Raw genomic sequence first — 57,523 nt, forward strand, 5'->3', positions numbered from 1 at the left:
GCAGATTCCTAGGCATTACTCACCCGTCCGCCGCTGAATCAGGGAGCAAGCTCCCTTCATCCGCTCGACTTGCATGTGTTAGGCCTGCCGCCAGCGTTCAATCTGAGCCATGATCAAACTCTTCAGTTCAATACTGCAATCGGGTTTTGAGAAAACCCTATAAACTTGGCTCAGCAATCGTTGGTTAAACCATGATTTCTCGTGGAGTAACTTGCGTTGCTGATAATCTTGCGACTTCAGTCTTACGACACAAGCACCCACACGAATTGCTTGATTCAGTTGTTAAAGAGCGGTTGGTCAAGAGCCTTTCGTCTCAACCGAGGCGCGCATTCTACAGCGTCCTCATCATCTGTCAAGCGGTTATTTTCAGAAGTTTTCAAAGTTTCCTTTGCAACTTCAACCACTTGCGCCTCGTTCGACTTGGCGTCTCACGTCAGCGGGAGGCGAATTCTACAGCGTTACAATCTGCTGTCAACCACCTTTTTCACCACTGCCGACTCAGCGACCTGAATCGAAGCCCCTCCGCGCTGCTTACTTCGTCTAACTCATTGAATCTCAAGGAGTTTTCCGTTTCGTCTGCGCCGGAAGTGGGGCGAATTATAGAGACATTGAGAGGGGCGTCAATACCTAATTTTAATTTTCTATGAAATAAGCAAAAAAGCTGTAATTTCAGGTGATTGCGGCTGTTTATATAGAGAGCAACAGACACACGACCATTACTAGAGCTATACCACTCCAATTTCCCGCAGCGCCGCAACTTCCGCTTCTTGAAGTCCCAACACTCGAGTAAGGATGTCTTCGGTATGTTCGCCAAGCAACGGCGGAGCGCGGCGATACTCGACAGGCGTCTCGGACAGGCGAATAGGACTCGCAACCTGCGGAACAACACCACCGAGAGAATGAGGCAGTTCAACCTTCAAGCCTCGCGCCTGAACCTGAGGATCGGCAAATACCTGCGCCACATCGTTGATGGGGCCGCACGGCACGCCGGCAAGCTCCAAAGCGGCGACCCACTGCGCGGTGGTCTTGAATACCGTGGCCTGGCGTATGAGGGGAATCAGCTCGGCGCGGTGCGCGACACGTTGCTTGTTCGTAGCAAACCGAGGGTCGTCTGCCCACTGAGGCTGACCCGCGACCTCAGCGAACTTGCGAAACTGACTGTCATTGCCAACCGTTAGGATGAAATCGCCATCTGCCGTAGGAAAATCCTGATAAGGCACGATGTTCGGGTGAGCATTGCCGAGGCGCCGAGGAGAAGTGCCGGTTGTCAGGTAATTCATCGCTTGGTTCGCCAGACACGCAGCCTGTACATCGAGCAGCGCCATATCAATATGTTGACCTGAGCCGCCCTGATCCCGGTGCGCCAGCGCTGCAAGGATCGCCGACGTCGAATACAACCCGGTGAGGATATCCGTCAGCGCGACGCCCACTTTCACGGGGCCTGCGCCGTCCTCTCCCTCTGGACGTCCGGTCAGACTCATCAGCCCGCCCAGCCCCTGGATCATGAAATCGTAGCCGGCACGCTTGGCATAAGGCCCGGTCTGACCGAAGCCGGTGATTGAGCAATAGATAAGCCTCGGGTTCTGCGCCTGCAACGACGCGTAATCCAGGCCGTATGCCTTGAGCCCACCGACCTTGAAGTTCTCGATGACGATGTCAGACCTTGCTGCGAGCTCGCGCACCAGTTTCTGACCCTCAGGACGGGTGAAGTCGACCGTGACAGAGTGCTTGTTCCTATTAGCAGAAAGGTAATAAGCAGCTTCAGAGGTGTTCTCGCCGCGAGGATCCTTCAGGAAAGGCGGCCCCCAGGCACGCGTATCGTCACCATTACCGGGACGCTCGATCTTGATGACCTCAGCGCCGAGGTCCGCGAGGATCTGCCCTGCCCATGGCCCGGCCAACACGCGGGACAGATCCAGCACACGCAAATGCGATAGCGCGCCCATGGCTGGTCTCCTTAATAGAAGGCCTGAATGCCGGTCTGCGCACGACCCAGAATCAGCGCGTGAACATCGTGTGTGCCTTCGTACGTGTTCACCACCTCAAGATTGACCAAGTGACGCGCGATGCCGAACTCATCTGAAATACCGTTGCCGCCCAGCATGTCGCGAGCCATACGCGCGATATCCAGAGACTTGCCACAAGAGTTGCGCTTCATGATCGAAGTGATTTCGACCGCAGCAGTGCCTTCATCCTTCATGCGCCCCAGACGCAGACAACCCTGCAGCGCCAGTGTGATCTCAGTCTGCATGTCAGCGAGCTTTTTCTGGATCAGCTGATTGGCTGCCAATGGGCGACCGAATTGCTGGCGATCCAGCGTGTACTGGCGGGCGGTGTGCCAGCAGAACTCAGCAGCGCCCAGCGCACCCCACGAAATGCCGTAGCGTGCGGAGTTCAGACAGGTGAACGGGCCTTTCAGACCACGCACCTCGGGGAAGATGTTTTCTTCTGGGACGAACACGTTATCCATGACGATCTCGCCAGTGATGGACGCACGCAGGCCGACCTTGCCATGGATCGCCGGAGCGCTGAGGCCTTGCCAGCCCTTTTCGAGAACGAAGCCACGAATGTCGCCAGCATCATCCTTGGCCCACACCACGAACACGTCAGCGATCGGGCTGTTGGTGATCCACATCTTGCTGCCGGTCAAGCGGTAACCACCTTCGACAGTCTTGGCACGGGTGATCATCGCGCCCGGATCGGAACCGTGGTTGGGCTCGGTCAAGCCAAAGCACCCGATCCATTCGCCGGAGGCCAGCTTCGGCAGATACTTTTGCTTCTGAGCCTCAGTGCCAAACTCATTGATCGGCACCATGACCAGCGAGGATTGCACGCTCATCATCGACCTATAGCCGGAATCGATGCGCTCAACCTCCCGCGCGATCAAGCCATAACAGACGTAGTTCAAGCCGCTGCCGCCATATTGCTCAGGGATGGTCGCCCCCAGCAAACCTACCTCTCCCATCTCGCGAAAGATCGCCGGATCGGTCTGTTCGTAACGAAACGCTTCGAGGACTCGAGGGGCCAGCTTGTCCTGGGCGAATTGCTCGGCGCTGTCACGAACCATGCGCTCTTCTTCGGTGAGCTGCTGATCCAGCAACAGCGGATCAATCCAGTTGAAGCTTGCCTTGCCGCCCATGACGTTCTCCTCGCTGAGTGATGCTTCCGGACGATGCCGGAAAAGTCGTGCATTGATCCTAGGCCTGGACTCGGTAGACGGCAAACGACGATTTCGAACAGTGTTGTGCTAATTTCTCACTCCGAAACAATTTAAATGGCCATTTACGGTCCTGATGAGTGAGGTAGACGTACATGCGCCGCAGAATCCCATCCACCGCCGCTCTCATCAGCTTTGAAGCAGCCGCCCGCCACGAAAGCTTCACCAAGGCCGCTGACGAACTTTCCCTCACCCAAAGCGCCATTTGCCGACAGATAGGCAGCCTGGAAGAATTCCTTAACGTGGAACTGTTCCGACGATCGCGCAGAGGGGTCAAGCTGACAGAGGCGGGCCTTTCCTACAGCCGACGCGTCGCCACGCAGCTCGACGCGGTGGAGCGCGACACGTTATCGGTGATGGGGCATCAGGGTGCGAATGTCATCGAACTGGCAGTCGTGCCGACCTTCGGTACGCAATGGCTGCTTCCGAGGCTGAAGGATTTCCAACAGAAAAATCCAGACGTGACGATCAACCTGACCAATCGCACCAGGCCTTTTCTATTTGCCGACACCGAGTTCGATGCAGCTATCTACTTCGGAGATGCCGACTGGTCAGGTACGGAATCGCATCGGCTGATGAGCGAAAACCCGATGCCGGTGTGTAGTCCTGAATTACTTGGCCACAAGGCACAGTTCAGCGCGCGCGAACTTGCCGATATGCCGTTGTTGCAGCAGACGACGCGTCCCTACGCGTGGCGGCAATGGTTTAACTCGATGGACCTGAACGTCGCGCGAGACATGACAGGGCCGCGATACGAACTATTCTCCATGCTCGCACAGGCGGCGATGCATGAAATGGGCGTCGCGCTGATCCCACCCTTTCTGATCCAGCGGGAGCTGGCAGAAAAGCGCTTGGTGATCGCAAATACCCATGCGCTAGCGAGCGTAAAAGCCTACTACCTGATGATTCCGGAGCGAAAAGTCGAATCGGCGTCATTAAAGGCCTTCCGCGATTGGCTTGTGTATCAGGCTGAAACCTACGCCCTGCCTTGATCAGGAGCTGATTTCGATCTTTTCTGACCCTGTAGTCAGCCCAAGTCAAAGACTACATATATCTGCCAATGTCGCATTTTAGAAACACTTCCGTTGTGAATACAAAACGGGCTGTACGCGTTATGGCACGTGGCTTTCAGCGTTATTTACAGCCATTCTTCCCATCAATACGAAAAAAACTTCGAGCGCGTCTGAAGTCGCTCAACGCCTTTAACTGTATGGCCTGTAGCGATTTGTTGCGTCAAACGGTCACAGGGTGACTTGTAGTTAAATACACGTCGCGTTACAGAATTCCTTGAAGCCCCACATTTCCCCCTGCAAAATGCCGCGCCCCCGTCTTGTCTGGCGGGGACGTGGTGATCGCTGCCCCAGACGCGCCATCCGCAGCGCGCTGGCCTATTTTTAAAAGATAAAAAGATCACGCAGGAGATTTGACGTGCACATTGGAGTCCCTCTAGAAACCCAGTCCGGTGAAACTCGGGTTGCTGCAACTCCGGAAACCATCAAGAAGCTCGTTGGCCAGGGTCATAAGGTCACTGTCCAGTCAGGCGCAGGCATTACTGCGAGCGTGACGGACAGCGCTTATGAAGCGGCAGGCGCATCGATTGGCAGCGCTGCCGATGCCTTCGGCGCCGAGCTGATCCTCAAGGTCGTCGCACCTGGCGACAGTGAACTGGCGCTGATCAAGTCCGGCACTGTCGTCATCGGGATGCTCAACCCGTTCAATAACGAGATCATCGCGAAGATGGCCGAGCGCGGCATTACTGCGTTCGCCCTGGAGGCTGCACCGCGCACCTCGCGCGCGCAAAGCCTCGACGTCCTGTCTTCGCAAGCCAACATTGCCGGCTACAAATCGGTGCTGCTGGCCGCACATCACTATCCGCGCTTCATGCCGATGCTGATGACCGCCGCAGGGACGGTGAAGGCTGCTCGCGTGCTGATCCTGGGCGCGGGCGTTGCTGGCTTGCAGGCGATTGCGACCGCCAAGCGTCTTGGTGCGGTGATCGAGGCGTCTGATGTGCGTCCGGCAGTGAAGGAGCAGATCGAATCGCTGGGGGCCAAGTTCGTCGACGTGCCTTACGAAACCGACGAAGAGCGCGAAGCGGCGGTCGGCGTCGGCGGTTATGCACGCCCGATGCCCGCCAGCTGGATGCAGCGTCAGGCCGTAGCCGTTCACGAGCGCGCCAAGCAGGCGGACATCGTGATTACCACAGCATTGATTCCGGGTCGCAAGGCGCCGGTGCTGCTCAGTGCCGAGACGGTCTCGCAGATGAAACCGGGCTCGGTAGTGATTGACCTCGCGGCAGCCCAGGGCGGTAACTGCCCGCTGACCGTGGCTGACCAGGTGGTGATCGAGCACGGCGTCACGATCGTGGGGCACACCAACCTGCCAGCGCTGGTCGCGGCAGACGCTTCTGCTCTTTATGCACGCAACCTGCTGGACTTCCTGAAGCTGGTCTTCACAAAGGAAGGACAGTTCGAGATCAACCTCGAAGACGACATCGTCGCCGCGTGCCTGATGTGCCGCGATGGCCAGATCGTCCGCAAGAACGGCTGAGGATAAAAACAATGGAAGACATGCTGATCTCTCATGGCGTCTACAACCTGATCATCTTCGTGCTGGCGATCTATGTCGGCTACCACGTGGTCTGGAACGTCACCCCTGCGCTGCACACCCCGCTGATGGCCGTGACCAACGCCATTTCGGCGATCGTCATCGTCGGCGCCATGCTCGCTGCCGCGCTGACCGTCACCCCGCTGGGCAAGACCATGGGCACCCTGGCGGTCGCGCTGGCGGCCGTCAACGTGTTCGGTGGCTTTCTGGTCACCCGCCGCATGCTGGAAATGTTCAAGAAGAAAGCGCCTAAAACGAAAGACGAGGTATCGAAGTAATGAGCATGAACCTCGTCACCCTGTTGTATCTCGTTTCGGCGATCTGCTTCATTCAGGCGCTCAAAGGCCTTTCGCATCCGACTACTTCGCGTCGCGGCAACCTGTTCGGCATGCTCGGCATGGGCCTGGCCGTGCTGACGACGATTGGCCTGGTGTTCAAACTGGCTGCGCTGTCCACCGACGGCGCCAGCGCAGGCATCGGTTACATCATCGTGGGTCTGCTCGTCGGTGGCACGGCCGGTTCGATCATGGCCAAGCGCGTTGAAATGACGAAGATGCCGGAGCTGGTTGCCTTCATGCACAGCATGATCGGTCTGGCGGCGGTGTTCATTGCCATCGCGGCTGTGGTCGAGCCTCAGTCGCTGGGCATCGTTCAGCACCTGGGCGACTCGATCCCTACCGGCAACCGCCTGGAACTGTTCCTCGGCGCGGCCATCGGTGCGATCACGTTTTCCGGTTCGGTCATCGCCTTCGGCAAACTGTCGGGCAAATACAAGTTCCGCCTGTTTCAGGGAGCACCGGTACAGTTCGCCGGGCAGCACAAGCTGAACCTGATCCTCGGCCTGGCCACGCTGTTCTTCGGCCTGACCTTTATGTTCACGGGCAGCCTGTTCGCGTTCAGCGTCATGCTGATTTTGGCATTCGTGATCGGCGTGCTGCTGATCATCCCGATCGGGGGCGCGGACATGCCTGTGGTCGTGTCGATGCTCAACAGCTACTCGGGCTGGGCGGCGGCGGGTATCGGCTTTTCGCTGAACAACTCGATGCTGATCATCGCAGGCTCGCTGGTGGGTTCGTCCGGTGCGATTTTGTCCTACATCATGTGCAAGGCGATGAACCGATCGTTCTTCAACGTGATCGGCGGCGGTTTCGGCGCCGCAGCAGATGCTGGCGCAGCAGATGGGGCAAAAGAAGCACGCCCGGTGAAATCCGGTTCGGCTGATGACGCGACCTTCCTGCTGACCAATGCCGACACGGTGATCATCGTGCCTGGCTACGGCCTTGCGGTAGCGCGCGCTCAACACGCGCTCAAAGAGCTGACCGAGAAGCTCACCCATGCCGGCGTGACCGTGAAATATGCGATTCACCCCGTCGCAGGTCGCATGCCGGGCCACATGAACGTACTGCTCGCCGAGGCCGAGGTGCCTTACGATCAGGTCTTCGAAATGGAAGACATCAACTCCGAGTTTGGCCAGGCCGACGTGGTGCTGGTGCTGGGCGCCAACGACGTGGTCAACCCGGCCGCGAAAAACGATCCGAAGTCGCCTATCGCGGGCATGCCGATCCTGGAGGCTTTCAAGGCCAAGACGATCATCGTCAACAAGCGCTCCATGGCCAGCGGTTATGCAGGTCTGGATAACGAGCTGTTCTACCTCGACAAAACCATGATGGTCTTCGGCGACGCCAAGAAGGTCATCGAAGACATGGTCAAAGCCGTCGAGTAAACGCTCTGGCCCGCTCTACAGAGAACCCCCGGCGCGTTCTGGCGCAGGGGGTTTTTTACATCTGGCGTAAAAGTGTTTTGCTCTGAAACCCGCTAATTAGAGGCCTCGAATGCGACCTTGGTAGCGGGACGAAAAAACACCAACTCTCTAGACTGCTCACTCGCATCCTCGTCCCGAGATAAGAACATCATGCACCGTGAACGTATCCGTCTGCCTTCGCTGCTGAGCAAGGTAATGAGCGCGGCAGATGCCGCTTCCCTGATCAAGGACGGCATGACCGTCGGTATGAGTGGCTTTACCCGCGCAGGTGAAGCCAAGGCTGTGCCCAAAGCGCTGGCCGAACGAGCCAAGGCGTCGCCGCTGAAAATCAGCCTGATGACCGGCGCCAGCCTGGGCAATGATCTGGACAAACAACTCACTGAAGCGGGCGTGCTGTCCCGTCGCATGCCGTTTCAGGTCGACAATACGCTGCGCAAGGCTATCAACGACGGCACGGTCATGTTCATCGACCAGCATCTGTCCGACACCGTTGAGCAACTGCGCAATCGCCAGATCAAGGCGGTCGATATCGCGGTCATCGAGTGCGTGGCGATCACCGAAGAAGGCCACCTGGTGCTCAGCACCTCGGTCGGCAACTCGGCGAGCTTCGCCATCCTGGCCGAAAAGGTGATCGTCGAGATCAACATCGCTCAGCCGCTGGAGCTCGAAGGGCTCCATGACATTTATATTCCGACCTACCGGCCGACCCGGCTGCCAATTCCCGTACTCAAAGCCGACAGCCGCATTGGCAGCCAGGCCGTGAAGATCGACCCTGCGAAGATCGTCGGGATCGTGTTCAGCGACCAGACCGACTCACCTTCAACTGTACTGCCCGCCGACAGTGATACCCAGGCCATCGCCGGACATCTGGTCGAATTCTTCAAAAACGAAGTACGTCAGAATCGCCTGACCAACCAGCTGATGCCGCTGCAGGCAGGCGTGGGCACCATCGCCAACGCAGTCATGACCGGCCTGATCGACTCGCCGTTCCATGGCATGGCGATGTACTCCGAAGTGCTGCAGGACTCCACATTCGATCTGTTCGAAGCAGGCAAGCTCGACTTCGCTTCGGGCTGCTCCATGACCCTGTCCGAACGCAAGCATGACGCGGTCTACAACAATCTTGAGCAGTACAGATCGAAACTGTTGCTCCGCCCTCAGGAAATCTCCAATCACCCTGAAGTCGTGCGTCGCCTGGGCATCATCGGCATCAACACAGCCCTGGAGTTCGACCTGTACGGCAACGTCAATTCCACGCACGTGGGTGGCACCCGAATGATGAACGGGATCGGCGGCTCGGGCGACTTCGCGCGCAATGCTCACCTTGCCATTTTCGTCACCAAGTCCATTGCCAAAGGCGGCGCGATCTCAAGCGTGGTTCCGATGGTGAGCCACGTGGATCACACCGAGCACGATGTGGACATTCTGGTGACGGAGATTGGACTGGCGGACCTGCGCGGTCTGGCGCCCCGCGAGCGGGCGCGAGTGATCATCGACAACTGCGTCCACCCCGCGTATCGCGAGGCGTTGAACGACTATTTCCGTAAAGCCTGTGCTATCGGCGGCCACACGCCACATGTACTGCGCGACGCACTCAGTTGGCACCTGAACCTTGAAGAAACCGGTCGCATGCTGGCCGTGTGAGAAAACAGTTTGGAGGTGACGACGACCTTTCGTCGTCACCTCCAAAGAACTGAACGGAAATAATTCAAAAACTGTTCTGCTGTACCGGTCATTTTCCCCTCCGAAATCTTCCTTTTCACGAGTGCTGCGCAGAAAATGCACCAATAGTGTGCTGACCCATACAGTTGCCCCAAATCCGAACAAAACAGTGCCTGATCACAGTTAACTGGAGCAGCACAATACAAGTGAACTGTGTCTGGAGAGAGAGGGGCAACGAGAGGAAGATTGTCACCAATCAAGCCACTATCTAATCCCGCCACAAGCGGAAGGAAGAAGCACCATGGAACGCACCGTAAGTTCCGAACTGTTCTACGAAGACACCGCAAAAACCGCTCAAGCCTCGTTGCCGCTGCGCATGTTCGCCAACCTGATGCTCTGGCAGCGTCGCCTGTCCAGCCGCCATCAACTGGCCCGTCTGGATGCTCGTCTGCTGGCCGACGCCGGTATCAGCGAATCCCAGCGTTACGAAGAGCTGAGCAAGCCGTTCTGGCGCTAAGTAAGCGTCTGCTGGTCCCAGGCTACGAGCCTCTCACCAGCAACCCGAATTGTTCAAACAAGACCCGTCGCAGGCAGCTGCGACGGGTTTTGTCATTTACAGGGCTCTTTCATCGATTGCTGTGATTCTCAAGGCGCCTAAGCAATAACCGATACAGTTGAACTATCTGCTCAATAGACCCGTACAATTTCATCTGGTGTGCGCTCCAACCATTCTGTATCGCACTGTGACGGCATGTGGCATTTCGCCCTGCTATTCCACCTCCGCTCGTTAAGTTAGTCTTGTAACACCTTCTTACCGCCGCCCGCGCAGGCTTGCTCATCGCACGCCATCTGCTCATGCGGTCATTGAATCTGTTCACTGGAGTCTACGTATGTCCCGCCTTCATCTTTTAAGTGCTGCAGTTCTCGCCATCGCGGCTACCGGCGTCCAGGCTTCCAGCTTCGTCGTGACGACTGACACCATCGTTCGCGCGTTGGATGCATCGTCCAATGCAACCTCCAAGATCTCTTCGTCCTTTCACGACGACAAGATTGTTCTGGCTGCTCGCGATGACGCGGCCAGCTTCGTGGCCAGTCAGGGCGAAATCCGCGGCGTGAAGCTTGAAGGCGCGTTCCAGCACATTCGTGAAATCGCACCCGGCTTGCAGGCGTCCGACGCACAACTGGCTCAGGCAATTCTTGCTATCTGATTCAGCATCGCGACAGCTTTGAACCAGCACACCCGAGCGTTCGCACTAGCTCTGGCCCGGGTGTTGCGCTAGCCTTGCCACTCGTTTTGCCGATACCGAAGACTCATGCGTTCATTGTCTCGCCTGTTGATTGCGATGACTGCCAGCCTGATATTCACCAGCCAGGCTCAAGCATTCGACACAACCACACAAAGCCTGATCAAAAGCGGGTACGCCACCAGCCAGGTGACGACCGGGCCTTTCGATAACAAACTGATACTTGCCGCCCAGGATGATGCAGCAGCGTTCATTGCCAGTGAAGGCCAACTGCGAGGAGCACAGCTGGAATCGGCGTTGATGTATCTGCGCCAGACCCGGCCAAAACTTCATGCCAGCGACCTTGAACTGGCGCAGGCAATCCTCGTCCAATAGTCACTTTTTGCACCTTCTGTATTCTGGAGCCGTTCCATGCGTACCCCGTTGATCGCCGCCGCCCTCGGCCTGCTGTTGCTGACCGATGTCGCGCACGCGCAAACTCTCAAAGCCACCAGTAACATCGTTGTCCGCGCGCTTGGCCGCAGCGTCGACTTCACCTCGGACACCACGTCATCGGTGCGTAACTGGAAAATGGTGATCGAAGCCCAGGACGATGCCGCCAGCTATGTGGCCAGCAATGGCAACATTCACGCTGCCCGACTGGACGCCGCATTCGCGACGTTGCGCGAGCGTCTGCCAGAAGCCCGCAATGCAAGTGATCAGGACCTCGCTGAAGCCATTCTCGCATTGTGAGGCGCGTTGCCGCCTGGCTGCTGGCGTCGGCACTCTCGCTGATCTGCACGAGCGCCTTCGCCGACCTGAGCCTGTCGCTGCACACCGACGGGCTTGATGCTGCACAACAGAAAGCCAGCCAGGCGCTGCTGGATGAAGCAATGGCCGCTCTGCCGCCGATGTTCGTCAGCAAACTGGATCGCAAGGTCGAAGTCCACTGGACCGACGACATGCCGTCCAATGCCTACGGACGCGCGGACGGCCCGTATCGATTGGACCTCAATCAGCGTCTGCTGTCGGGGCTGACCGACGGCAGCGCCGCCACCACCCGAACCAATCGCCCCCACGGCACCGTGCGCGAAGAAATGCTCGCAACGGTTCTGCATGAACTGACCCACATTTACGATCACGCCCAGCTCTGGTCACCCGAGGAACGCAAGCTGATCATTGCGTGCGCGCGGCAGGGCAACAGCGTCGGCAAGATCGGTCTGCGTGACAGTTGTCGAGGACAGACCGAACGGCGCTTCACGCTCAGCGACGACCCGCGACTGCTGGACCTGGCCGGCTGGCCACAGTACGTCGGACGGCGAGGGGATCGCGAAGAACGCAACGGCCAAGTCGCCCGAAGCCCTGATATCTACGAAATCAGCAGTCCGCTGGAGTTCGTGGCAGTGAATATGGAGTATTTTCTGCTCGATCCGGCGTACGCCTGCCGCCGTCCGGCACTGTATGACTACTACAAAAAGCAGTTCGACTGGGCGCCTGCCACGAAGGATGACTGCCCCACGTCTTACCCGTATTTGAATGCCGGCAACGATTTTGCCCGCGAGCCGCTCGGCAAGCTCGACCCCGAGCGCGTCTATGAAGTGGACTATCTGCTGGCCGAAGCCAATCAGAACCTGGTGAGTCGCTGGGGTCACAGCATGCTGCGTCTGGTGATCTGCAAACCCGGCCGGCCACGTGGCCCGGATTGCCGGCTTGATCTTGATCAGCATCTGGTGTTGTCCTATCGCGCCTTCGTCAATGACCTGCAGCTGTCCAGTTGGAGTGGTCTGACGGGCGCCTATCCTTCACGGCTCTTCGTGCTGCCGCTGGGTCAGGTCATCGACGAATACACCAAGACCGAACTGCGCAGCCTGGCGTCGGTGCCACTCAAGCTGTCTCGCGAAGAAATAGACGGGCTGGTGCAACATGCCGCTGAAATGCACTGGGCGTACGACGGCAATTACTGGTTCCTGTCGAACAATTGCGCGGTAGAGAATCTGAAGTTGCTGCGCAGCGGTACGAACGATCCACGTCTGATTGGCCTGGACAGCATCATGCCTAACGGCTTGTTGGAAGTGTTGAAAGGGCGAGGGCTGGCCGACACCAGTGTGCTCGACGATCAGAAGAAAGCCCTGCGCCTGGGTTACCGCTTCGACTCGTATCGCGACCGCTACCAGGCGATGTTCGATGTGCTGCGCAAAACCACGGACGTCAAGCAAACCACCGTCGAGGACTGGCTGACATTGCCTGCCAAGGAGCGCCAGCCTTACTTTGCCAAGGCCGACCTGCGGACCAGCGCCGCAATGCTGCTGCTGGAACAGGCGGCTCAGCGTCGCCAGCTCTTGCTCGCGCAGGATGAGGTGAAGCAGCGTTATCTGAGCGCAGTGGAGAAAAAGGACAACGGCGTCTCCAAAGCCACTGGCACGTTGCAGGACATTCTGGCAAACAGCGGCTTCTTGAGTCGCCCGGCAGAATTGCTGGGCAGCGGCGGTTATGGCCTTCCGCAACAAGGCGAGTGGCAGCGGCTGGAAGAAGAGAGCACCCAGCGGCAAAAGCAGCTGCAGCGGCTGACCGGCGATCTGGACACGGAAGTGCGAGCGCTACTGGAGCCTGATCGCGCCGCTGAGATCGCCGCCACCGATGAAAACCTCAAGCAGGTGGGCGAACATCTGCGCGCGCTGCACAAAGCTGCGGGCGGACTGGAGTTGCCGTGACAGCTTGAGCGCCAAGGGTGAGCGTGCTGGCGATCGGAAAAACCGCAACCTCTCCGTTAGCGCTGAGCCCGCTCATCCGCAGCGATGGGTCGCCGTTTCTTCCGGCTCGCCCGGCAGGTGCTCGTCCAGATGCAGCCAGGGGAGGCGGTTGTCAGTCCAGATATGCCGGGCAGCCGGCGCCAGCTCCGGATGATCGAGCGTGCCGATGGTCACGTCCATGGTCTGCGGGCTGTTGCGGCTGAACAGCGCGACCTGTGCCCCACAGTTGTTGCAGAAATAACGCACACATGTCGGACCGGAATCGTAAGCCGCAGGGCTGCCTGCCAACCACTTGAACGCGTCCAGCGGCACGGTGATCCAGGTCACGACGATTCCGCCGGAGGTGCGTCGGCAGATCGAGCAGTGACAGTGGGCAATATCCGACAGCGGCGCCTCGAACTGATAACGCAAATTGCCGCAATGGCAGCCGCCCGTGTGCATCTCATTCATGGATGTTCTCCCGACTTGGTTCAGGATGTGACTGCCGCTCAAGCCAATCGCTTCATTTTTTGTCCAGCGTGCGACGTATCACCCGCGAAAGCTGGCTGAAAGCTTATCCCTTTAGCATCCCGTCATCGCCGGCGACAGACCGGTAGCCAGAACGGACGTCTTTTGACGTTCGCCGGCCCATCTACAACAACAATTAGGTGATTCTGATGCTTGCTTGCACTGCGATGTACCCCTCGCTCGCCCCCCGACTCCACGCGCCGCTCGTTCTGAGCTGATGACTTCGTCTCGTCTTTTTCACGTCGCGTAACGCTGGAGTATTGCTATGTTGACCTTCCTCGGCTTCGCCATGGTCGTCGCCTTCATGTACCTGATCATGAGCAAACGCCTGTCGGCGTTGATCGCCCTGATCCTCGTTCCAATCGTCTTCGCCCTGTTCGGCGGCTTTGCCTCCGACATCGGCCCCATGATGCTCTCGGGCATCACCAAGCTTGCGCCGACCGGCGTGATGCTGATGTTCGCCATTCTGTACTTCGCCTTGATGATCGACTCCGGCCTGTTCGACCCGGCCGTGCGCAAAATCCTCAAGCTGGTGAAAGGCGACCCGGTCAAGGTGTCCGTCGGCACGGCAGTGCTGGCGCTGGTCGTGTCACTGGATGGCGACGGCGCCACCACGTACATGATCTGCGTCGCCGCGATGCTGCCGCTGTACAGCCGCCTGGGCATGAGCCCGCGAATCATGGCCGGCCTGATCATTCTGGCCGGTGGTGTCATGAACATGACGCCGTGGGGCGGCCCGACCGCCCGTGCTGCCAGCGCCCTGCACGTCGACCCGTCGGACATTTTCGTGCCGATGATCCCGGCCATGCTGGCGGGTGTCGTGGCGATTCTGGTAATCGCCTATTTTTACGGCAAACGCGAGCGTGCGCGTCTGGGCGAGCTGCATTTGCCGGGCGACGAAGTCGACCATAGCGAGATCAGCGTTTCGCAGTTCCCGGACGCCCGCCGTCCCAAGCTGATCTGGTTCAACGCAGCGCTGACTCTGGCACTGATGGTGGCGTTGATCATGGGCCTGCTGCCGCTGCCGGTGCTGTTCATGATCGCGTTCAGTATCGCGATGATCGTCAACTATCCCTGCCTGCAGGCGCAGAAAGATCGCGTTGCCGCTCACGCGGGCAGCGTGCTGGCAGTGGTCGGGCTGATTTTCGCAGCCGGTATCTTCACGGGTATCCTGTCGGGCACCGGCATGGTCGACGCCATGTCGAAAAGCTTGCTGGCGGTGATTCCCGAGTCGATGGGGCCGTATCTGGCCGTCATTACGGCGATCGTCAGCATGCCGTTCACCTTTTTCATGTCCAACGATGCGTTTTACTATGGCGTCCTGCCGGTGCTTTCGGAGGCCGCGGCGCATTACGGCATCAGTCCGGTGGAAATGGCGCGTGCCTCGATCGTCGGTCAGCCCGTCCACTTGCTGAGCCCACTGGTGCCGTCGACCTATCTGTTGGTGGCGCTTGCCGGCATCGAGTTCGGTGATCATCAGCGCTTCACCCTCAAGTGGGCGGTGCTGGTGTGCGTGTGCATCATGATCGGTGCACTGCTGATGGGGATTTTCCCTGCCTACAGCAGTCTATAAATGCAAATGAACGCCCTCGCCGACACAGGTTGGCGAGGGTCATACAAGCCCAAAGGAAAACGTAATGGAATGGCTGACCAACCCTGAGATCTGGGTTGCTTTCTTCACGCTGACTGCCCTGGAAATCGTTCTGGGCATCGATAACATCATCATGATCTCGATCCTGGTCAGCCGCATGCCGAAGGCCATGCAGCCTCGCACGCGTATTTTCGGCCTGGCCCTGGCGATGATCACGCGCATCCTGCTGTTGTTGTCCATCACGTGGGTGATGCGCCTGACCGATGACCTGTTCGAAGTCTTCGGCCAGGGCATTTCCGGCCGCGACCTGATCCTGTTCTTCGGCGGTCTGTTTCTGTTGTGGAAGAGCTCTCAAGAGATCTACCACGGCATGGAAGGTGAAGAAGAGGAACTCGACGAGCCGAAAGGCAAGGGCGGTCTGTTCCTGTACACCATCATCCAGATTGCGATCATCGATATCGTCTTCTCGCTGGACTCCGTCATCACCGCAGTCGGCATGGTCTCCCATGTCCCTGTCATGGTCGCAGCGATCATTGTCGCGGTACTGATCATGATGCTGTGCTCGGGCGTTATCAGCGACTTCATCGACAAACACCCGTCGCTCAAGATGCTCGCGCTCTCGTTCCTGATCGTGGTGGGTACGGTGCTGATCGCCGAGTCGTTCGATGTGCACGTGCCAAAAGGCTACGTTTACTTCGCCATGGCGTTCTCGCTGGCAGTGGAGGCCATCAACATCAAAATGCGCATGGCCATGGCAAAGAAAAAGGCCATGAAAGACCCTGTGAAACTTCGCAAGGACGTTCCGGGTCAATAACACCCAGTGCGTGTAGCGGTGACAGAACGGGGCATTGGATGCCCCGTTTTTTATTGAGCGGCATGGCCTGGAGAGGTGCAAGCTTGCGCCCACAGTCTTGCCATTGCCGGAGCTGGGCGATTCGAAACGCTTGATTTGTTACAGATTTGTTTCAAGAAATAATCGTCTGTGCCATGCTGGCAATAAGGCCTCAGGCCGACTAAAGCTTTAGTCGAGCGCGCTGAACATCTAGCTGCTCAGGCGCCTTCGCTCGCTACACGCTGCACTTTTAATCTTCTGCCCGTTGGGCAACAACAGGGGGCTTTCCGTATGCTGACCCTGCTCGATTTGCTTTCCGCCGTCGCGCTGTTGATCTGGGGCACGCACATCGTTCGTACCGGCATCCTGCGCGTCTACGGTTCACAATTGAGACGCGTGCTCAGCCAGAACATGTCGAAACGTCCGTTGGCGTTCATCGCCGGGATTCTCGTGACAGCTCTGGTTCAGAGCAGCAACGCCACCGCCATGCTGGTGACCTCGTTCGTGGGTCAGGGCCTGATGGGGCTCACGCCAGCGTTGGCCATCATGCTCGGCGCCGATGTCGGTACGGCCGTCATGTCTCGAATACTGACGTTCGACCTGTCGTGGCTCTCGCCGCTGCTGATTTTCCTTGGCGTGATTTTCTTTCTTTCGCGCAAGCAGACTCGCATCGGCCAACTGGGTCGCGTCGGCATCGGTCTGGGCCTGATCATCCTCGCCTTGCAGTTGATCGTGACCGCTGCGGCGCCGATCACTCAGGCCGCCGGCGTGAAGGTACTGTTCGCTTCACTCACAGGTGATCTGCTGCTCGATGCCCTGGTCGGCGCGATGTTCGCGCTGATTTCATACTCCAGCCTGGCTGCCGTTTTGCTGACGGCAACACTGGCCGGCGCCGAAATCATCAGCCTGCCAGTGGCGATCGGCCTGGTCATTGGCGCCAACATCGGCAGCGGGCTGCTGGCCTTTCTCAGCACCAGCATGCAGAACGTCGCCGGGCGCCAAGTGGCGCTGGGCAGCTTGTTGTACAAGCTGATCGGGCTGTTGCTGATCGTTCCGGTCCTGACGCCGCTCGTGCACTGGATGGACTCGCTGAACGTCAGCCCGTCGAGTCTGGTGATCAGCTTCCACGTGATCTACAACTCGCTGCGCTGCCTGATCATGCTGCCGACGGTGGGACCGATGGGACGCCTGTGCGCTTCGATTCTGCCGCAACAGGCCGAGGTCAACGGTCAGACCAAGCCACGCCATCTGGACCTGACGGCACTGTCCACACCCAGCCTGGCGCTGGCCAATGCCGTTCGCGAGACGTTGCGCATGGGCGATTTGCTCGACAGCATGCTCAACGCCATGCAGGAAGTGTTGCGAGGCAACCAGACGGCCGTGACGCAAGAGGTGCGCCGGCTGAACGACGATATCGAAGTGCTCTACAACGCGATCAAGTTGTATCTGGCACAGATGCCGCGCGAGGATCTGAGCGATCAGGACAACCGCCGCTGGGCAGAAATCATCGAGCTTTCAATCAACCTCGAACTCGCCAGCGGTCTGATCGAACGCATGCTGCGCAAGGTTCAGCAGCAGAAAACCGCCCAGCGCAGGTCGTTTTCCGACGTGGGTCTGGAAGAACTCTCCGGGCTACATGAGCAACTGATCGCCAACCTGCGCCTGGGCCTGTCGGTCTTTCTCAGCGGAGATCCGGAAAGCGCTCGCCAGCTATTGCGGGAGAAACGTCGTTTCCGGGCACAGGAACGGCGTCTGGCGCACGCTCATGTCAGCAGACTGCAACGTAAAATCGTGCAGAGTATCGAGACCAGTTCATTGCACCTTGAGCTGATCGCAGATATGAAGCGGCTCAACTCGCTGTTCTGCAGCAGCGCCTACGCCGTGCTGGAAACAAGTGACACCGGCGCACTCTCCAGTGAGAGCCAGCCCGAGTAATCGAGGTGAACGCAGGGGCCGGTCCGAAGTCTGTTACACATACCGGCCCGCAAGGAAGCCCGTTTTTATGCGTTGCCTGCTGTTCATTTGTTTGTGTCTGACATCCCTCACCTCTATGGCCATCGACCGCTTTCAGGTGGAAGGCTACGTATTGCCCAACGGTTTGCAGTTATTGCTCAAGCCCGCTGAAAAGGGCCACGTGTCCATCCGCCTTGTCGTAGGCGTCGGCTTCGATGATTTCAAATGCGAAGACAAAGAACTGCCGCACTTGCTTGAGCATGTGTTGTTCAGCGGCATCGACAGCAGCGGCGAGGGGGGGCTCGAGCAGCAGATGCAGGCGCTGGGCGGGGAGTGGAACGCGTTCACCAGCAACACTGACACCACATTCGTGATCGAAGCGCCTGCGCAGAATCAGCGCAAGGTGCTGGACCTGCTGCTCAACGTGCTGACCCATACACAGGTGAATCAGGCCAACGTGGACACCGCCAAGCGGATCGTCGAACGCGAGGACGGTGGCCATTACTCGCATCTGCAACGTTGGCTGGACAAACGTGACCTGGGCCACGGCGCCAGCAATCAACTGGCCGTCGAATTGGGCCTCAAATGCCCGGAGCGGCCTGAGCTGGATCACCTCACCGTCGAGCAGATCGAAAACATCCACGACAACTGGTACGCGTCCAACAACATGACGCTGATCATCGTGGGTGATCTGGACAAATTGCTGCCAGCCTATCTGGAGCGCACGTTCGGCCAGCTGAATGCCGTTGACCCCAGCGAACATCCTCCGCTGCTGACGATGTCTGAAAAGGCCGAACCCGAACGCACGCTGGTGCGCGGCGCGCTGGGTGACGGGGCCAAGCTGCATCTGTTCTTCACCGAGCCGGATCTGGGCGAGCAGCACGATGAAACCTGGGATCTGGTGAAGTCCTATCTGGACTGGGCGCTGTACAGCGAGTTGCGTCTGGACAAGGGCTATTCGTATGGCCCTTGGACCGATCGTGAGGCGTTCGGGGATACCGGATTTCTCAGCCTGAATGCCGATCTGTCGCGGGACGACGTCGCCTCTGCGGTGGCGGCCGTGCGTTCGATGCTGGAGCGGTTACGCAAAGAAGGCATGGACCCGGCGACCTTCGCCCGTCTGCAACAGGCGTCCATCGCCAAGCAGGCCTGGGCGGTGCAGGGCAACAGTGCGCTGGCGGACTACTACTGGGGCGCGCTGAACGACTACGACGACGGCCGTTTCGAAGACCCGGCCAAACGTACCCGCGGTGTCAGTCTGGATCTGGCAAACCGTGCGATGCGACAGCTGCTGAGCCAGCCTGGATACTTGCGCATTGAAGAGCCGTTGATCAGCTACGACCAATTGTATGAAATTGGGATGGCGTTGCTGGCGCTGGTCGCGCTCGTGATTTTCTGGCGTTGGCGGGTCTACAAAAGACGCCCGATCTGACAGGAGTGCGCTGAGTCCAGGTCAGTCAGTCAATGTAGAAGCGCGCTTGCCCGCGATCTGAAGCGAAGCGGCAGCAGAACTGCATGTCGGGTTGGTCTGCCACTCCGTGCTGGCAGAGATGACTGCTGCTATGTGCCACACAGAGGGAAATCGCGCGCCGATGCGGTCGGCATAAGTGGTTTCCGTGCACGTGTGAACTGTGATCATTGGTATCCTGCCAAGGATTTTTCCTACCGCCAAAGTGAACACCGAAATGCCGGACTTGAACGCCATCATGCAGAACTCTCACGTACAGCGCGTACTGGAGTTCATCAAGCGCTACCCGGGGGTGATTGCATTCTTCGGCTTCTGCTCGGGGATCGGCAGCTTCATTCTGGTGGACCGTCAGGCCAAGCTTGCGACGTGGATCGCGGTCATCATGCTGGTCAGCTGGCTGTGGCTGATGGTGGAAAACAGCGCTGTCGCATTGATCGCCAGGATCTTCAAACGCGAGATCCCACAGCCTTTACTGCGCTACGCCACGCAGATGATTCATCAGGAAAGCCTGTTCTTCGTTCTGCCGTTCTTCTTCGTCACTACCACATGGAACAGCGGCCAACTGGTGTTCACCGGCATCCTGGCGGCTGCGGGGCTGGTATCGATTACCGACCCGCTGTACTACAAATGGCTGGCGCCACGCCGCTGGCTGTTCATGGCGTTGCACACCCTGACGCTATTCGCCGCCTTGCTCACGGCGCTGCCGGTCATCCTTCACCTGACCACCGCTGAAAGCTACAAGCTTTCGCTGATCACGGCGATGCTGCTGTCTTTTCCGAGCCTGGCCTCGAGTTTCCCGATCAACAACTGGAAACGCGCAATCGGGCTGGTGCTGATGACGCTGGCCATCGGCGGAGCAGGCTGGTTGTTGCGCTCGTGGGTGCCGCCGGCCACGCTGTGGCTGACCGAAGTCGCCGTGAGCACCCGGTTCGACAACCAGAACAGGACGCCGGGCGAGAGCATTCAGGAGATCGGCGTCAATCAACTGCGCAGCTCCGGCCTGTACGCTTACACCTCGATCAACGCGCCGCGCGGCCTGGACGAGCGCATTTACCATGTCTGGCGGCATAACGGCGAAGAGGTCGATCGAATTGCTCTAGACATTCATGGCGGACGTAAGGAAGGCTATCGGGCCTGGACCCACAAACAGAACTTTCCTCCTGATGTACTGGGCAAGTGGCAGGTGCGTGTGCTGACCGAGGATGGCCAGATGATCGGGGTGTTGCGCTTTGAAGTCACCGACACAGACCAGCCTGCAGTCACTCGCAAGAAGATCACGCCAGCGGGCCTGAAACCAGGGGCAGACGACGCTGGCCCGGCGGATTCCGACACGCCGAAAACCGATGACAAATCGCCAGCTGAGAGCTCGCCTGATCCGGCCAAAACCAACTAAGCTCGCTCCCATGACGCCACTGACACACCTTGCTACCAGCGCTTCCCAGGTTTCGGGAAGCGTCTTACTGGATACTTCGACCGATCCCACGCAGCTGCGGATCGCCGGAGACTGGACGCTTGCCCATTATCGAGCGCTCAAGCATCAGACAGACGCGCTCAGCTCAGGCTTCGGACCCAGTACGCAGGTAGACATGAGCCAGCTGGGCGCGCTGGATACCGCCGGCGCGTCGTTGCTGGTCGAGCTGCTGGGAGTGCAACGTCTGCGCCTGCTGGCAGTTCAGGCGCCCAATTTGCCGGAGTCCAGTCGCGCGCTCATGCAGACCATTCAGAGCGCGCTGAGTGATTACTGCCAGCCGCTGAAAGATCCAGAGGTGGCCGTTGGCACCCAACTGCTGGCCCGGATCGGCTGCGCAGTCGATGTCATTCTGAAGGACACCCTGCAGTTGCTGGGTTTCATCGGCCTGATCCTGCAAACCATGGTCACGACACTGCTACGCCCACGGCGCTGGCGGACCACCTCGGTCATCGCCCATATCGAACAGATTGGCCTGGACGCAGCACCCATCGTGGCACTGCTGACCTTCATGGTGGGCGCTGTCGTGGCGTTCCTGGGCGCCACCGTGTTGAAGGCATTCGGCGCGACAATTTTCACCGTCGACCTGATCGGCTTCTCGTTTTTGCGCGAATTTGCCGTGCTGCTCACGGCGATTCTATTGGCAGGCCGCACGGCCAGCGCGTTCACTGCGCAGATCGGCTCGATGAAAGCCAATGAAGAGCTCGATGCCCTTCAGACGCTGGGAATGAGTCCTACTGAGATGCTGGTGCTGCCTCGCGTTCTGGCGCTGCTCATCTCACTGCCGATGCTGACGTTTCTCGCGATGATCTGCGGCATCGTTGGCGGCGGCGTGGTCTGCGCACTCTCGCTGGGCATTTCCCCGGCCATGTTCCTGTCGTTAATGCAGGCCGACATCGGCGTTCAACACTTTCTGGTGGGTATCGTAAAAGCGCCGATCTTTGCATTCTTCATCGCCGCGATCGGGTGTCTTGAGGGCTTCAAGGTCGAAGGCAGTGCCGAGTCAGTGGGCGCTCACACCACATCGAGCGTGGTGCAGTCGATTTTCGTGGTCATCGTGCTGGATGCACTGGCCGCGATGTTTTTCATGGAGATCGGCTGGTGACCAGACGGTGCGTACAACCCAGCGAAACGGTCATCCAGGTGCGCGGCCTGAGCAATCGGTTCGGGCCGCAAGTGGTGCACGAGCATCTCGACCTTGATCTGTATCGCGGGGAGATCCTGGCCGTCGTCGGCGGCTCGGGCAGCGGCAAATCGGTGCTGTTGCGCAGCATTGTCGGATTGCAGCGCCCCGCTGCAGGTAATGTCCGCGTGTTGGGTCAGGATTTGCTGAATCTGCCGGACAAACAACGCTCTCAAGTTGAACGACGTTTCGGCGTGCTGTTTCAGAAGGGCGCGTTGTTCTCCTCGTTGACCATCACTGAAAACGTTGCCCTGCCGTTGATCGAGCACGCCGGCTTGAACCGCGAAGAAGCCGAGCATCTGGCCGGGATCAAGATGGCGCTGGCCGGACTGCCGCTGTCGGCCGCGCACAAATACCCGGCGTCGCTGTCGGGCGGGATGATCAAACGGGCGGCATTGGCCCGAGCGCTGGCGCTGGATCCGGACATCCTGTTTCTGGACGAGCCGACCGCCGGGCTGGACCCCATCGGCGCCGGGGCTTTCGATCAACTGATTCTCACGCTGCGAGACGCATTGGGCTTGAGCGTGTTCATGGTCACCCACGATCTGGACACGCTGTACACCATTACCGACCGGGTCGCGGTCCTGGCGCAGAAACGGGTGTTGGTGGCCGACAGCATCGACAAGGTGTCGGCGTACAAGGATGACTGGATTCACGAATACTTTCATGGCCCGCGCGGCCGCTCGGCCTATGCAGCGGCCACTCACCCACACGAGGTCTCATGATGGAAACCCGCGCCCATCACGTCTTGATCGGCCTGTTCACAGTGATCGTGGTCGCCGCCGCGCTGCTGTTCGGCCTGTGGCTGGCCAAGTCCAGCGTGGACACAGCGTTCAAGGATTATCAGGTCGTGTTCAACGAAGCCGTGACAGGCCTGTCGCGAGGCAGTCCCGTCCAATACAGCGGCATCAAAGTGGGTGACGTGGTCAACCTGCGTCTGGACCCTCAAGACCCGCGCCGCGTACTGGCGCAGATTCGCGTCGCCGGCGAGACACCGATCAAGCGCGACACGTTTGCCAAACTCGCGCTCGCTGGCATCACCGGCACCTCGATCATTCAGCTCAGCGGCGGCACGCCACAGAGCGAGCCTCTGAAGGGCGAAGACGGCAACCTGCCGGTGATCATCGCGTCGCCATCGCCGATTTCACGTTTGCTCAACGACAGCAACGACCTGCTGACCGGCATCAACACGCTGCTGCACAACACCAACGAGATGTTTTCTTCGGACAATGTGAAGACGCTGACCAAAACCTTGCAGCATCTGGAACAGACCACCGGAGTCATCTCAGATCAGCGTGACGATATCCGACAGGCGCTCAAGCAGATGACGGTTTTGAGCAAGCAGGCAGGCACCACGCTGGAGCAGACATCGACCTTGATGCGCAACGCCAACCAACTGCTGACCAGTGACGGCAAGCAAGCCATCGCCAGTGCGCAGCAGGCGATGAAGTCGCTGGAGCAGAGCAGCCTGACCATCAACGCATTGCTCAAAGACAACCAGGACTCGGTCAATGGCGGTCTGCAGGGCCTGGGTGAACTGGGTCCGGCGATCCGCGAACTGCGCGAAACCCTGTCGTCACTCAAAACCATCTCACGCAGCCTGAATGCCAACCCCAGCGGGTATCTGCTCGGCAGCGACAAGAACAAGGAGTTTGAGCCATGAGGCTTGCCGGTCACTCAATTACCCGACTGCTGCTGGTGACTGCCCTGTTGTCGACGGCAGCGTGCTCCATTTTGCCCAAGCAGGAGCCGTCTGACGTCTACCGGCTGCCGACTGCGTCAGCCACCAGCAAAGCGCAGACGCCTGCGCCCTGGTCTCTGCGGGTCGTGCGTCCCAAATCCAGCGAGACTCTGGACAGCGCCCGTATTGCGGTGATCCCGCAGGGTGACGTGATCAGCAGTTACAAGGGCGCGCGATGGAGCGACCCGGCGCCCGTGTTGCTGCGCAATCGCCTGACCGACGCGTTTTATCGCGACGGCCGGGTGCTATCGATCAGCACCGATGACAGCAACTTGCAGGCGGATTTCGAGCTGGGCGGCGAGTTACAGGCCTTTCAGAGCGAGTACCGCGGGCATGCCATCGAAGTGGTGATTCGACTGGATGCGCGGCTGTCCGATGAGCGTCAGCGCATCGTAGCCAGCCGCCGTTTCGAGGTGCATCAACCCGTGGGCGACAAGCAGGTTGCGGCCGTTGTGGCGGGATTCGGCCAAGCCAGCGACTCGCTGGCGGCCCAGGTTCTGCAATGGACTGTGGAGCAGGGTCAGCGGCACTACACGGCCGAGCCGAAGAACCAGTAGCACACCAGAATGGCAGCGATGACGCCTGCCAGTTCCGCAAGCAGCGCGCAGCCGACGGCATGGCGCGCGCGCTGGATACCCACTGCGCCGAAGTACACGGCGAGCACATAGAACGTGGTTTCGGTACTGCCCTGAATGGTCGCGGCCACCAGCGCCGGGAAGCTGTCGACACCTTGGGTCTTCATGGTTTCGATCAACATGGCACGCGCTGCGCTGCCTGAAAACGGTTTGACCAGCGCGGTCGGAAGGGCATCGACAAAGCGCGTGTCCAGGCCCATCCACTGAATCCCGTGGCGAATCCCTTCCAGAATCAGGTCAAGCGCTCCGGAAGCGCGCAAGACGCCCACCGCGCACAGCATTGCCACCAGATACGGCAGCAAGTTCTTCGCCACGTCGAAGCCTTCCTTCGCGCCTTCGACAAATGTTTCGTAGACCTTGACCTTGCGCAGCGCGCCGATCACCAGAAACACCATGATGATGCCAAACAGCGTGACGTTGCCCAATATGGACGAAAGGCTGGAAAGCGCGGTAGCGGACAACCCGGCCAGCACCGCCATGAAGCCGCCAAGCAACAGCGCTCCGGGCACCAGATAGGCCAGCACCACCGGATCCCACAAGCGCAGGCGCTGCATGACCGCGACCGAAAGCAGGCCCACCAACGTCGACGCGCTGGTCGCCAGCAGAATCGGCAGGAACACCATGGTCGGATCGACCGCGCCTTGCTGCGCCCGGTACATGAAGATGGTCACCGGCAACAGCGTCAGCGACGAGGCATTGAGGACCAGAAACAGAATTTGCGCATTGCTTGCAACGGTCTGGCTGGGGTTGAGTTCCTGCAGCGAGCGCATGGCCTTGAGGCCGATTGGCGTGGCAGCGTTATCAAGGCCCAGTGCGTTGGCGGCGAAATTGAGGGTGATCAGGCCCAGAGCAGGATGGCCGCGCGGGACTTCAGGCATCAGACGATGGAACAGTGGCGCGAGCACCTTGCCCAGCCAGTCAACGATTCCGGCCTTTTCAGCGATGTTCAGGAAGCCGAGCCACAACGTCAGCGTGCCGAACAGCAGCACCATCACCTCAACCGAAAGCTTGGCCATGGCGAAGATGCTTTCAACCATCGCCGCGAAGATCCCTGCGTTGCCGCCAATCAACCACTGCGCCAGCGCGGAAATCGCCGCAACCACGAAAAAGCCAAGCCATAGGCCGTTGAGCATCGGTAAGTCCCCTCGGAAGATGCGGGGATGATAGCGGCGAGGGCGCAAACAACAAACCCTATCCCACATTTACCAGACACGACGCGCGGACTTGAGGCGCCACGCGCTTACGATGTCATGCGGCGCGGCCCGCGATCTGCGGCGAGAGCACACCACCGTGGGAGCGGCCAGCTGAAACTCAAAACAACAAACCCCGCATGAGGGCGGGGTCCGTTGGTCAGCTCTGCTCAGCAATCAATCGACTGTCGACTGACCGGCAGGCAGGGATTCCTTGCTGCGCCAGTGCGGCAGGGAGTTCCAGTAACGTTCGCCCTTGGCGTCGTCGTACATGCCTTCCCAGCGCGCGATGACCAGTACCGCCAGCGCGTTGCCGATCACATTCAAGGCCGTACGCGCCATGTCCATGATGCGGTCGACACCCGCGATGAAAGCCAGGCCTTCGAGCGGGATACCGACGCTGCCCAGCGTCGCCAGCAACACCACGAACGACACACCCGGAACGCCCGCGATGCCTTTGGAGGTCACCATCAGCGTCAGCACCAGCATCAGCTGTTGACCGATCGACAGGTCAATCCCGTAAAGCTGCGCGATGAACAGCGCTGCGATGCTCTGATACAGGGTCGAGCCATCCAGGTTGAACGAGTAACCGGTCGGCACCACAAAGCTGCTGATGGCCTTCGGTGCACCGTAGGCTTCCATCTTCTCGATCACGCGAGGCAACACGGTTTCGGAACTGGCAGTGGAGTAAGCCAGCACCAATTCGTCTTTGAAGATGCGCATCAGCTTGATCACCGAGAAGCCAAACAGGCGTGCGATCAGGCCCAGCACCACGAACGCGAAGAAGGCGATGGCGGCGTAAACCAGAATCACCAGCTTGGCCAGCGGCAGCAGTGAGGCAAAACCGAAGTTGGCCACGGTCACGGCAATCAGTGCGAACACACCGATGGGCGCGTAGTTCATGATCATGTGAGTGACCTTGAACATCGTTTCCGATACACCCTGGAATACCTTCACCAAAGGCTCTCGCACTTCGGCATTCAGGCTCGAAAGCCCCAGGCCGAAGAACACTGAGAAGAAGATGATCGGCAGCATGTCGCCACGTGCGACGGCAGCGAAGATGTTCGAAGGGATCAGATTGAGGATGGTCGCGATGAACGCATGATCATGCTGCACTTCGGCCGTGGTCTTCTCATACTGCGAGATATCCACCGTCCCCAGCGTGCTCATGTCAATGCCGGTGCCGGGATGGAAGACGTTGGCAAGCAGCAAACCGACCACAATTGCGATCGTGGTGACGACTTCAAAATAAAGAATGGTCTTGAGGCCGATGCGGCCCAGCTTCTTGGCGTCGCCAACGCCAGCGATTCCAACGACCAGCGAAGAAATCACGATAGGGATGACGATCATTTTGATCAGACGAATGAAGATGTCGCCCGCCGGTTGCAAAATGTTGCTGATCCACCAGGCCTTCTCGGCGCTGAAGTGGTTCAGTACCGCGCCAAGCGCGATGCCCAGGACCAGGCCGATGAGGATCTGCCAGGCGAGGCTCAGTTTTGCCTTCTTCATGTCATTACCCTTGTTGTAGTAGCTGTGACACTTCTCAACCAGCGCTGCACGTCTGTTGTACGCGTTCAAGCGCAGGTGCCCTTGGAAATGTCCAGAAGGTGACCGCAAGCGAGCATCCGAGCTCTTAGCAGGCGAAAAAGGGCGCAACTATTCCCATGGAAGGCTTCATCGTCTAATGCCGTAAATGACTACCTCATGCCGAATCGGCATGAGGAAAATCAATGACTTAGGCGAAAGGCCCACTCGAAGTTGACTTTCCAGCTGGCGTTTAAATGCTCGGAAGTGGCTATAACGTCGCCTGTAGCGATGTTTGCGGAAGAAGAGGGCACGCAAGTGACAGATTGGTCATGAACGGCCAAAGTACCGCCATCGACGATTTTTTCTCGATATACGGTCGTAGGAAGGGTGTAAACACGATGTAGGAAGAATTACAGGTAGGGATATCTGTCGCTAAAACGGCTGAGGCATGAGATCAGAACGCTAGAATTTGCGCCTCGCAAGTCCACTGTCGGATAACGGCTCACGCTCAATCGGACGATGGACTTGCGTTGCGGCTTGCCTGACCCGGCCCACGAATGGGAGTACTCCCTGTACACCTGGTTCGCTCCAGCCACTCCATTGGTCAGAACGCCCCGGCCCCTTGGTCACGCGCAGACCTTCCTCGGGTTGCGCGGCTTTCAGGAAGACCCAATCACATTCGGTCTTCCATCATCTGAATCAGTACCAGTTCGGATCTTTCTTCAGCTGTTCTTTCAGAAGACCTTGCATGCCTTCGTCGGGGTCGCCGAGGAACCGGTAATCAGCGTGGCGAGTCGGGGACTTATCCGCCGGCAAGCCCGCCGGGACTTCGACCAGCATGGCGTAGGCATGAGCCTTGTCCATGCTGAACGCGACAATGAGGCGTTTATTGATGCACGTGTCCTGGGTTTCGCAAAGAGGCCCTACCAGGTACTTGTCACCATCCTCGGTCACCGCATTCATTTGGTCGGACGTGCCGGAGAGATTGATCACCCAATCCGGCAACCGCTCTTCCTTCTTCACGACCGACGACCATGTCTGGCGGTACTCGGGATCAGAGCTGAGCAGCTCGTTGACCCGGGACTGTCCGTCATTGGCCGCAGAAGCCAGCGTACTGGCGCCCGCAAGGAGCGCCAGTGCCAGAGCAGAGAAGTGCTTCGCGATCATCGTTATCCCCGACCGCGACGACCAAAGAAGAACGACACCACAAACATAACCAGGAACACGATAAAGAGAATCTTGGCGATACCGGTGGCAGTGCCCGCGATACCACCGAAGCCCAGAACCGCTGCAACAATGGCGATGATCAGAAATGTGATAGCCCAGCTCAACATGGTGATTCTCCTTACTGTTTTTAATTTCTTGCTACGGCGAGGTGTCGACGTTGACCCTCAAGGTAGATCGGGACCGCGATCGCTGTGATCAGAAGACCCAACTCTGTTGACGTGGCGCCTGGTCGTTAACCGCCTCCGCGTCATCAACTGTCTGCAGACTCAGGGCTACGTCAGACGCCTTCAACGCACTCGCCTTGGCGAATGGCGCGCTGTGGGTGTAATGGTGGGGCACTTGAGTCATTTCCTGCTGTTGGTTCCAGTGAGTGAACTGCTGCACCACGATGAGGGTGACCATCAGCGCCAGACTGGCAAACAGACCTTGCTGCACTTGCAGCGGGGAGATACGCAGTTTGGCGAGATGTTGAGTGTTCATTCAGCTGACTCCTGGCAATCTTGTTGGCCGTCGACACAGGCCGTTGTTACCAGTGATATTGCACGCCGTGTGCCAGCTTTTTTTGATCGATTAAACCCTTATAAATCAAGGAGTTATGAACCAGTCGGTGCCGCCCTGAAACAGCAAGCTGCACGATTGAACATTTGGCATCGTGCGTTCTGCACGAAGACGTGGGACAAACTGTCGCGGACGTTGACCCAGAACATCGGTCCAGAGGGGAAGCTGATGGGTATTCAGTCGCTAATCTCTGCAGGGCTTGCCGAGCGGCAAGCCCTGCTGCATTGAGACGAGAATCAGCCCGCGCTACGGGTCATGACTCGCAACGTGTCAGCGTCGACGCCTTTGACGCCGCGGATGTTGCGGGCGATCTCCACGGCCAGTTCCTTCTCCGCGTAGTTGGCAACCACCCCATCCAGGCTGACGACGCCACTCTTGGTCTCCACCTTGATATTCAGGCCGTCGAGGTTGCGGCTATAAATAAGGCTGGATTTGACCTTACTGGTGATCCAGGCATCGCTGAACTCTTCATGCACGCTATTGGCCTGCGCCTCGTTCTGCTCCTTGATCGCCTGCGTATCCCGCGCGCTCAAGCTGATCAGGTTGTTGACTTCGGTCACACCGTCCGTGTTGCTCGCCAGGCTTCCGGCCAATTGCTTGGCCTCGGCATCCTTGGCCTGACCTTTGAGCGTCACTACGCCTTGCGCTGCACTGACCTCAATGTTCAGCCCCTCTGTGACGCTGTTCCACAGCAGCTTCGATTTGATCGTCGCGGTCAGCGTGGCATCGTCGAAACGCTGTGCCATGTTCGCCTTGGTGCCTGGCTCCGCAGCCACTTGCGGATCGATCTCCAACTGATTGTCGACCTTATTAATGCCTTGGGTATCGCCGGCGATCTGCGTGGCAAGGTCCTTGTCGACCTGATTCTCGACCTTGCCTTTAAGCGTCGCAGTGCCTTGCTCGACCTCCACGCTGATCTTGAAGGGACTCAAATGGCGATTGAGCGCAAAGGCTGTCCAGATCGAACCTTCCTGACGCGCTTCAGCCAATTGCGTTTGCAAATCACCCGTGGCCGCGTGGGCAATGACAGGCGCCCCTGCAAGCGAGCCGACAGCGGCAATGGCCAGGACGATTTTCTTCAACGGATGCATGGCAAGTCTCCAGACAGTTGCAAAAGGTACTTCTGGAGAGACTTTCCATTCGCCCAGATGTTCTGTTCTGAGCCCACCCCGCCACCCGCACGCAACCCTCATGCGAGCCATATGAATGCGCAGAAACGTCGCAGATCAATGGGTTATTGGTTTTTTCCTCAGATCGCTACCATGCATCCCACAGAATCAATCAGAATGAACCATGCAACTTGCCCGATTTTTCCGGGACTAACCAAGATCATTCATTTAGGAGCGTAGGAAAAATGGAAGCAGCCGCTGAGAATCAGGGCCGTATTCTGCTTGTGGATGATGAATCCGCCATCCTTCGCACCTTCCGCTATTGCCTGGAAGATGAAGGCTACAGCGTCGCCACTGCCAACAGTGCGACGCAGGCCGAGGCGCTTTTGCAGCGTCAGGTGTTCGATGTCTGTTTTCTGGATTTGCGTCTGGGCGAGGACAACGGCCTGGATGTACTGGCGCAGATGCGCATTCAAGCGCCGTGGATGCGCGTTGTCATCGTGACCGCCCACTCGGCGGTCGACACCGCTGTGGATGCCATTCAGGCGGGGGCAGCCGACTATCTCGTCAAGCCTTGCAGCCCGGATCAATTGCGTCTGGCCACGGCCAAACAGCTGGAAGTGCGTCAACTGTCGGCACGACTCGAAGCGCTGGAAGGCGAAGTGCGCAAACCCAAGGACGGACTGGATTCTCACAGCCCGTCGATGATGGCCATTCTGGAAACGGCGCGTCAGGTCGCCAATACGGACGCCAACATTCTTATTCTCGGCGAGTCCGGCACCGGTAAGGGCGAACTGGCGCGGGCCATTCATGGCTGGAGCAAGCGCGCCAAAAAAGCCTGTGTGACCATCAACTGCCCTTCGCTGACAGCCGAGCTGATGGAAAGCGAGTTGTTCGGCCACAGCCGGGGTGCGTTCACCGGCGCCAGCGAAAGCACGCTCGGGCGGGTCAATCAGGCAGATGGCGGCACATTGTTCCTCGATGAAATCGGCGACTTCCCGTTGACCCTTCAGCCAAAGCTGCTGCGCTTCATTCAGGATAAAGAGTACGAACGCGTGGGCGACCCGGTAACGCGCCGTGCCGACGTGCGCATTCTGGCCGCCACCAACCTGAAACTCGAAGACATGGTTCGGGAAGGGCGCTTCCGTGAAGACCTGCTCTATCGCCTGAACGTCATCACGTTGCACCTGCCGCCGCTGCGCGAGCGGGCTGAAGACATTCTGACGCTGGCCGACCGTTTCCTGGCCCGCTTCGTCAAGGAATACGGTCGTCCTGCCCGCGGTTTCAGCGAGGAAGCCCGCAGCGCGCTGCTCAATTACCGTTGGCCGGGCAATATCCGCGAATTGCGTAACGTGATCGAACGCGCCAGCATCATCTGTCCCCAGGAAAAGGTCGAAATCAGCCACCTGGGCATGGCCGAACAGCCGACCAACAACGCGCCACGCGTGGGGGCGGCGTTGAGCCTGGATGAGCTTGAGAAGGCGCACATCGGCGCCGTGCTGGCCACCAGTGACACGCTCGATCAGGCTGCGCGCACGTTGGGTATCGATGCCTCGACGCTGTACCGCAAGCGCAAGCAGTACAACCTGTGACAGGCGATCGATAATGTTCGCAATGAAGTTGCGTACCCGGCTGTTCCTCAGCATCTCGGCACTCATCACGGTGGCGTTGCTGGGCCTGCTGCTGGGCCTGGTCAGCGTCATGCAGATGGCCAAGTCGCAGGAATCGCTGATCAGACACAACTTCATCACGCTGGATATCGGTCTCAAGTTGCGACAGAACCTGGGCGATCAACTGGTGATGTTGCTCAAGGACGATCCTGATCCCAAGGCGCTGCAACAGAATCAGCAGCAGTTCCAGGAACTGCTCGATCAGGGCATCGATCATGACCAGCAGACCAACACGCACAGCGGCTTTGAAAAAGCGCGCGGGGACTACGAGCGTTTTCTCAGGGCGTTGCAGGACTCCAGGCAGCCGGCCAACTCCCTGACCGATGACACCGAAGTCACCAACGCCTTCAATACGCTGCGAAACGGTCTGCTCGATGCGCATCGTCAGGCGCTTGCCAATATCAACGACGCCGAAAGCGCCTCACGATCAAAAGCGTTGTGGGTGGCGTCGCTGCTGGGTCTGGTCGGTCTGGCCGTGCTGGCGATCGGCTTCATCACCGCTCATGGCATTGCCCGCCGCTTCGGTGGGCCTATCGAGGCGTTGGCCCGGGCGGCGGACAAGATCGGCGAAGGGAATTTCGACGTCACGCTGCCTATCTCTTCGGCGTCGGAAATGAACCAGCTGACCCGTCGTTTCGGCATGATGGCCGAATCGCTTCGCCAGCATCAGGTCACCAACATCGATCAGTTGCTCGCAGGGCAGCAAAGGCTTCAGGCAGTGCTGGACAGCATCGACGACGGCCTGCTGATGATTGATCGGCAAGGCCGCCTGGAGCATTTGAACCCTGTCGCCCAGCGCCAGCTGGGTTGGGAAGAGGGCCGACTGGGCCAGGGCTTGGGCGAAGCCTTGCAACGACCCGAGCTGGACGAGCAGCTGTATCTGGTGCTGCGTGGCGGAACGCTAGAACGGGCGCCCGAGGACCTTTCCATCGAGGTTGACGGAGAAACCCGCCTGCTGACCTACAGCCTGACGCCGGTCAGTCACACCAAAGGCCATATTCTGGGCGCTGTGATGGTGCTGCATGACGTCACGGAGCAACGCGCATTCGAGCGTGTACGCAGTGAGTTCGTCCTGCGCGCGTCCCATGAGTTGCGAACGCCGGTGACGGGGATGCACATGGCGTTCGGCCTGCTGCAGGAACGCGTGCACTTCCCGCCCGACTCGCGCGAAATGGACCTGCTGGACACCGTGAACGAAGAAATGCAGCGTTTGATGCAGTTGATCAACGACCTCCTCAATTTCTCCCGCTATCAGAATGGCCTGCAAAAGCTCACGCTGGAACCCTGCGACATTGGGGAATTGCTCGGCGCCGCTCGCCAGCGCTTTGCAGAGCCGGCTGCGGAGCAGGATGTTCTGGTGTTAATGGAAATGCAGGAACCGCTGCCCAGGTTGCAGGCCGACAAGGCCCAACTGGACCGCGTGCTGGACAATCTGCTGGATAATGCGCTGCGCCATACGCCGCAATCAGGTCTGATCCGCCTGCAAGCTCGACGTCACGGAGAGCGCCTGATCATCAGCGTCGAAGACAACGGCGAAGGCATCGCCTACGGCCAGCAGGCCCGGATCTTCGAGCCCTTCGTGCAGGTCGGCCGCAAAAAAGGCGGCGCGGGGCTGGGTCTGGCGTTGTGCAAAGAGATCGTGCAACTGCATGGCGGACGGATGGGCGTGTACTCCCGCCCTGGGCAGGGCACGCAGTTCTATATGGCGCTGCCGCTTTAAGCGACGCTTCTGGCGCGACCCGGTTTCACGCTACATCATCTGTCCTGCGGCCACTGCTGCGTCGCCCGCCAGTGACAAGCTCAGTGAATTTGGCCGCACTCAGCGGTCGGGCAAAGAGCCAGCCCTGCCCGTAAATCACGCCTTCGCTCTTGAGCAGCAGCGCCTGAGACTCAAACTCGATACCTTCAGCGATCACCCGCAACTGCAGCGCATGGGCCATGCGAATGATGTGCGGGGCGACGCCGCTGCTGGCGGCATCATGACCCAGCGCGTCGATGAACGCTTTGTCGATCTTCAGGCAATCCACCGGCAGCGTCTGCAGGTACGCCAGGCTGCAATAGCCCGTGCCGAAGTCATCGATCAATACCTGATGCCCCCGGTCGCGCAGCGCCTGCAGATGATTGCGCGCGACCACCACATCCACCAGCCCGCGCTCAGTGACCTCGAAAGCGATCTGTCGCGGCGCGACCCGGTGCAGCGCCAGCAGTTTGGCCGTGACCCGGCCGATCCGCGGCGCCATCACGTCGCAAGCCGCCAAATTCACCGAAATATAAAGATGCGGATTGGCGCGCAGCAGCTGCCCGAGCTGCTCAAGCAGTTGTTGCAGCACGAAATCGGTGATCTGGCGGATCTGCCCGGTGTTTTCCGCCAGCGGGATAAACAGATCCGGGCTGGTGAGCGTGCCGTCTGGTCGTCGCCACCGCACCAATGCCTCAGCGCCCACGCACAAGCGGGTGTTGAGGTCGAAAATAGGCTGATACAAAACCTTCAATTCGCCACGCCTCAGCGCGCCGTGCAGTTCACCACCGAGCGACTGACGCTGCCTGACCAGTTGCAAGACCAGAATCCCGATGCACAAAGAAACCAGCAGGCTGGCGGGCACCAGCAGCCACCACGCCCCCGTGACCTTCTGCTGCAGGCCGCTGCGCGGCGTGATCAGCACCAGCTGATATTCCGGGCTCTGTGTGGGCATCCGGTACACCAGTTTGTCGTGGGTCGTTATCAACGTCTCGACCTTGGTCGGCGTCCAGTCGGGCGTCGGCGGCCAGGGTTGAGTCGGCCCCAGCACCGGAATCGCCTTGGTCCCTTGGCCCAATACCACGACCAGACTGCCGCCAGCGGGTAAATCCACAACATCGGTCAAATGCCCGCGAGAGGTCGACACCCTGAAGTCACCACGCCCCAGCATCAGCGAGGCGAGATTGTCATCGGGTTGGGTGGAAGTGTTGAGCCAGTAATCGTAAGTCGGCCCGCGAATATCCGGCGCCCTTGGCTTGCCGATCATGCTCTGGCGTGTCCAGCTCGAACAGAACTGGGTGTTGTCGACAAACGCGACTTCATAAATGAAGCGGTAGCGGGAGTTCACCTGGCGCAGCTGCTCAACCATTTCAGGGCTGCACCCGCGCAGCGGCTGGGCTTCAAGCTGATCAAGCCCTGCGCGCAACTGGCCAAATAACTGCTCCAGTCTCACTAGGAATCGCTCGCCCTGGGCATTCATTTGGGCACTTTCTTCTTGTCGCGCCTGATGCATGGCGAGACCGAAACTGGCTGAAAGCAGGACGACCGCGCTCAGCAACGCCGCGAGAAGCGCCAGAAGCGCCGGGCGATAGAGAAAAGTGCGCAGTTGCGGCGTCGCCGTAAACATCGGCCGTCATCCAAATGAATACTACTGATGTATAGCAACAAGCGCGCAAATAGCCCGAAAAAAAATGAGAGGATGGCTAACTTAGTGCCTGAGGTTCAGAACCTGAAGGATAGCTGCACTTTGAAGATCCGGTTCGCCGTCAAATTTCTGCGGACGGTAATGCATCTGGAAGGCCGCTATAACGTGGCGTGTAGCGATGTCCAGCTCCCCGGTTTGCGGGGTCGGATAGCCCAATAACGCCAATTGTTGCTGAAACCAGGAAATATTCGGCATCACACCCATCATCTGGGTTTGCCGCTGAGCGACCTGCTGCTCGTCGGGCCAGATGCCCAGCCCTTCCTGCGCCAGACGTTTCCATGGAAACAACGGGCCGGGATCAAGCTTGCGAAAGGGCGCGATGTCGCTGTGACCGATCACGTGCCGGGGTTCTATGCGATTGCGTTTGACGATGTCCTTGAGCAGCACGATCAGCGCTTTAATCTGCGCTTCACTGTACGGGTACCACAGACGCCCGGTAGGCGTGTCGCGATAGCCCGGATTCACGATCTCGATGCCGATGCTGCTCGAGTTCAGCCAAGTGCGACCGTCCCACTCGCTTTCGCCGGCATGCCACGCCCGCTGGCTTTCGTCTACGAGCTTGTAGGTCGTCGCCGGACCGTCTCCGATCAGATAATGCGCACTGACTTCGCCATGAGTCAGCAGCGCCAGCGATCGCTCAAGCGACGCGGAGGTGTAATGCACCACCACGAATTGCGCGCGGCTGTCGTAATTCGCTGAGGGATGGCTGGTGTCCAGCTTCGGGCCACTGGCGCACGCGGTGAGCAGCAGGAGCAGGGAAAGGGCAATCAGAGACTTCATAAAAGGCAGAGCACACCGGCAAATAATGCAACAGTGTAACGTAGCGCTGCCGATGCGCTCAAAATTGGCTGAGTATTTCGATGAACTGACGCAAGGCTCAACCTTGCTCGATTCGATTCCGCCCCTCGTCCTTGGCCCGATACAGCGCCTGATCTGCACGCTTGAGCACCACGTCGCTGCGCTCGCCAAGCCTGAAAGTGGTAATCCCCATCGAGACGGTGATGGTGACCGGCTCGCCCTTGAAGTGGAACGGGCATTGTTCGATGGCAGCGCGCAGCCGTTCAAGCAGCGCAAGCCCTTCCTCCATCTGCGTATGGGGCAGCAGAAAGACGAATTCTTCACCGCCAAAACGTGCGATGAAATCAGAAGGTCGAAGACGCTTTTTCAATTGCCCGGCAATGATCTTCAAGACTTTGTCGCCGGCCAGATGCCCGTAGCCGTCGTTGATGCGCTTGAAGTGATCGAGGTCCAGAATGCCCAGCAGCAGACTGGCGCGCTTTTTCTGCAACTGATCGATTTCGTGCTCCAGGCGCTCGTTCCATGCCGCACGGTTCGGCAGGCCGGTCAGCGTATCGATCAACGCTTTCTGTCGCTGTTCCTCAAGATGCACGCGAAACCCTTGAGCCTCTTGCTCCATCGTCGCCACGCGGCTGGCCAGAGACTGCAGGCGCGAGGCGACTTCTTGTTCGCGCTGATCGCGCTGCTGTTGATGCTGATCCATGGTGCTGATCAGACCTTCGAGGCGGCTTTCAAGAACGTTTTTAAGCGTATTCAGATCTGCCGCTTCCTGAACGCTGCTTTGCAACCCGCCGACATGCTCGCGTAACTGATCGTCCAGTTGCCGTGATGCCGACTGTTGGTCGGCATGGTCTTCACTCGCGGCGCGCAGGTTGCTCTGAAAGGACTCAAGGCGCTCGTTGAGCTGCTTGAGGTACGCCTCGAACTCGTGCTGCCCGCTGTCAGTGATCGCCAGCATCAACACAGCGAGATCGTCGAGAATCGGCAGTAATTCGTACCAGTTCAGCCCATGTTCGAGCCGCGCGCGCATGGCTTCAGCTTGCGGGCGATGATGTTCAGGCAGCGTCAGATCGTTGAGCAGCCCCAGCAGCGTGTCTTCGATGTGCGCTGCAACCGAGCTGTAACTGGGCTCAGGTGAGGAGGGCAGTGCATACGGACCGTCCTCGTCCTCGACCTCTCTGTCCTCCTCGTCTTCTTCGTCATCCGGCTCTTCGACCAACGCTTCGTTGGCCTCATCCGCCACGGACTGCTCGGCAACCGACGCTTCGTCGTCTACGACGGCCTCGTCATCCGCGACGGTCGATGGACGCTCCGCAGCCGGTTCGGCATCAGCGACGGGCTCGGCATCAGGCTCAATGGCGTGTTCAACGAACTTCGCTTGCGCCTCACTGACCTCAGCGTCAGTTGGCAAAGCGTTGGCAGGCTCGTCAGGTGCCGGTTCGACCGCGTCAACGTGCTCGTTGCGCTCGACGGCCGGGGCCAACGACTGAGGTACGGGCACTGGCTCCAAGGCCGGGGGCTCAGTAGATGACGCCGCTTTTTCGGGAGCGGTCGGGCGTTCGCTTGAAACGGGGGCCTCGTTGATCCACTGCGCCTCTTGCTGCGCCGTGGCCTCCGATGTGGGCGCAGGCTCGTCATCCACTTCACGGGCGATGGGTTTTGCCGGCTCGACGGCAGGCTGCACAACCGGCGCGGGCTCCTCACCCTCGCCATGGGCGTGGCTGCCGAACAGACGTTGCAGGAAACCGGGACGGGCGGCTTCCTCGGGATGATCGAGCTGCGACAGCGCCTTTCCCTGCAGGCCACTCAACTCACTGAGCAGCAGCGGTAGTTCGCGCGCCTGGGTGACGCGGTCTTCCAGGTTCTTGGCAAAGCGTTTGAGCGGCTTGCTGACTTCCTTGGGCAGCGGCAGCGATTGCAACTGAGCGACCAGAGAGGTCAACGCGGTGCCCATTTGCTCGACGCGCTTCTCGCGTCGCTGTTCAGAGTCCAGCACAGCCTTCTCAAGGCGCGGGATCAACGCCGCGAGTCCAGCGTCCATGTCGTCCTTGCGGACGATCTCGCGCATTTCCTTCATGCACTGATCGACGGCCTTGTCGGCACCTTCGGCCGCCAGGCTGCTACGTACCAGACCCCGACGCAGCAGGTCGAGGCGCGCGTTCCAACGCCGCTCGAGCTTGTCTTGCTGCTCGATGCTTTTCAGGTACTTTTCTTTCCAGCGTTGTGCTTCGTCGCTCATTCCGAAGGTCCGAGAGGAGATGTGCTTGTTATCGGCAGCGAGTCACCGATTAATGAGGCCGGCAAGCGAATCTCCACCGCGACCGGCAGATGATCGGAAATGGGCTGGGCCAGCACCTGCACTTTCTCAAGCGTCAGGGTCGGGCTCAGAAGAATGTGGTCCAGGCAGCGCTGCGGGCGCCAGCTGGGGAAGGTCGCCTCGATCTGCGGCGCAAGCAGGCCCAGATCGCGCAAAGGCGAGAGCTCCAGCAGATCGGTGGCGTGGGTGTTCATGTCACCCATGAGCACCTGATGACGATAACCGCCGATCAGCTCACGAATGTAAGCCAGCTGGCGAGTGCGCGTCCGAGCGCCCAGCGCAAGGTGCATGACCACCACGACCAACGCGTCCGGTCCCTCGCCGAAGCGCACGAGGATGGCGCCACGACCGGCAGGCCCGGGCAGCGGGTGATCTTCGATGTCCCAGGGACGCAAGCGGCTGAGCACGCCGTTGCTGTGTTGAGCAAGACGTCCCAGGTTTCGGTTGAGTTGCTGATGCCAGTACGGAAAGGACCCGAGCTGAGCGAGGTGTTCGACTTGATTGACGTAGCCCGACCTCAGGCTTCCGCCATCGGCTTCCTGCAAAGCGACCAGATCATAGTCGTTGAGCAGGTCGCCGATCTTTTGCAGGTTCCCGGCCCGGCCGTTGTGCGGCAGCAGATGCTGCCAGCCGCGGGTCAGGTAGTGCCGGTAGCGCTCGGTACTGATGCCCACCTGAATGTTGAAACTGAGCAAACGCAGCCGGCCATCGGCCGGCAACCCTGTTTTCTGCAGATGACGCTCGTTGACCTTGGGCGTATGCCGGGCAACGACACGTTCAGTACCCCAGCGCCCCATGATGCAGGGCTTACTTGGCAGTCAGCGTGGCGCGCTCTTTGGCGATAAGCTGATCAGCCACTTCCAGCGCCTGATCCGCACCGCCCGCAGAGGCGAGGTCGAAACGATACTTGCCGTTGACGATCATGGTCGGTACGCCGCTGATCTCATACTTCTTGGCCAGCTCTTTGTACTGGGCGATCTTGCCCTTCACTGCGAACGAGTTGAAGGTCTCGAGGAACTTGGTCTTGTCGACGCCCTGAGTGGCGACGAATTCGGCCATGTCGTTCGGGTCGGTCAGGCGCTTGCCGCCTTTCTGGATGGCATCGAACACGGCGGCGTGGACTTTCTTCTCGACGCCCATGGTGTCCAGCGTGATGAACAGCTGGCCGTGAGCATCCCAAGGACCGCCGAACATTGCAGGAATGCGCAGGAAGTGAACGTCGGCAGGGAGTTTTTCAACCCAGGGATTGATGGTCGGCTCGAACGCGTAGCAGTGTGGGCAGCCGTACCAGAACATTTCGACGACTTCGATCTTGCCGGGTTCGGAAACAGGGACGGCGCTGCTCAGCTCGACATATTGCTTGCCGGCTTCGATCGGCTCCGCCGCATGAGCGGTCAGACCGAACAGGCTGGTGAAAACCAGAGCGGCGCTGAGAATCAGATTACGCATGCTTAACTCCTGGGCATGAAAAGTCACCTCGATGGCCGCAGTTCGACCGGGCGAGGTGATACGAGTTCGCAAGTGTAACGCCTGTCGGCACAAAAAAGGGCAGCCGTTCGCTACCCTTTTTAGCCCGTCGATGCGGGGAAACATTAACAAACATTTCACTGGCCAAAGCGCCCCGAACGCGCGTTGTGCCCGATCAGTGCAGCCCCTGAATATACGCCGACAGGGCTTCGATATCCTTGTTGCTCAACTTGGAGGCAATCGTGCGCATGACCATGGTGTCGCCGTCATTGGTACGCTCGCCTTCGCGAAACGCCGTCAGCTGTTTCTTCACGTAATCTGCGTGCTGCCCGCCAAGGTGCGGAAAACCCGCGGCAGCGTTACCTGCGCCGTTGGGTGAATGGCATCCAGTGCATGCCGGCATGCCGAGGTCCAGCTTGCCGCCCCGGAACAACGCCTCGCCGCGCGCCACCAAGTTCGGGTCAGCGGCGCCCACGCTGCCTTTCTGGCTGGCGAACCAGGCAGCGATATCGGCCAGATCCTGATCATTGAAGTTGTTGAGCAAGCCGGTCATTTCGAGGACGACACGCTTGCCATCCTTGATTTCGTGCAGTTGCTTGAGCAGATAACGCGGGCCTTGGCCTGCCAGTTTGGGAAAGTTGGGAGCCATGCTGTTGCCATCGGGCCCATGACAAGCCCCGCAGACCGCCGTTTTTGCCTGGCCTGCGGCCGGGTCGCCTACCACCGCATCGGCGGCGAGCGTCGCGCCAGCAATGCCAAAGGTCAGAAGCAGGCTAACCAGTAGTTTGTTCATCGGTTGATCCAATGCGCTTTATTGTTCGTGTAAGGTTAGTCCGACTTCTACGAACTTCATCCTGCGAGTGGACAAAGCACACACAAAATCTGCGGCATTATATACTTGCGTCCATCAAACGGAAACGACACCCCGTTGCCGCGCCTCTGCCGCAACGCTCCCACCGGATATCCCATGCAACTGAAAAACCCGATCCTCGGTTTGTGCCAACAAGCCAAGTTCATGCTCAGCGCCGCCAAAGTCGATCAATGCCCGGACGACGAAGGCTTTGAAGTGGCTTTCGCCGGTCGCTCCAACGCCGGTAAATCAAGCGCGCTGAACACGCTGACCCATGCCAGTCTGGCGCGCACTTCCAAGACGCCGGGCCGTACCCAGCTCCTGAACTTCTTCAGTCTGGACGATGATCGTCGGCTGGTGGATCTGCCAGGTTATGGCTACGCGAAAGTGCCCATCCCGCTCAAGCAGCACTGGCAGCGTCACCTTGAGGCGTATCTGGGCAGCCGCGAAAGTCTGAAGGGTCTGATTCTGATGATGGACATTCGCCATCCGATGACCGATTTCGACCTGCTGATGCTCGACTGGGCCATCGCCAGCGGCATGCCGATGCATATTCTGCTGACCAAAGCGGACAAGCTGACCTTCGGCGCCGCGAAGAATACGCTGCTCAAAGTGCAGTCCGAAATTCGAAAGGGGTGGGGCGACACGGTCACCATCCAGCTGTTCTCGGCACCCAAGCGCCTGGGCCTGGAAGAGGCGTATACCGTGCTCGCTGACTGGATGGAACTGGAAGACAAAGCGCCTGCGGCTTGAATCGCAGGCAAAAAAAACCCCGGACTTCATATGGGGAGGGGAAGTTCGGGGTCTAAGTCCAGACCTCTAGGGAAGGGGTCCGGATATCTGCCAACACTTAACACAACATAGGAGCATGAATGGCTACGTCAGCCATTCGCAAACTCTGACCGGGTTTTGTCCGCGGAAGTTCAAAACCTGAGGAAATTTAATGTTGGCGCCAGGCAGGACTTGTCTGTTGCGGCCCGTTCCAGAGCGCTCAACCGGAGACTCGCGGCAGCGCGCTCACTCGTTAAGCCCCAGACGACACGTGTGCGTGACGTCTGAAGACCTGTTGTCAAACAAGCTCGCTCACAAAGCCGCATTCTTCGATCATTTAATGATCAATGCGCCTCGTCCCAGTTGTTCCCCACACCCACTTCCACCAACAGCGGAACGTCCAGCTCGGCTGCACCGCTCATGTGCACGCGGATGTCCTTGCTGATCTGCTCCACCAGGTCCTCGCGCACCTCGAGCACCAGTTCGTCGTGAACCTGCAGGATGACGCGCGCATCCAGGCCTGACGAATCCAGCCAGCCGTTCACCGCCACCATGGCGCGCTTGATGATATCGGCGGCAGTGCCTTGCATCGGCGCGTTGATCGCCATGCGTTCAGCGCCTTTGCGCAGCGCCTGGTTCTTCGCGTTGATGTCCGGCAGGTAGAGACGGCGACCGAAAATGGTCTCCACAAAGCCTTGTTCCGCCGCCTGCGTGCGGGTGCGCTCCATGTACTCCAGCACGCCCGGATACCGCGCGAAGTAGCGGTCGACGTAGGCTTGCGACTGCTTGCGGTCGACACCGATCTGCTTGGCAAGACCGAATGCGCTCATGCCATAAATCAGACCAAAGTTGATCGCCTTGGCGCTGCGGCGCATGTCATGGGTGACGTCCGCCAACTCGACACCGAACACCTCGCCAGCGGTCGCCCGGTGCACGTCCAGATCGTTGCGGAACGCGTGCAGCAGCCCTTCGTCCTTGGCCAGGTGCGCCATGATCCGCAGTTCAATCTGCGAATAGTCCGCCGCCAGCAACTTGTAGCCCTGCGGGGCGACGAAGGCCTGACGGATACGGCGACCTTCGGCGGTCCGGATCGGGATGTTCTGCAGGTTCGGATCGCTGGAGGACAAGCGCCCGGTGACCGCGACCGCTTGGTGATACGACGTGTGAATCCGCCCGGTGCGCGGATTGATCTGCTCCGGCAACCGGTCGGTGTAAGTGCTCTTAAGCTTGCTCATCGAGCGGTACTGCATCAGCACTTTAGGCAGCGGGAAGTCCTGTTCGGCCAGCTCCGCCAGTACGGCTTCGGCCGTGGAGGGCTGGCCGGTGGCTGTTTTGCTAATGATCGGCATGCCGAGCTTTTCGTAGAGGATCACGCCCAGCTGCTTCGGCGAACCGAGATTGAACTCCTCGCCGGCAATCGCAAACGCCTCGCGCTCGAGCTCGGTCATTTTGTTGCCCAGCTCCACACTCTGGATGCCCAGAAGCTTGGCATCCACGAACGCGCCCTGGCGCTCGATGCGCGCCAGCACAGGCATCAACGGCATTTCAATGTCGTTGAGCACCGGCGCAAGGGAGGGTGTCTTGCTCAGTTTTTCCTGAAGCGTTTCATGCAAGCGCAGGGTCAGATCGACTTCTTCAGCGGCGTACATGCCTGCCTGCTCAAGCGCGATCTGATCGAACGAAAGCTGCTTGGCACCTTTGCCCGCGATTTCCTGGAAATTCACCGGGGTGTGATCCAGATACTTGGCCACCAGACTGTCGCGATCATGCCGCGTGGCGGTGGAGTCCAGGACATACGACTCCAGCATCGTGTCGAACTTGACGCCCTGCACCTGGATACCCTGCTGCTGATCGCCGTCGATCGCGCAATTGGCGAGCAGGTTGATCGCGAACTTTGCGTGCTGACCGACCTTGACCTTGCCGGCATCCTCCAGCATCGGCTTCACGGCCTTGAGCACTGCGTCGCGATCCAGCTGTTGCGGCACGCCCATGTAGGAATGGGTCAGCGGGATGTAGCAGGCCTCGTGGGTTTTTATCGCAAACGACAAGCCCACCACTTGCGCCCGCTGGGCGTCGATACCGTTGCTTTGCACCACGAATGCAAACAGTTTGGCCGCTTCAAGTTTCTTCAGCCAGGCGTCGAACTGCGTCTGCTCAAGGATCAATTCATACTTGGCTTCAATGACCGGCGCGGGCTCGGCGGCCGCGGTCGGAATCTCGGCGCCGTCCTGCTTGGCTTCGCGTTGCAGATCGTTGATCCAGCTCTTGAACTCAAGCTCGGTGTACAACGCCAGCAACGCTTCGCGGTCAGGCTCGCCGCAATGCAGAGCGTCCAGCTCGATATCCAGTGGAACGTCCACTTTGATCGTCGCCAACTGGTAGGAAAGAAATGCCATTTCCCTGTGCTCTTCAAGCTTGGCTGGCAGGGATTTCGCGCCACGAATGGCCAGTGTCGGCACCTTGTCGAGGTTCTCATAGAGCTCTTTGAGACCGCCGTTGATACCGACCAGCAGTCCGGCCGCGGTCTTTTCGCCCACGCCGGGAACGCCGGGGATATTGTCGACTTTGTCGCCCATCAGTGCGAGATAATCGATGATGTGCTCCGGACCGACCCCAAACTTTTCCTTAACGCCGGCCACGTCGAGAACGCTGCCGGTCATGGTGTTGACCAGCGTGATGTGACCATCCACCAGTTGAGCCATGTCTTTGTCACCCGTGGAGATGACGACCGGGCGATCGGCGGCTGCACTGCTGCGCGCAAGCGTGCCGATCACATCGTCGGCTTCAACGCCTTCAACGCAAAGCAGCGGATACCCCAGGCCTTTGACGCAGTTGTGCAGGAAATCGATTTGCACGCGCATGTCATCGGGCATGCTCGGCCGATTGGCTTTGTACTCGGCGAACATTTCATCGCGAAACGTCCCGCCCTTCGCATCGAAGACCACGGCAAAGGGGCTTTCGGGATATTGCTTGCGCAGGCTCTTGAGCATGTTGAGCACGCCCTTGACCGCACCGGTGGGCAGGCCCTTGGACGTAGTGAGCGGCGGCAGCGCGTGGAAGGCGCGGTACAGATAAGAAGAACCGTCCACCAGGACGAGGGGCGCGAGACTCATGTGCAGGATCAACCTTTTCGGCGGGGTCGGCGCTAGAATGCGAAGACCGTTGACGACAAAGGGACAAGGTTATCATGCGCGCGCCAAATCGCCTGTCACTGGTCTTGTTGTTAGCCGCCTGCCCCGCGCTGGCCATGGCTGTCGACGACGAAGCGCCTTCGGCGGAGCCCGACGTCACCATCAGCAAGGACGGCGAGAATTTCATTCAGGAGTACAAAGCCAACGGCTTCGTGTATGCGGTTAAAATCACGCCCAAACATGGCAAGCCGTATTATCTGGTGCGCGCTGATGGCACAAGCGGGCAATTCATTCGTTCGGATCAACCGGACATGCTGATCCCTCAGTGGGTACTATTCAGCTGGTAACGCCTTACATTCACTCTCTTGCTGGCAGTCTTCTATGTCCGTTTTTACTCCCCTGGCTCGGCCCGAGCTGGAAGCTTTTCTCGCCCCGTACGGGCTTGGCGCACTGCGTGATTTCCAGGGCATTGCCGCCGGAAGTGAAAACACCAACTTTTTCGTGAGCCTTGAGCGTGGGGAGTTCGTACTGACGCTGGTCGAGCGTGGCCCCGTTCAGGAGATGCCGTTTTTCATCGAGCTGCTGGATGTGCTGCACGACGCCAACCTGCCCGTCCCTTACGCGCTGCGCACCACCGATGGTCAGGCCCTGCGCGAGCTCAAAGGCAAGCCGGCACTACTGCAACCGCGCCTGGCGGGCAAGCACCCGACCGAGCCCAATACCCAGCATTGCGTGCAGATCGGTGAATTGTTGGCGCACATGCACCTGGCGACCCGCGAAAGAATCATCGAGCGCAAGACGGATCGCGGTCTGGACTGGATGCTGGAAGAGGGCAGCAATTTCATTTCGCATCTTGATGAGGCGCAAGGCGCGCTGCTCACCACGGCTGTGGAGGAAATCCGCCGCCTGAAGGGGAAGATCATGGCGCTGCCGCGGGCCAATCTTCACGCTGACCTGTTCCGCGACAATACCTTGTTCGAAGGCACGCACCTGACCGGCGTGATCGACTTCTACAACGCATGCTCAGGTCCGATGCTCTACGACGTGGCGATTGCCGTGAATGACTGGTGTTCGTTTGCGGACGGCAGCATTGACGCCCCGCGCGCACGCGCCTTGCTCGGCGCGTATGCCGCGCTGAGGCCGTTCACCGCAGCGGAAGCCGAGCTGTGGTCGACCATGCTTCGTGTCGGGTGCGTGCGATTCTGGCTCTCACGCCTGATTGCTGCCGAGACCTTCGCCGGCCAGGACGTGTTGATCCACGACCCGTCCGAATTCCGCGTGCGACTGGAGCAGCGCCAGGAGACCCACATTCCGCTGCCGTTTGCGTTGTAATCTACAAAAGGCCATCGCAGGGAAGCGCGCCTAGAGATTTGCTCAGCCCACAAAAGCGCGTGCAAGCCAGAGGCGCGCTGGCCTGCAATGGCGTCAGCCCAAACGTTACAGACCCTCCAGACACCCCGCCAGATCATCCGCGAGTTTGCTCAGCAATTGCTCATAGCCCTGCGCAGTGGCTGGTGTGTACCCACCCAGCGCGTCCAGCTCCGCCAGTTTGACCGGCAGACCGGCACTCAGCGTGTCGGCCAGACGCGGACGCAAGGGTGGCTCGCTGAATACACAGGTCTTGCCGAACTCGCTCAGGCGCGCGCGCATCGCAGCGACATGCTGGGCGCCCGGCTGCACCTCGCTGCTGACCGCAAAGACACCGGCGTGCTTGATGCCATAGGCTTCTTCGAAGTAGTCGAACGCCTCATGAAAGACGAAGAATTTCTTGTCGGCGATGCCCGCCACGCGTTGCTTGATCTTCGCGTCCACAGCGTCCATCCGCGCGTCGAACGCCTTAAGATTGCTGTCATAGCGCGCAGCGTTGGCCGGATCCCCCTGGCTCAGATCCGACGCCATTTTGGCCGCGATCACCCGGGCGTTTGCCGATGAAAGCCACAAATGCGCATCTACGCTGCCGGGGCGGTGGTCGTGATCGTGCTCGTCTTCGTCGCCATCATCGTGGTGCTCATCGCTGGCTGTGAAGTGACGCAGATGCATGCCCGGCAAGGACTGAACGGCCACAGACGCTTTGGTCCGGTTAGCGAGCACGCGGGGGAGAAACGTCTCCATGTCGGGGCCGATCCAGTAAAGCAGATCGACCTCCTGCACGCGCCGTACGTCGGATGGACGCAGCGCGTAATTATGCGGCGACGCCCCCGGCGGCAGCAGCACTTCGGGCACGGCGATGCCATCCTGCACGGCCGCTGCAATCAGCTGTAGCGGCTTGATGCTGGTCAGCACACGAACGTCGGCCTGGGCTGTAGCGATGGAGGAAAAACCGGTGATGAATACGACAAAAAGTAAAAAAAGTCGGGACACGATGACCACTCATTGGGGCAGGAACAGGTAACATAATAACGTCTCTCACAATAGCCGTCGCCGCCCATGTCTAAAACACCGCTGGCCAGTCGCCCTCACGATCACTCTCACTGCGTGCACAGCGCGCTTGCTGAAGCCGATGCGCTCTGCGCCGGTAAAGGCCTGCGTTTGACCGCTCTGCGTCGTCGCGTTCTGGAGCTAGTATGGCAAAGCCACAAGCCGCTCGGCGCCTACGACATCCTCGCGGTGCTCAGTGAAGAAGACGGTCGTCGCGCCGCGCCGCCCACGGTTTACCGTGCGCTGGACTTCCTGCTGGAGAACGGGTTGGTGCATCGCATCGCGTCGCTCAACGCATTCGCCGGCTGCAATCACCCTACGCACGCGCATCAGGGCCAGTTCCTGATCTGTCGCGAGTGCCACGCCGCCATCGAGTTGCAACACGCCGCCATCAGCGCATCCATCGTGGCAGCGGCCAATGAAGTCGGCTTTGCGGTGGAAACCCAGACGGTCGAAGTCGTCGGAGTGTGTGCTGGCTGCAAGGCTGCTTGATGAGCGACGCACTGATCCGCTTGAAGGACGTCAGCGTCACGCGTGCCGGCCAGAGCGTGCTGGAAAACATTCAGCTGAGCGTCAGCCCCGGCGAAATCGTGACGCTGATCGGGCCCAACGGCGCAGGCAAGACCACACTGGTGCGCGCGGTGCTCGGCTTGCTCAAACCTGACACCGGCGAGGTCTGGCGCAAGCCAAAATTGCGCATCGGTTATATGCCGCAAAAGCTGCACATCGACGCGACGTTGCCGCTGTCGGTGCTGCGTTTCCTGCGGCTGGTGCCAGGCGTGGACCGCGAGACCGCATTGTCGGCACTGGCGGAAGTCGGAGCTGAAAAAGTCATCGACAGCCCGCTCCAGGGTATTTCCGGAGGCGAGATGCAGCGCGTACTGCTTGCGCGAGCGCTGCTGCGTGAACCTGAATTGCTGGTACTCGATGAACCGGTGCAAGGCGTCGACGTGGCCGGGCAAGCGGAGCTGTATGCACTTATTACACAGCTTCGGGATCGCCACCGGTGCGGTGTGCTGATGGTCTCCCATGATCTGCATCTGGTGATGAGCACCACCGACCAAGTGGTCTGCCTGAATCGGCACGTCTGTTGTTCCGGCCATCCGGAGCAGGTCAGCAATGATCCGGCGTTCGTCGAGCTGTTCGGTCAGAACGCACCGAGCCTGGCGATTTATCACCATCATCACGATCATGCCCACGACCTGCACGGCGAGGTCTGCCAACCCGCAGCGGCGCATGACCACGATCATTCCCACCCTCACGACCACAGTCACGGAGATAGCTGCAAGCATGGCTGATTTTCTACTCTATGCCTTGCTCGCAGGCCTTGCTCTGGCGGTAGTGGCTGGCCCGTTGGGCTCCTTTGTGGTCTGGCGGCGAATGGCCTACTTTGGTGACACGCTGTCTCACGCTGCATTGCTGGGTGTGGCACTGGGCTTTCTGCTGGATATCAGCCCGGCGATTGCCGTCACCGTCGGCTGTTTGCTCTTGGCCATCGTGCTGGTCACGCTGCAACAGCGTCAGCCACTGGCGTCGGACACCCTGCTCGGAATTCTTGCGCCAAGCACCCTGTCGCTGGGGCTTGTGGTCCTGAGCTTCATGCGCGATGTCCGGATCGATCTGATGGGCTATCTGTTTGGTGATCTGCTGGCGATCAGCCCAACCGACCTGTCATGGATTCTCGGCGGCAGCGCGGCGGTGCTGATCCTGGTCTGCGCGCTGTGGCGTCCGCTGTTGGCGATCACCGTTCATGAGGAGCTGGCGACCGTCGAAGGCTTGCCAGTCGCGACCTTGCGCATGGCGTTGATGCTGCTGATTGCCGTGGTAATCGCCGTTGCGATGAAAATCGTGGGGGTTTTGCTGATTACCTCGCTGTTGATCATTCCAGCGGCTGCGGCACAACGTCACGCCCGTTCTCCCGAGCAAATGGCACTGGGTGCCAGCATCATCGGGGTGATTGCAGTCTGCGGCGGGCTGGCGTTGTCCTGGTTCAAGGACACGCCGGCGGGCCCGTCTATTGTGGTGTCTGCAGCGGCGCTTTTTTTGCTCAGTTTCGTTTTGCCCAAGCGGTAGAACCTTGTGCAGCAGTCACAGTCATATTCGGCAATAAATGCATGGCGGCAATGTGCAATGACCGTTCGCATCGCCCCCTGATAGTGATCAGTTATTTTCGGTGCAAGGCACTTATGTGTAGACTTGCTCGTTTTTTGCGCAAATAGAGAATCGCAGGAATGAAGCCGTTCGCATCCCGTTATCTGCTGCTTGCTGCATTTTCCGTCCTGTTGGTCGCCTGCCAGAGCAAGCCCGTCGAGCCTCCCGCTCCCGCCGCGGCGCCGGATGCGTATCAGCAGCTGGAACAGAACATCGCAAGCAGCGAGCTGGCGACCGCTGAAGATCAGCTGGCCGCACTGCAAGCCAAATCTCCCGATGATCCGCGCCTTGAGCAGTATCAGCGTCAACTCGCCGAGGCCTACCTGAGCCGCAGCCAGATCGTCCTGCAGAAGGGTGACGTCAACGCCGCGGCAACGGCGCTGAGTCGCGCTCGCGCGCTGATGCCCAAGGCACCTGCTTTGACCAGCGGTGTGAACGGCGCCATCGCCCACGCCCGTAAAGCCGAGCTGGACAAAGCCGAAGCCGAATTGAAAGCGGCTGAAGCCAGGCGCACAGCCAAGGTCATCGATCCGACCGTGGAAAGCACCACCATCGAGTTGAACATCCGCGACTCCAGACAACTCCGTCGTCAGCTGAACGATATCGCCGCCGACGTGGCCGCGTTCAACTGCGAAGTGATCGTGCAGGTACCGCGAACGGACGATTATCCTTGGTTGGCCACGTTGCTGACCAAGCGCGTGACGAAGATCAATCCAGACTTCGAATTGCAGATTCAGCGTGAAATCGAGAAGACTGAGCCAGCTCAGATGATTCTGAAACCTGCCCCGCTCTGATTATTTTTTGATCAAACAAAAGGCGTTGCCCTCACAGGCAACGCCTTTTTTTCGATAACTGCAACGCATTTTGAAGCACGCTTGCCCGGTCTTGGACAGCACATCCGACTCAAATGTGTCGGATGTGTCGTTCATTCGCGGGCAATCGCGCTTCTACTTCTCAGCGCTCATCCAGACGAGGTAAGGCTTGCGAGGCTGCTATCAAGCCGGAATCGCCTTGGCTTTAGGCTCCCGCGCCCAGACCCGGTGCTGCTTGATGGCGTCGAAGAAAGTCGCGAACGACTTGCTGTCCGACACCGCGAGCAGGCCGGCATCGGCCTCAAGCCGCAGCAAGTCGATCAACTCTTTCGCGTCGCCCGCGTAAGCGATTGCCTTGAGATGCTTGTAGGCCTCAAGCACGTAGTGCAATGCCACGCCGTCGCCCATCAGGGCTTTCACCGATGCTGCGCCGCCGGGAATGAAAACCGCGTCGAAAGCAATCGATGGCAGGCCTTCAGCAGAAGCGTCCACTGCCAGCGTCCCGCCGCCAGCGGTTTTCACCGGCGCAGAGGTTGGCCCGAGCACCTTGGCGTGCGCAGCCTCGGCTTCAAGGGCTGCCTTCATGGCCGCGACGGCTTTGTCGTCTACACCATCAGCCACCAGAATCGCCACTTTGCGCGAGGCGATATCGCCTGGCAGCAAATTGACCTGGCTAAGCAACGGAGACTTGTCCACCGTCGGCTTGCCGGATTTCTGCGGCGTGACGGTCGGAGCCGTCGGTGCCGGCAGACCCAGGTTTACAGCGACGCGCTGTGCCAAGGTCAGATCGATATTGGCGAGAATCTCGTTCACTTGTCGCGCACGGATGTGCTCACGATCGACCTTGCCCAGCTCAAAACTGTAGGCCGCGATGATGTGCTCTTTCTCATGCTCGCTCATGCTGTTGAAAAACAGCGTGGCTTGCGAGAAATGGTCCGCGAAGGAAGGGCTGCGCTCACGCACCTTGTGCGCTTCGACGCGCTCCTGATACGTCTCGAAGCCGCCATCCTCTGGGCCAGCCGGGGTTTCTTTCGGCCAGCCGCCGTCGATGGAGTTCGGCTCGTAGGACGCGCGACCCTTGTCGATGGTCGTGCGGTGCTGCGCATCGCGCTGGCCGTTGTGATTCGGCGAAACCGGGCGGTTGATCGGGATTTCGTGGAAGTTCGGTCCGCCCAGTCGGCTGATTTGCGTGTCGGTGTAGGAAAACAGCCGACCTTGCAGCAGCGGATCGTTGGAGAAGTCGATGCCTGGCACTACGTGGCCTGGGCAGAACGCGACCTGCTCGGTCTCGGCAAAATAGTTGTCAGGGTTGCGATTGAGCACCATCTTGCCCAACGGCGTGACCGGCACCATTTCCTCCGGGATGATCTTGGTGGGATCGAGCAAATCGAAGTCGAACTTGTGCTCGTCTTCTTCAGCGACGATCTGAACGCCCAGCTCCCATTCCGGGTAGTCGCCCATCTCGATGGATTCCCACAGATCGCGGCGGTGGTAATCGGTGTCTTTACCGGCCAGCTTCTGGGCTTCGTCCCACAGAAGCGAACAGGTGCCGTATTTAGGCTTCCAGTGGAATTTGACGAACGAGGACTTGCCCTCGGTATTGATCATGCGGAACGTGTGGATACCAAAGCCCTGCATGCTGCGCAGGCTTTTTGGAATGGCGCGGTCCGACATGGTCCACAGCACCATGTGCGCAGATTCCGGCACCAGCGAAACGAAGTCCCAGAACGTGTCGTGGGCCGATCCGCCGGTAGGAATCTCGTTGTGCGGCTCAGGTTTTACGGCGTGCACGAAATCCGGAAACTTGATGGCATCCTGAATGAAGAACACCGGCATGTTGTTGCCAACCAGATCGTAGTTGCCTTCTTCGGTGTAGAACTTCACCGCAAAGCCGCGCACATCGCGGACGGTATCGCCCGAGCCACGCGGGCCTTGAACGGTGGAAAAACGCACGAACACGGGTGTCTTTTTCCCCGGATCGCGCAGGAATTCTGCCTTGCTGAGGGCGGAATGGTTCTCGTAGCTCTGGAAATAACCATGGGCCGCAGTGCCGCGTGCGTGAACGATCCGCTCAGGAATACGCTCGTGGTCAAAATGCGTGATCTTCTCGCGCATGATGAAATCTTCGAGCAGCGAAGGGCCGCGGCTGCCAACCTTGAGTGTGTTCTGGTTATCGGAGACTTTGACACCCTGATTGGTGCGCAGAGCCTGACCAGTAGCGTCGGAGCGGAACTGCTCCAGACTGTCGAGCTTGGTGTTGGTGTTGCCCCGATCCAAAGTGTCGGTGCCGGCAAGTTCGCTTTTCGGTGTTGCGCTGACGGGTGTGGGTTTATTTGTAGCCATCGGACAAAAACTCCTCGGTTCAGGCGGCTCTTTTCTCGTTCTTCCGTGGGCGAAAGGCGGTGCGAGCTCAGTAAGCAGGAATTTCCCTTACAGCCCTCAGGGAAATTTCGGCGCTTATGTAGTGACTGAGGATGAAAACCGCCGTTCCGTGTTTTTTTCGACCTTTGGTCTACCGTTGCTTGAATTCTGCGTTATGACCGTTGAGCAGGTCGCGCGCGAAATAAATGCTAAGAATGATGGGCCCAACCCCGGCCCGACAGGCTAAAATGCGCGCCCGGTTTACCCAGCCGAGGCCGAAATGGCATCGCCCAGCAGCGTTTTCGAGCTTTCTCGCACGCTGAATTTCTACCGCGCCCCCACAAGGTTCGCTAAGTGATCGAGTTTCAAAACGTCCATAAAACCTATCGCGTCGGCGACAGGGAAATTCCCGCACTGCACCCCACCAGCCTGCGGGTCGAGAACGGCCAGGTGTTTGGCCTGATCGGCCACTCCGGCGCTGGCAAAAGCACGATGCTGCGTCTGATCAATCGCCTCGAAGCGCCGAGCGGCGGCAAGATTCTGGTCGATGACGTCGATGTCACCGCTCTGGACGCCGACGGCTTGCGCGGTTTCCGCAGGCAGGTCGGGATGATCTTTCAGCACTTCAACCTGCTGTCGTCCAAAACCGTCGCCGACAACGTTGCCATGCCGCTGACTCTGGCCGGGGATATGTCCCGCGCGCAGATCGACCAGCGAGTGGCCGAGCTGCTGGCGCGGGTCGGTCTGTCCGACCACGCGAAGAAATACCCGTCACAGCTGTCTGGCGGTCAGAAACAGCGCGTCGGCATCGCCCGTGCACTGGCGACCAAACCGAAGATTCTGTTGTGCGACGAGGCCACCAGCGCCCTCGACCCACAAACCACGGCATCGGTGCTGCAATTGCTGGCGGAGATCAATCGCGAGCTGAAGCTCACCATCGTGCTGATCACCCACGAGATGGACGTGATTCGTCGGGTGTGCGATCAGGTCGCGGTGATGGACGCGGGGGTGATCGTGGAGCAGGGCGCAGTGGCCGACGTGTTCCTGCACCCCAAACACCCGACCACGCGCCGTTTCGTACAGGAAGACGAGCAGGTCGATGAAAACGAGCAGAGCAGCGACTTCGCCCATGTCGAAGGTCGCATCGTGCGTCTGACCTTCCAGGGCGATGCGACCTACGCGCCGCTGTTGGGCACGGTCGCCCGGGAAACCGGTGTGGACTACAGCATTCTGGCCGGACGCATCGACCGCATCAAAGACACGCCTTACGGGCAACTGACTTTGGCCATCACAGGTGGCGACATGGAGGCCGCGTTCGCGCGCTTCACCGCAGCTGACGTTCATATGGAGGTCCTGCGCTGATGGATACCCTCACCACCCTGTTTTCCAACGTCGACTGGTATGAAATATGGGTCGCGATTGGCGACACTTTGATCATGCTCGGCGTCTCGCTGGCGTTCACCGTGCTGCTGGGCCTGCCACTGGGCGTGCTGATGTTCCTGACATCGCCACGTCAGTTGCTTGAGAACAAACCGGTCTACGCCACTGTAGGCCTGATCGTGAACATGCTCCGGGCGCTGCCTTTCATCATTCTGCTGATCGTGATGATGCCGCTGACCGAAATCATCACCGGCACTTCGCTGGGGATCCTCGGCACGCTGCCTCCGCTGATCGCCGGCGCCACGCCGTTCTTTGCCCGTCTGGTGGAAACTGCGCTGCGCGAGGTGGATCGCGGCATCATCGAGGCCGTTCAGGCGATGGGCGCGACCACGCGGCAGATCATTCTCAAGGCGCTGCTGCCGGAAGCGCGGCCGGGCATTCTGGCGGCGATCACTGTCACCGCCATCGCGCTGGTGTCGTTCACGGCAATGGCCGGCGCAGTGGGTGCGGGCGGTCTGGGTGACCTGGCGATTCGCTACGGTTACCAGCGCTTCCAGAACGATGTGATGTTCGTGACGGTCGTATTGCTGCTGGTGCTGGTGCAGATCCTGCAAACCGTGGGCGACAGACTGGTCGCGCACTTCTCGCATCGTTAATTGAATGAGCCGGTCGCTGACCGGCAGGTGTTCGCCCAAGAGCGGGCATTTCAGGAGTAGAAACACATGAAAAAGCTGTTGGCCATCTTCGCTGCAGTGGCTGCATTTTCCGCCCACGCCGATGAAACCCTGACCGTCGCGGCAAGCGCTGTGCCTCACGCCGAAATCCTCGAGTTCGTGAAGCCGACCCTGGCCAAAGAGGGCGTGACGCTGAATGTGAAGGTCTTCAACGACTACGTTCAACCCAACGTACAGGTCGATCAGAAGCGCATGGACGCCAACTTTTTCCAGCACCAGCCGTATCTGGATGAGTTCAACAAAGGCAAGGGCACGCACCTGGTGAGCGTCGCAAAGGTTCACGTGGAACCGTTCGGGGCGTACTCGGACAAGATCAAGAACCTGGCCGACCTGCCTGACGGCGCGACCGTCGCGCTGCCGAACGATGCGACCAACGAAGGGCGTGCATTTCTGCTGCTGGTCAAAGCCGGTCTGATCACTCTGAAGGATCCGTCCAGCATCACCGCCAAACCAAGCGATGTGCTACAGAATCCAAAGGCACTGAAATTCCGCGAGCTGGAAGCTGCCACGCTGCCACGCGTGCTGACCCAGGTTGACCTGGCGCTGATCAACACCAACTACGCGCTGACCGCCAAGCTCGATCCGACCAAGGACGCGCTGATCATTGAAGGTCAGGAGTCGCCCTACGCAAACATCCTGGTGACCCGCGAAGACAACAAGGATTCGCCTGCCATCCAGAAACTGGTCGCTGCGTTGCACAGTCCGGAGACCAAGCAGTTCATCGAGACCAAGTACAAAGGCGCCGTGGTGCCGGCGTTCTGATCGGACCGATCTTTCGTCGCAAACAGCCGACTTCGACCTCGGCCAGTGCGCGATCCATGTAGGAGCGCGCTTGCCCGCGAAGGCATTCTGACAGGCGACATCGATGTCACCGAGATGCCGCCTTCGTGAGCAAGCTCACTCCCACAGGTCTGAGGTTCGCGCCGGAACCTTCCGCAAGGCCGATCCCACTTCCGACAATGAAACTGACACGTCTCTCAGCCACTCTGCGATCCATGTAGGAGTGAGCTCGCTCGCGAAGGCATTCTGACAGTCGACATCAATGTCACCGGGATGCCGCATTCGTGAGCAAGCTCACTCCCACAGGTCGGAGGTTCGCGCCGGAACCTTCCGCAACCTGATTTCACCTCCGACACTGAAACTGACACGTCTCTAAGCCAATCCGCGACCCACGTAGGAGCGCGCTTGCCCGCGAAGGCATTCTGACAGGCGACATCGATGTCTGAGGGTGCCGCCTTCGTGAGCAAGCCTCAACACATCACGATCCGCCCTATCGTTGGCTTTATTGCTTCTTGAGCAGGACCGGCAATTGAGCCACCAGTTTTTGGTTGTTCAGCGGTGCACGGATGAAGCCGCGTTGCATACCGTCGGGGCCGAGGAGGGCTAGGTTGCCGCTGTGATCGACCGTGTAGTTGGGTTTGCTGGTGTCGGCGGGAATGAACGGAATGCTCACCGCATTGGCGAGCTTCTGAATGTTTTCAACCGGTGTGGTCAGGCCAACGAACTGTTTGTCGAAGTAGCCCAGGTACGTCTTCAATTGTTGAGGCGTGTCACGATTGGGGTCGACGCTGACCAGCACCACACGCAGTTTGGCAGCCGCCTCTTCAGGCAATTCGCTTTTTATCTGCCGCAACTGCGCAAGCGTGGTCGGGCAGATGTCCGGGCAGAAGGTATAGCCAAAGAACAGCAGGGTCCATTTATCCTTGAGGGAGCCGAGTGACACCGGCTGGCCGTCCTGATTCGTCATTTGCAGATCCGGGACCTCCCGGCTTTGGGGTAACAGAATGATGCCCGCATCGATGAGCGCGGTCTGATCGCCCTGGTCTTTACCGGACAACACACGATTGACGGTCAGGCCCAGCACCACAGCGACGATGGCAACAAGGATGAAGACGGTTTTCTGGGTTCGGGTCATGGATTCGGCATCAAGTAATGATCACGAGCAGCGCGACGAGCATCCCTCAGCGGCGGTGAATCGGAGCCGACCGGAATAGCGATCGTTGCGCGCAACAGCGGCCACGGTACATCAGCAGGGCCCGTCGCCGAAAGTGATCCGCACCTCAGCGCTCAAACCTGCACACTGAATCAGCGATGCGGGCCGAGGTGCAACAGCACATGCGCGTATTGCCACCAGTTCGATGCCTGGCGGGGGGCGAGGGCAACCAGCGGCCTGACGCGGTAATTGATCAGCGTCAGGGTCAGTATCAAGGCGGCACCTCCGGCGTTATGGGCGACGGCCAACGCAAGCGGCAGATGCAGCACGACATTGCCGATGCCCAGCGCAATCTGCAGGCCCAGGACAGACACCAGAAGCGCCGCCATGCTTCTGAGCCCCAGTCGGTAAAGCGCGAAGGCCAGCGCCGACAATGAGAACGTCACCAGCAACGCGCCGATTCGGTGGGTCAGGTGTATGGCGGTGCGCGCATCGCTGTCGAGCTTGCCGCCCAGATAGTTGGGACCGATGTGTTGGGTCAGGTGAAAGCCGTTCGCGAAATCAGTATCCGGCCACCAGCGGCCCTGACAGGTGGGCAGATCGAGACACGCCATCGCCGCATAATTGGAGCTGACCCAGCCACCCAGCGCGATCTGCAATCCCACCAGCACCAGACCTGCCACGGCCATGCGCCGCAGACGCTGGCCCTCGGGCGTGGTAGTCAGCGCCATCGGTGCAAAGCGCCCGCTCAGCCGCAGGGTGAGCAAGAACAACAGGCTCAGCGTCGACATGCCGCCCAGCAGATGCGCTGTCACCACTTGCGGCCACAGCTTGAGCGTCACCGTCCACATGCCGAAGGCGGCCTGAGTGACCACCAATGCGAGGAGTAACAGCGGCAATCCCACGGGCTGCCCGATGATGTGACGTCGATGCCAGGCCTGAACGCCCAGCATCATGATCAGCAGCGTGAGGCCTCCGGCGAAGTAGCGATGCACCATCTCGTTGTGGCCCTTGGCGGCCTCCACCGGTGTGTCGGGAAATCTGACTTCTGCATGGGCCAACTGAGCTTCGGTGTTG

General features: G+C 59.4%; 51 protein-coding genes and 1 rRNA gene (1 of these 52 cut by a window edge). 31 read left to right on the forward strand and 21 right to left on the reverse strand.

Annotated features, from left to right (window positions below):
* The 3 genes from QRN36_RS02705 to QRN36_RS02715 form a co-directional block, all read right to left on the reverse strand.
* Positions 1-129: ribosomal RNA gene (locus QRN36_RS02705) — 16S ribosomal RNA — on the reverse strand; the annotation flags it as partial.
* 596 nt (positions 130-725) lie between these two features.
* The gene (locus tag QRN36_RS02710; protein WP_285422712.1) at positions 726-1,946 is read right to left on the reverse strand and encodes a CaiB/BaiF CoA-transferase family protein; all 1,221 of its coding nucleotides are present in this window, start codon (positions 1,944-1,946) and stop codon (positions 726-728) included.
* Between the two features lie 11 nt (positions 1,947-1,957).
* Entirely contained in the window at positions 1,958-3,139 is a 1,182-nt protein-coding gene (locus QRN36_RS02715) for an acyl-CoA dehydrogenase (protein WP_285422713.1), read from the reverse strand.
* 173 nt (positions 3,140-3,312) lie between these two features.
* Here QRN36_RS02715 and QRN36_RS02720 point away from each other — a divergent pair, with 173 nt between their 5' ends.
* The 10 genes from QRN36_RS02720 (at position 3,313) to QRN36_RS02765 (ending at position 13,182) form a co-directional block, all read left to right on the forward strand.
* Positions 3,313-4,209, forward strand: a complete 897-nt coding sequence (locus tag QRN36_RS02720; protein WP_285422714.1) for a LysR family transcriptional regulator — start codon at positions 3,313-3,315, stop codon at positions 4,207-4,209.
* Between the two features lie 436 nt (positions 4,210-4,645).
* Positions 4,646-5,767 carry a Re/Si-specific NAD(P)(+) transhydrogenase subunit alpha gene (locus QRN36_RS02725; RefSeq protein WP_285422715.1) on the forward strand — a complete coding sequence of 374 codons (1,122 nt, stop codon included), beginning with the start codon at positions 4,646-4,648 and terminating at the stop codon, positions 5,765-5,767.
* A gap of 11 nt (positions 5,768-5,778) precedes the next feature.
* Positions 5,779-6,102 carry an NAD(P) transhydrogenase subunit alpha gene (locus QRN36_RS02730; protein ID WP_093466722.1) on the forward strand — a complete coding sequence of 108 codons (324 nt, stop codon included), beginning with the start codon at positions 5,779-5,781 and terminating at the stop codon, positions 6,100-6,102.
* Complete coding sequence (locus tag QRN36_RS02735; RefSeq protein WP_093466720.1) at positions 6,102-7,547, forward strand: NAD(P)(+) transhydrogenase (Re/Si-specific) subunit beta; 1,446 nt, start codon at positions 6,102-6,104, stop codon at positions 7,545-7,547. Before QRN36_RS02730 ends, QRN36_RS02735 begins: the two co-directional genes overlap by 1 nt.
* A gap of 189 nt (positions 7,548-7,736) precedes the next feature.
* Positions 7,737-9,230 (forward strand): acetyl-CoA hydrolase/transferase family protein, encoded by a 1,494-nt coding sequence (locus QRN36_RS02740; RefSeq protein WP_285422716.1) that lies wholly within the window; start codon positions 7,737-7,739, stop codon positions 9,228-9,230.
* A gap of 319 nt (positions 9,231-9,549) precedes the next feature.
* A complete protein-coding gene (locus tag QRN36_RS02745; protein WP_093466716.1) occupies positions 9,550-9,765 on the forward strand; it encodes a DUF1127 domain-containing protein in 216 nt (71 codons plus the stop codon).
* A 373-nt stretch (positions 9,766-10,138) separates the two neighbouring features.
* Complete coding sequence (locus tag QRN36_RS02750) at positions 10,139-10,456, forward strand: DUF2388 domain-containing protein (protein WP_093466714.1); 318 nt, start codon at positions 10,139-10,141, stop codon at positions 10,454-10,456.
* A 105-nt stretch (positions 10,457-10,561) separates the two neighbouring features.
* Complete coding sequence (locus tag QRN36_RS02755) at positions 10,562-10,867, forward strand: DUF2388 domain-containing protein (RefSeq protein ID WP_285422717.1); 306 nt, start codon at positions 10,562-10,564, stop codon at positions 10,865-10,867.
* A gap of 36 nt (positions 10,868-10,903) precedes the next feature.
* Positions 10,904-11,224, forward strand: coding sequence for a DUF2388 domain-containing protein (locus tag QRN36_RS02760; RefSeq protein ID WP_093466710.1), 321 nt, complete (start codon positions 10,904-10,906; stop codon positions 11,222-11,224).
* Positions 11,221-13,182: a DUF4105 domain-containing protein gene (locus QRN36_RS02765; protein ID WP_285422718.1), complete on the forward strand. Its 1,962-nt coding sequence runs from the start codon at positions 11,221-11,223 to the stop codon at positions 13,180-13,182. Before QRN36_RS02760 ends, QRN36_RS02765 begins: the two co-directional genes overlap by 4 nt.
* A gap of 72 nt (positions 13,183-13,254) precedes the next feature.
* On the opposite strand, the gene QRN36_RS02770 is transcribed toward QRN36_RS02765, so the two are convergent.
* Positions 13,255-13,671, reverse strand: a complete 417-nt coding sequence (locus tag QRN36_RS02770; protein WP_285422719.1) for a GFA family protein — start codon at positions 13,669-13,671, stop codon at positions 13,255-13,257.
* Between the two features lie 322 nt (positions 13,672-13,993).
* Between QRN36_RS02770 and QRN36_RS02775 the strand changes: the two genes are divergently transcribed.
* The 9 genes from QRN36_RS02775 (at position 13,994) to QRN36_RS02815 (ending at position 24,521) form a co-directional block, all read left to right on the forward strand.
* Positions 13,994-15,301, forward strand: coding sequence for a CitMHS family transporter (locus QRN36_RS02775; RefSeq protein WP_285422720.1), 1,308 nt, complete (start codon positions 13,994-13,996; stop codon positions 15,299-15,301).
* 64 nt (positions 15,302-15,365) lie between these two features.
* The gene (locus QRN36_RS02780; RefSeq protein ID WP_093466702.1) at positions 15,366-16,133 is read left to right on the forward strand and encodes a TerC family protein; all 768 of its coding nucleotides are present in this window, start codon (positions 15,366-15,368) and stop codon (positions 16,131-16,133) included.
* 309 nt (positions 16,134-16,442) lie between these two features.
* Positions 16,443-18,086 carry a Na/Pi cotransporter family protein gene (locus QRN36_RS02785; protein WP_285422721.1) on the forward strand — a complete coding sequence of 548 codons (1,644 nt, stop codon included), beginning with the start codon at positions 16,443-16,445 and terminating at the stop codon, positions 18,084-18,086.
* Between the two features lie 67 nt (positions 18,087-18,153).
* Positions 18,154-19,536 (forward strand): pitrilysin family protein, encoded by a 1,383-nt coding sequence (locus QRN36_RS02790; RefSeq protein ID WP_285422722.1) that lies wholly within the window; start codon positions 18,154-18,156, stop codon positions 19,534-19,536.
* Positions 19,537-19,789: 253 nt separating this feature from the next.
* Complete coding sequence (locus QRN36_RS02795) at positions 19,790-20,965, forward strand: DUF5924 family protein (RefSeq protein WP_373568693.1); 1,176 nt, start codon at positions 19,790-19,792, stop codon at positions 20,963-20,965.
* A gap of 10 nt (positions 20,966-20,975) precedes the next feature.
* Positions 20,976-22,145 (forward strand): ABC transporter permease, encoded by a 1,170-nt coding sequence (locus QRN36_RS02800; RefSeq protein WP_285422723.1) that lies wholly within the window; start codon positions 20,976-20,978, stop codon positions 22,143-22,145.
* Entirely contained in the window at positions 22,142-22,948 is an 807-nt protein-coding gene (locus QRN36_RS02805; RefSeq protein ID WP_093466694.1) for an ABC transporter ATP-binding protein, read from the forward strand. The genes QRN36_RS02800 and QRN36_RS02805 overlap by 4 nt, the downstream gene beginning before the upstream one ends.
* Positions 22,948-23,886 (forward strand): MlaD family protein, encoded by a 939-nt coding sequence (locus QRN36_RS02810; RefSeq protein ID WP_285422937.1) that lies wholly within the window; start codon positions 22,948-22,950, stop codon positions 23,884-23,886. Before QRN36_RS02805 ends, QRN36_RS02810 begins: the two co-directional genes overlap by 1 nt.
* A complete protein-coding gene (locus QRN36_RS02815; protein WP_285422724.1) occupies positions 23,883-24,521 on the forward strand; it encodes an ABC-type transport auxiliary lipoprotein family protein in 639 nt (212 codons plus the stop codon). The genes QRN36_RS02810 and QRN36_RS02815 overlap by 4 nt, the downstream gene beginning before the upstream one ends.
* On the opposite strand, the gene QRN36_RS02820 is transcribed toward QRN36_RS02815, so the two are convergent.
* The 6 genes from QRN36_RS02820 to QRN36_RS02845 form a co-directional block, all read right to left on the reverse strand.
* Positions 24,494-25,732: a nucleoside recognition domain-containing protein gene (locus QRN36_RS02820; protein ID WP_093466688.1), complete on the reverse strand. Its 1,239-nt coding sequence runs from the start codon at positions 25,730-25,732 to the stop codon at positions 24,494-24,496. The two genes, QRN36_RS02815 and QRN36_RS02820, sit on opposite strands and share 28 nt — an antisense overlap.
* A 234-nt stretch (positions 25,733-25,966) precedes the next feature.
* Positions 25,967-27,298: a glutamate/aspartate:proton symporter GltP gene (gene gltP, locus QRN36_RS02825; RefSeq protein ID WP_285422725.1), complete on the reverse strand. Its 1,332-nt coding sequence runs from the start codon at positions 27,296-27,298 to the stop codon at positions 25,967-25,969.
* A 717-nt stretch (positions 27,299-28,015) separates the two neighbouring features.
* Positions 28,016-28,483 carry an inhibitor of vertebrate lysozyme family protein gene (locus tag QRN36_RS02830; RefSeq protein WP_285422726.1) on the reverse strand — a complete coding sequence of 156 codons (468 nt, stop codon included), beginning with the start codon at positions 28,481-28,483 and terminating at the stop codon, positions 28,016-28,018.
* Between the two features lie 2 nt (positions 28,484-28,485).
* Positions 28,486-28,650 carry a DUF1328 domain-containing protein gene (locus QRN36_RS02835; RefSeq protein ID WP_025257796.1) on the reverse strand — a complete coding sequence of 55 codons (165 nt, stop codon included), beginning with the start codon at positions 28,648-28,650 and terminating at the stop codon, positions 28,486-28,488.
* Between the two features lie 88 nt (positions 28,651-28,738).
* Entirely contained in the window at positions 28,739-29,023 is a 285-nt protein-coding gene (locus tag QRN36_RS02840) for a hypothetical protein (RefSeq protein WP_285422727.1), read from the reverse strand.
* Positions 29,024-29,337: 314 nt separating this feature from the next.
* Positions 29,338-30,192, reverse strand: a complete 855-nt coding sequence (locus QRN36_RS02845) for a BON domain-containing protein (protein ID WP_285422728.1) — start codon at positions 30,190-30,192, stop codon at positions 29,338-29,340.
* 263 nt (positions 30,193-30,455) lie between these two features.
* Here QRN36_RS02845 and algB point away from each other — a divergent pair, with 263 nt between their 5' ends.
* Positions 30,456-31,802: a sigma-54-dependent response regulator transcription factor AlgB gene (gene algB, locus QRN36_RS02850; protein WP_093466680.1), complete on the forward strand. Its 1,347-nt coding sequence runs from the start codon at positions 30,456-30,458 to the stop codon at positions 31,800-31,802.
* A 10-nt stretch (positions 31,803-31,812) separates the two neighbouring features.
* Positions 31,813-33,600 carry a KinB sensor domain-containing domain gene (locus QRN36_RS02855; RefSeq protein ID WP_285422938.1) on the forward strand — a complete coding sequence of 596 codons (1,788 nt, stop codon included), beginning with the start codon at positions 31,813-31,815 and terminating at the stop codon, positions 33,598-33,600.
* Between the two features lie 25 nt (positions 33,601-33,625).
* Here QRN36_RS02855 and QRN36_RS02860 read toward each other — a convergent pair whose 3' ends face one another.
* From QRN36_RS02860 to QRN36_RS02885, 6 genes are all read right to left on the reverse strand, one after another.
* Positions 33,626-35,245 carry an EAL domain-containing protein gene (locus tag QRN36_RS02860; protein ID WP_285422729.1) on the reverse strand — a complete coding sequence of 540 codons (1,620 nt, stop codon included), beginning with the start codon at positions 35,243-35,245 and terminating at the stop codon, positions 33,626-33,628.
* Between the two features lie 81 nt (positions 35,246-35,326).
* Complete coding sequence (locus tag QRN36_RS02865) at positions 35,327-36,103, reverse strand: N-acetylmuramoyl-L-alanine amidase (RefSeq protein WP_285422730.1); 777 nt, start codon at positions 36,101-36,103, stop codon at positions 35,327-35,329.
* A gap of 97 nt (positions 36,104-36,200) precedes the next feature.
* On the reverse strand, positions 36,201-38,360 hold the full coding sequence (locus QRN36_RS02870) for a GGDEF domain-containing protein (RefSeq protein WP_285422731.1): 2,160 nt from the start codon (positions 38,358-38,360) through the stop codon (positions 36,201-36,203).
* On the reverse strand, positions 38,357-39,235 hold the full coding sequence (locus QRN36_RS02875) for an endonuclease/exonuclease/phosphatase family protein (protein ID WP_093466672.1): 879 nt from the start codon (positions 39,233-39,235) through the stop codon (positions 38,357-38,359). The genes QRN36_RS02870 and QRN36_RS02875 overlap by 4 nt, the downstream gene beginning before the upstream one ends.
* 10 nt (positions 39,236-39,245) lie before the next feature.
* The gene (locus tag QRN36_RS02880) at positions 39,246-39,887 is read right to left on the reverse strand and encodes a thiol:disulfide interchange protein DsbA/DsbL (RefSeq protein ID WP_285422732.1); all 642 of its coding nucleotides are present in this window, start codon (positions 39,885-39,887) and stop codon (positions 39,246-39,248) included.
* 193 nt (positions 39,888-40,080) lie between these two features.
* Positions 40,081-40,698 (reverse strand): cytochrome c, encoded by a 618-nt coding sequence (locus QRN36_RS02885; RefSeq protein WP_285422733.1) that lies wholly within the window; start codon positions 40,696-40,698, stop codon positions 40,081-40,083.
* A 174-nt stretch (positions 40,699-40,872) separates the two neighbouring features.
* On the opposite strand from QRN36_RS02885, the gene yihA reads away from it, so the two are divergent.
* Entirely contained in the window at positions 40,873-41,508 is a 636-nt protein-coding gene (yihA, locus tag QRN36_RS02890) for a ribosome biogenesis GTP-binding protein YihA/YsxC (RefSeq protein ID WP_285422734.1), read from the forward strand.
* Positions 41,509-41,870: 362 nt separating this feature from the next.
* Here the strand turns inward: yihA and polA are convergent, their stop codons facing one another.
* Complete coding sequence (gene polA / locus QRN36_RS02895; RefSeq protein WP_285422735.1) at positions 41,871-44,639, reverse strand: DNA polymerase I; 2,769 nt, start codon at positions 44,637-44,639, stop codon at positions 41,871-41,873.
* A 74-nt stretch (positions 44,640-44,713) separates the two neighbouring features.
* On the opposite strand from polA, the gene QRN36_RS02900 reads away from it, so the two are divergent.
* Together QRN36_RS02900 and QRN36_RS02905 are read left to right on the forward strand one after the other, a co-directional pair.
* The gene (locus tag QRN36_RS02900) at positions 44,714-45,004 is read left to right on the forward strand and encodes a DUF2782 domain-containing protein (protein ID WP_093466662.1); all 291 of its coding nucleotides are present in this window, start codon (positions 44,714-44,716) and stop codon (positions 45,002-45,004) included.
* Positions 45,005-45,038: 34 nt separating this feature from the next.
* On the forward strand, positions 45,039-45,989 hold the full coding sequence (locus tag QRN36_RS02905) for a homoserine kinase (protein WP_285422736.1): 951 nt from the start codon (positions 45,039-45,041) through the stop codon (positions 45,987-45,989).
* 105 nt (positions 45,990-46,094) lie between these two features.
* On the opposite strand, the gene znuA is transcribed toward QRN36_RS02905, so the two are convergent.
* Positions 46,095-47,027, reverse strand: a complete 933-nt coding sequence (znuA, locus tag QRN36_RS02910) for a zinc ABC transporter substrate-binding protein ZnuA (RefSeq protein ID WP_285422737.1) — start codon at positions 47,025-47,027, stop codon at positions 46,095-46,097.
* 57 nt (positions 47,028-47,084) lie between these two features.
* Here znuA and zur point away from each other — a divergent pair, with 57 nt between their 5' ends.
* The 4 genes from zur (at position 47,085) to QRN36_RS02930 (ending at position 50,020) form a co-directional block, all read left to right on the forward strand.
* On the forward strand, positions 47,085-47,567 hold the full coding sequence (zur, locus tag QRN36_RS02915) for a zinc uptake transcriptional repressor Zur (protein WP_093466656.1): 483 nt from the start codon (positions 47,085-47,087) through the stop codon (positions 47,565-47,567).
* On the forward strand, positions 47,567-48,373 hold the full coding sequence (znuC, locus tag QRN36_RS02920) for a zinc ABC transporter ATP-binding protein ZnuC (protein WP_285422738.1): 807 nt from the start codon (positions 47,567-47,569) through the stop codon (positions 48,371-48,373). The genes zur and znuC overlap by 1 nt, the downstream gene beginning before the upstream one ends.
* On the forward strand, positions 48,366-49,148 hold the full coding sequence (gene znuB / locus QRN36_RS02925; protein ID WP_285422739.1) for a zinc ABC transporter permease subunit ZnuB: 783 nt from the start codon (positions 48,366-48,368) through the stop codon (positions 49,146-49,148). Before znuC ends, znuB begins: the two co-directional genes overlap by 8 nt.
* A 158-nt stretch (positions 49,149-49,306) precedes the next feature.
* Complete coding sequence (locus QRN36_RS02930) at positions 49,307-50,020, forward strand: PA5502 family lipoprotein (RefSeq protein WP_285422740.1); 714 nt, start codon at positions 49,307-49,309, stop codon at positions 50,018-50,020.
* A gap of 201 nt (positions 50,021-50,221) precedes the next feature.
* Here QRN36_RS02930 and katE read toward each other — a convergent pair whose 3' ends face one another.
* A complete protein-coding gene (gene katE / locus QRN36_RS02935; protein ID WP_285422741.1) occupies positions 50,222-52,381 on the reverse strand; it encodes a catalase HPII in 2,160 nt (719 codons plus the stop codon).
* Positions 52,382-52,753: 372 nt separating this feature from the next.
* On the opposite strand from katE, the gene QRN36_RS02940 reads away from it, so the two are divergent.
* From QRN36_RS02940 to QRN36_RS02950, 3 genes are all read left to right on the forward strand, one after another.
* Positions 52,754-53,761, forward strand: a complete 1,008-nt coding sequence (locus QRN36_RS02940; protein ID WP_285422742.1) for a methionine ABC transporter ATP-binding protein — start codon at positions 52,754-52,756, stop codon at positions 53,759-53,761.
* Entirely contained in the window at positions 53,761-54,435 is a 675-nt protein-coding gene (locus QRN36_RS02945; protein ID WP_285422743.1) for a methionine ABC transporter permease, read from the forward strand. Before QRN36_RS02940 ends, QRN36_RS02945 begins: the two co-directional genes overlap by 1 nt.
* Before the next feature lie 66 nt (positions 54,436-54,501).
* Positions 54,502-55,275, forward strand: a complete 774-nt coding sequence (locus tag QRN36_RS02950; protein ID WP_285422744.1) for a MetQ/NlpA family ABC transporter substrate-binding protein — start codon at positions 54,502-54,504, stop codon at positions 55,273-55,275.
* 520 nt (positions 55,276-55,795) lie between these two features.
* On the opposite strand, the gene QRN36_RS02955 is transcribed toward QRN36_RS02950, so the two are convergent.
* Entirely contained in the window at positions 55,796-56,428 is a 633-nt protein-coding gene (locus QRN36_RS02955; RefSeq protein WP_285422745.1) for an SCO family protein, read from the reverse strand.
* 170 nt (positions 56,429-56,598) lie between these two features.
* Positions 56,599-57,523, reverse strand: the 3' portion of a protein-coding gene (locus tag QRN36_RS02960; RefSeq protein ID WP_306470191.1) for a heme A synthase. It continues 143 nt past the right edge of the window; only the last 925 of its 1,068 coding nucleotides appear in the window; the start codon falls outside the window, past its right edge — the gene reads right to left on this strand; the stop codon is at positions 56,599-56,601.

Origin of the sequence: Pseudomonas sp. efr-133-TYG-103a, assembly GCF_030209235.1 — a bacterium.
Taxonomy (GTDB): domain Bacteria; phylum Pseudomonadota; class Gammaproteobacteria; order Pseudomonadales; family Pseudomonadaceae; genus Aquipseudomonas.

What these genes read in the sequence shown, in the direction of transcription:
- QRN36_RS02710 (WP_285422712.1), bottom strand. Translation starts at nt 1,946, where the DNA reads ATGGGCGCGCTATCGCATTTGCGTGTGCTGGATCTGTCCCGCGTGTTG.
- QRN36_RS02715 (WP_285422713.1), bottom strand. Translation starts at nt 3,139, where the DNA reads ATGGGCGGCAAGGCAAGCTTCAACTGGATTGATCCGCTGTTGCTGGAT.
- QRN36_RS02720 (WP_285422714.1), top strand. Translation starts at nt 3,313, where the DNA reads ATGCGCCGCAGAATCCCATCCACCGCCGCTCTCATCAGCTTTGAAGCA.
- QRN36_RS02730 (WP_093466722.1), top strand. Translation starts at nt 5,779, where the DNA reads ATGGAAGACATGCTGATCTCTCATGGCGTCTACAACCTGATCATCTTC.
- QRN36_RS02735 (WP_093466720.1), top strand. Translation starts at nt 6,102, where the DNA reads ATGAGCATGAACCTCGTCACCCTGTTGTATCTCGTTTCGGCGATCTGC.
- QRN36_RS02740 (WP_285422716.1), top strand. Translation starts at nt 7,737, where the DNA reads ATGCACCGTGAACGTATCCGTCTGCCTTCGCTGCTGAGCAAGGTAATG.
- QRN36_RS02745 (WP_093466716.1), top strand. Translation starts at nt 9,550, where the DNA reads ATGGAACGCACCGTAAGTTCCGAACTGTTCTACGAAGACACCGCAAAA.
- QRN36_RS02750 (WP_093466714.1), top strand. Translation starts at nt 10,139, where the DNA reads ATGTCCCGCCTTCATCTTTTAAGTGCTGCAGTTCTCGCCATCGCGGCT.
- QRN36_RS02755 (WP_285422717.1), top strand. Translation starts at nt 10,562, where the DNA reads ATGCGTTCATTGTCTCGCCTGTTGATTGCGATGACTGCCAGCCTGATA.
- QRN36_RS02760 (WP_093466710.1), top strand. Translation starts at nt 10,904, where the DNA reads ATGCGTACCCCGTTGATCGCCGCCGCCCTCGGCCTGCTGTTGCTGACC.
- QRN36_RS02770 (WP_285422719.1), bottom strand. Translation starts at nt 13,671, where the DNA reads ATGAATGAGATGCACACGGGCGGCTGCCATTGCGGCAATTTGCGTTAT.
- QRN36_RS02775 (WP_285422720.1), top strand. Translation starts at nt 13,994, where the DNA reads ATGTTGACCTTCCTCGGCTTCGCCATGGTCGTCGCCTTCATGTACCTG.
- QRN36_RS02780 (WP_093466702.1), top strand. Translation starts at nt 15,366, where the DNA reads ATGGAATGGCTGACCAACCCTGAGATCTGGGTTGCTTTCTTCACGCTG.
- QRN36_RS02785 (WP_285422721.1), top strand. Translation starts at nt 16,443, where the DNA reads ATGCTGACCCTGCTCGATTTGCTTTCCGCCGTCGCGCTGTTGATCTGG.
- QRN36_RS02790 (WP_285422722.1), top strand. Translation starts at nt 18,154, where the DNA reads ATGCGTTGCCTGCTGTTCATTTGTTTGTGTCTGACATCCCTCACCTCT.
- QRN36_RS02795 (WP_373568693.1), top strand. Translation starts at nt 19,790, where the DNA reads ATGCCGGACTTGAACGCCATCATGCAGAACTCTCACGTACAGCGCGTA.
- QRN36_RS02800 (WP_285422723.1), top strand. Translation starts at nt 20,976, where the DNA reads ATGACGCCACTGACACACCTTGCTACCAGCGCTTCCCAGGTTTCGGGA.
- QRN36_RS02810 (WP_285422937.1), top strand. Translation starts at nt 22,948, where the DNA reads ATGGAAACCCGCGCCCATCACGTCTTGATCGGCCTGTTCACAGTGATC.
- QRN36_RS02815 (WP_285422724.1), top strand. Translation starts at nt 23,883, where the DNA reads ATGAGGCTTGCCGGTCACTCAATTACCCGACTGCTGCTGGTGACTGCC.
- QRN36_RS02820 (WP_093466688.1), bottom strand. Translation starts at nt 25,732, where the DNA reads ATGCTCAACGGCCTATGGCTTGGCTTTTTCGTGGTTGCGGCGATTTCC.
- gltP (WP_285422725.1), bottom strand. Translation starts at nt 27,298, where the DNA reads ATGAAGAAGGCAAAACTGAGCCTCGCCTGGCAGATCCTCATCGGCCTG.
- QRN36_RS02830 (WP_285422726.1), bottom strand. Translation starts at nt 28,483, where the DNA reads ATGATCGCGAAGCACTTCTCTGCTCTGGCACTGGCGCTCCTTGCGGGC.
- QRN36_RS02835 (WP_025257796.1), bottom strand. Translation starts at nt 28,650, where the DNA reads ATGTTGAGCTGGGCTATCACATTTCTGATCATCGCCATTGTTGCAGCG.
- QRN36_RS02840 (WP_285422727.1), bottom strand. Translation starts at nt 29,023, where the DNA reads ATGAACACTCAACATCTCGCCAAACTGCGTATCTCCCCGCTGCAAGTG.
- QRN36_RS02845 (WP_285422728.1), bottom strand. Translation starts at nt 30,192, where the DNA reads ATGCATCCGTTGAAGAAAATCGTCCTGGCCATTGCCGCTGTCGGCTCG.
- algB (WP_093466680.1), top strand. Translation starts at nt 30,456, where the DNA reads ATGGAAGCAGCCGCTGAGAATCAGGGCCGTATTCTGCTTGTGGATGAT.
- QRN36_RS02860 (WP_285422729.1), bottom strand. Translation starts at nt 35,245, where the DNA reads ATGTTTACGGCGACGCCGCAACTGCGCACTTTTCTCTATCGCCCGGCG.
- QRN36_RS02865 (WP_285422730.1), bottom strand. Translation starts at nt 36,103, where the DNA reads ATGAAGTCTCTGATTGCCCTTTCCCTGCTCCTGCTGCTCACCGCGTGC.
- QRN36_RS02870 (WP_285422731.1), bottom strand. Translation starts at nt 38,360, where the DNA reads ATGAGCGACGAAGCACAACGCTGGAAAGAAAAGTACCTGAAAAGCATC.
- QRN36_RS02875 (WP_093466672.1), bottom strand. Translation starts at nt 39,235, where the DNA reads ATGGGGCGCTGGGGTACTGAACGTGTCGTTGCCCGGCATACGCCCAAG.
- QRN36_RS02880 (WP_285422732.1), bottom strand. Translation starts at nt 39,887, where the DNA reads ATGCGTAATCTGATTCTCAGCGCCGCTCTGGTTTTCACCAGCCTGTTC.
- QRN36_RS02885 (WP_285422733.1), bottom strand. Translation starts at nt 40,698, where the DNA reads ATGAACAAACTACTGGTTAGCCTGCTTCTGACCTTTGGCATTGCTGGC.
- yihA (WP_285422734.1), top strand. Translation starts at nt 40,873, where the DNA reads ATGCAACTGAAAAACCCGATCCTCGGTTTGTGCCAACAAGCCAAGTTC.
- polA (WP_285422735.1), bottom strand. Translation starts at nt 44,639, where the DNA reads ATGAGTCTCGCGCCCCTCGTCCTGGTGGACGGTTCTTCTTATCTGTAC.
- QRN36_RS02900 (WP_093466662.1), top strand. Translation starts at nt 44,714, where the DNA reads ATGCGCGCGCCAAATCGCCTGTCACTGGTCTTGTTGTTAGCCGCCTGC.
- QRN36_RS02905 (WP_285422736.1), top strand. Translation starts at nt 45,039, where the DNA reads ATGTCCGTTTTTACTCCCCTGGCTCGGCCCGAGCTGGAAGCTTTTCTC.
- zur (WP_093466656.1), top strand. Translation starts at nt 47,085, where the DNA reads ATGTCTAAAACACCGCTGGCCAGTCGCCCTCACGATCACTCTCACTGC.
- znuC (WP_285422738.1), top strand. Translation starts at nt 47,567, where the DNA reads ATGAGCGACGCACTGATCCGCTTGAAGGACGTCAGCGTCACGCGTGCC.
- znuB (WP_285422739.1), top strand. Translation starts at nt 48,366, where the DNA reads ATGGCTGATTTTCTACTCTATGCCTTGCTCGCAGGCCTTGCTCTGGCG.
- QRN36_RS02930 (WP_285422740.1), top strand. Translation starts at nt 49,307, where the DNA reads ATGAAGCCGTTCGCATCCCGTTATCTGCTGCTTGCTGCATTTTCCGTC.
- katE (WP_285422741.1), bottom strand. Translation starts at nt 52,381, where the DNA reads ATGGCTACAAATAAACCCACACCCGTCAGCGCAACACCGAAAAGCGAA.
- QRN36_RS02945 (WP_285422743.1), top strand. Translation starts at nt 53,761, where the DNA reads ATGGATACCCTCACCACCCTGTTTTCCAACGTCGACTGGTATGAAATA.
- QRN36_RS02950 (WP_285422744.1), top strand. Translation starts at nt 54,502, where the DNA reads ATGAAAAAGCTGTTGGCCATCTTCGCTGCAGTGGCTGCATTTTCCGCC.
- QRN36_RS02955 (WP_285422745.1), bottom strand. Translation starts at nt 56,428, where the DNA reads ATGACCCGAACCCAGAAAACCGTCTTCATCCTTGTTGCCATCGTCGCT.